Genomic DNA, 56,705 nt, shown 5'->3' with positions numbered 1-56,705 from the left:
CCCGTCCACAGGTTGATGTTGACGCCCTGGGCCTTCTGCAGCTCGGCGGCGTCGGGGGCGATCCCGGCGGCGCTGATGAGCACCCCGTAGATGAGGAACAACCCGCCGATCACGGTGCGGACGTCGAACAACCGCGACGCCGTGCCGGACTGCCGCTCCAGGTCGGCGATCTCCGCTGCGTGGTGGGCGATCTCGGTTTCTTCGGGCTGGTTTTCGGCCATCGCCTTGCCTTTCCGGTGAGCAGCCTCAGAGGGTGAACGGGATGTAGCAGACCGCGGAGAGGATCAGCGCGCTCCAGCCGAGGACCGCGGGCTTGCGGTACCAGGCGTCGTCGCCGGCCGCCACCACGCCCTTGTCCCGGGCCGAGGCGCGGGTGTAGACGAGGCCTTCGAGCTCGGCGTCCGGCTTCGGCTTGGTCGCCAGCGCGATCGGGACGCTGACCAGCAGGTCCACCGCGAAGGCGATCATCGAGGCGGTCATGTTCGCGCCCTGGTCGGAGCCCATCTCGACGATGCCGGCCTGGTAGGCGAAGTAGAACGCGATCGGGGCCGCGGTGCCCAGCAGCAGGCCCCAGAACCCGGCCTTGGCGGTCATCCGCTTCCAGAACAGCGCCAGGATGAACGTGGCGAACAGCGGGACGTTGAAGAACGCGAACAACGTCTGCATGTAGTTCATGATGTTGCTGAACGAGGCGGCCAGGAACGCCGTGCCCATGCCGATGACCACGCCGATCGCGGTGATCGCCCGGCCCACCCGCAGGTAGTGGCCGTCGGGCATGTGCGGCTTGATGTAGGCGCGCCAGATGTCGGTGGTGAACACCGTGTTGAAGCTGGAGACGTTGGCCGCCATGCCCGCCATGAACGAGGCCATCAGACCGGTGACCGCGAGCCCGAGCACGCCGTTGGGCAGCAGGTCGCGCATCAGGATCGGGATCGCGTCGTTGTAGTCGTAGCCGCCGGTCTTGCCGATCGTCGGCTCGACGACCAGCGCGATGATGCCCGGGAGCACCACGATCAGCGGGATGAAGATCTTCGGGAACGCCGCGATCAGCGGGGTCCGGCGCGCGGCCGAGAGGTTCTTGGCCGACAGCGACCGCTGCACCTCGGCGAAGTTCGTCGTCCAGTAGCCGAAGGAGATCGCGAAGCCGAGGCCGAGGGTGATGGTCAGCCAGTTGGTGCCCAGCGGGTTGGTCTCGCCGAATCCCGTTCCGGCCCAGGTGGACAGGAACATCTCGCCCTGCTGCGAGGTCACCTTGTCGATGAGCCCGTCGACGCCGCCGACCCGGATCAGGCCGAGCACGGTCAGCGGGATGAGCGCGGCGACGATGACGAAGAACTGCAGGACCTCGTTGTAGATCGCCGAGGACAGACCGCCGATGACGATGTAGGCGAGCACGAAGATGCCCGCGGTGAAGATCGAGACCGGCAGCGGCCAGCCCAGCAGCGCCCGCAGCACGATCGCCAGCGCGTAGAGGTTCACCCCGGCGATGAGCACCGAGGCGACCGCGAAGATCACCGCGCTGAGCAGGTGCGAGGAGCGGCTGAACCGCAGCAGCAGGAACTCGGGAACGCTGCGCACCTTGGAGTTGTAGTAGAAGGGCATCATCACCAGGCCGAGGAACACCATGGCCGGGATCGCGCCGATCCAGTACCAGTGCACGGTGTAGGCCCCGTACTGGGCGCCGTTGGCGGCCATGCCCAGGATCTCGGTGGCGCCGAGGTTCGCCGAGACGAACGCCAGGCCGGTGACCCAGGCGGGCAGCGCTCGACCCGCCAGGAAGAAGTCAAGACTGTTGCTGACGCTCCGCCGCGCGGCCACCGCGATGCCGAGGACCACGGCGAAGTAGATGACCAGGATGAGCGTGTCCATCCAGTTCATCGACAACCTGAGGTCGCCCGCTGCTGCCAGTGCCATGGTTCCCATCCCCGTCGTCGTCGCTGACGATGTTCGACCAGCCGGACATCGTTCGGCACGCTACGTCAGGGGCGATGGCCCGGTCAATCATCCGTTCGCAGGGCTCGGTGATGCGCCGATCGGCTGTGAACCCTTGTGGCGCCGAAACTTTCAAACTCTCCACAGTGGAGGATCAGCGCTCGGTGGCGGCGACCAGGAAGTCCTCGCGGGCGGGGGAGCGGGTGTGCGCGGGCCACAGCGCGTGCAGCGGCGCGAACGTCGCCGGCTCCAGGTCGACGACCCGGACCGCGCCGCCGAGCGACGGGCCCGCCGGGGCGGTCACGAACGCGACGTCCCCGCCGCCCTGCACCGCGGTGACCGGCGGCGTTCCCTGGATCGGGTTGCGGCGGACGCGGGGTTCGAAGCCCGCCCGGCGGCAGTGCGAGACGAGCAGGTCGGTGTAGCCGGAACGCCCCGGCCTGCCCCACACCACGATCGTCTCGTCGGCGAGCTCGCCGAGCTCCACCGACTCCCGCCGCGCGAACCGGTGGCCGTCGGCGACCGCCACCCGCAGCCGGTGGTGCGCCAGCGTGGCGCGGGTCAGGCCCGGCTCGGGCTCCATGCCCCGGCACAGCCCGAGGTCGAGCTCCCCGGCGATCAGCTGCTCGGTGAGCTCGTCCGGGTACCGCTGGTTGACCTGCGTGGACAGCTCCGCTCGCGCGTCGTGCACCCGGTGCACCAGCGAGATCACCTCGTCACCGGCCACGGCCGGGGTGTGGCCGATGCGCAGCACCTCGGGTTCGCCGCGGCCGATCCGCCGGGCGCGCAGCAGCGCCGACCGGGCGGCGCCGTGCAGCAGCCGGGCGTCGGCGATGAGGGCTTCACCGGCGGGCAGCACGGTCAGCTTCGCGCCGCTGCGGTCCAGCAGGTCCACGCCCACCTCGCGCTCCAGCGCGCGGATCGACGTCGACAGCGCCTGCTGCGACAGGTGCAGCCGCCGGGCGGCGCGGGTGAAACCGCCCTCCTCGGCGACCGCGATCAGGTGGGCGAGCTTGTTCAGGTCGAGCACCATCTACGACCGGCCCGCGCGAACATCGGCATCGTGCACCACGGCCCGACCGTATCCCCACGTCAGGGGCATGTGCACGGTCCCTCCGGAGCGGCCGGATCAGCGGGTGGTGTAGCCGCCGTTGGGGAACAGGGTCTGACCGGTGAACCACCAGCCCTCGGTGGCCAGGTGGCGGATGATCGGCACGATGTCCTCGATCTGCGTCAGCTGCCCGCCCAGGGCCTGGGACTTGTGGAACTCGACCCGCTCCGGCGTCTCCTGCGGGTAGAAGAACGGCGTGTCCATCGGCCCGGGCGCGACCACGTTCACCGAGATCCCCCGGTCGGCGAACTCCTTGGCGGCGGCCCGGGTGAAGTGCTCCAGCGGGGCCTTGCCGCCGGCGTAGGTGGAGTAGCCGTCGGTGAAGGCCGCCAGCAGGGAGGTGCCCAGGCTGATGATCTTGCCGCCGTCGTTGAGGCGGTGCCCCGCCTCCTGGATGAAGAAGTAGCCGGCCTTCGCGTTGATCGCGAACATCCGGTCGAACTCCTCCTCGGTGGTCTCCAGGATCGGCTTGCGCAGCACCATCCCGGTGGTGTTCACCGCGACGTCCACGCCGCCGTAGGTGTCCACCGCCGCGTCGAACAGCCGCCGCACGTCGGCCACCTTCGTCAGATCGCCCTGCACGGCGACGGCCTGGCCCCCCGCTTCCTGCGCGGCCCGCACCGTCTTGTCGGCGTCGTCGGCGGAGGCGTCGCCGTGGTAGTGCACGACGATCTTCGCGCCCTCGGCGGCGAGCGTCCGCGACAGCAGTCCCCCGAGGTTCTTCGCCCCGCCGCCGATGACCACCACCTGGTCGCGCAGTCCGCCGCCGCTCATCGTTCCCCCTCCTGATCGGCTCCCGGTCCCGACGCTAGGCGCGGCCGCGGGCGACGGGGAAACAGGAACTGCTGGTGACGCCACAAAGGACTCCTGTAGCAGCAGGTCAGCGGTGGTTCGTTCGGTGGAACAACCGCCTGGTGCACCACTTTCAGGTGACCGCGTCGAAACGGCCCGCAGCCGAGCCCTGATCACCTACACTTCGCCGCGACATGCGCGCCGTTGCCGGGAGGGACACGTGGCGACCTGGGAAGACCTGAGCACGTTCATCCGCTCCGAGTACCTGCCGGTCGAGGAGGACGACGACGATCTGGAGGAGGAGCCGGAGTACCGGGTCATCGAGTCCAGCGAGGAGGAGATCCGGATCCTCGTCGAGTACGAGGACGACCGCAGCCAGATCGTCATCGTGGCCCGCGAGCGGCTCGACGACCGCGAGGACTGGGTTCAGGTCGTCTCGGTGATCGGCCGCGCCGACCAGGTAGACCTGCACAAGGTCCTCGACGAGCTCGGCCAGACCTCGGTCGTCTGCGGCGCCGTCATCATCGGCGAGCACCTCGTGCTCCGCCACGCGGTCCCGCTGCTCAACCTCGACATCAACGAGTTCGTCGACCCCCTCAACTTCGTCGCCGAAACAGCGGACCACCTCGAAGAGATGTTCTTCCGCGAAGACGACCACTGACCCCGGGACAAATCCTGCGGTATTCGACCGGTCGAAAACCGCAGGATTCGACCGGTCAAATCCTGCGGTTTTTGACCCGGGGAGCGCTCAGTCGGATCGGCCGGTGAGGGCGATGGTGACACCGAGGCCGATCATGGTGGCGCCGCCGGTGCGGGTGAGCCGGGTGAGGCGGCGGGGTGAGCGGCCGAACCAGGCGCGGGCGGCGGAGGCCGTGAGACCCCAGGTGCTGTCGGAGAGCAGCTGCAGCAGGGCGCCGGCGAGACCGAGGACGAGCATCTGGCCGATGACGCCACCCGCGTCGCGGTCGACGAACTGCGGCAGCACCGCCATCAGGAACACGATGCTCTTGGGGTTGCTGACGCCGACCAGCACGCCCTCCCAGATCCGGCGACGTCCCGGAACCGGCGGCGCGGCATCGACCTCCGGTGCGGGTGAGCGCAGCGCCTGAACGCCCAGGTGGATCAGGTAGGCGGCACCGCACAGCTTGACCGCGGTGAACACCAGCGCCGACTGCGCCACCACCGTTCCCAGCCCGAACGCCACCGCGACGACCAGCACGTACCCGCCGAGCGCGTTGCCCAGCGCCGAGGACAGCGCGGCCCGCCGGCCGTGCGCGAGGGCGCGGCCGACGACGAACAGCACGCTGGGACCCGGAATCGCGGACAGCAGCAACGACATCGCGCAGAACGCGATCAGTCTCTGCAGGTCGACCACCCGTCGAGGATGCCACGCGGAACGGCCGTGCGGGGCCGGAACGTCTATGGTTCCGGCGGAACCGGTGACGCGGAGGAGGTGCGCGGGTGCCCGTGACGGCGGCGACGGTCCCGACCCCGGGACGTCGCAACGAGGACCACTTCGCGATCGGCCCGGACTGGGCGTTCGTGCTCGACGGCGCCACGGCGCCGGACGGCGTGGACAGCGGGTGCGTGCACGACGTCGTCTGGCTGGTGCGGCGTCTCGGCGGGACGCTCGCGGAGCTGCTCACGACCAGCGACGATCCGCTGCCCGACGTGCTGGCCGAGGCGATCGACCGGCTCCGCGCCGCCCACGCCGACACCTGCGACCTGAACAACCCGAACAGCCCGTCCTCGACGGCGACGCTGCTGCGGCTGCGCGATCGCGCCGAGCACCTGGTGCTCGCCGACAGCCCGCTGGTCCTCGACGTCGACGGCGAGGTCCGCGCGATCACCGACGACCGCATCGACCACCTCCCCAGCTACACCCGCGAGGCCGTCGCCGAACTCCGCAACACCGAGCAGGGCTTCTGGGTCGCCTCGACGGATCCGGAAGCCGCCCACCACGCCGTCACCGGCACCACGGCCCCCTTCCGCCGCGCGGCCCTCCTCACCGACGGCGCCTCCCGCCACGTCGACCACTTCGCCCTCACGGACTGGCCGGGCCTCCTCGACCTCCTCACCGACCACGGCCCCACCACCCTCCTCACCCAAGTCCGCCAAGCCGAAACCACCGGCCCACCCCCACCCAGAGCCAAACCCCACGACGACGCCACAGCCCTGCTCTGGGTTCGGTGAACGCGGGCCGTCAGCGGAGCAGACCGGCGCCGAGAGCGCAGATCAACGCGAATCCCAGCAGCCAGATCGCCGGAGTGACGTTCCGGAACTTGCGCCGCGCGATGTGACTGGTCGTCCACACCTGCTCGGCCAGCGCCTTCTCGAGCTTCGTCTCGTCGCCGAGCAATTTCCGGTATTCGGGGAGGAACGCCGACGGCTCGGCGAAGCGGCGCGCGATGGTGCCGAAGTAGAGAAGGGACTGCGGGCGATCGTTGCTCAGCCTGGGGATGAAGACGCGCAGTGCGAACAGGATGCTCGCCCCCACCGCGGCGACACCGATGAGCAGCAGCGTGACGTGCGGCCACGCGGCCGGCCACTCCCGGTGCGGCGGCAGGACCTTGAGCAGCACGCCACCGAGCACTCCGTTGCCGGTGACGATCGCGGCCGCTTTCGCGTCAGCGACTTTGATCAGATCATGGGTTTGCTGAAGGATCTTCCACGCGTCCTCGCTGTGCGCCATGTCTTCGAGCGTGCGGTGATTGTTCGGGAATGCCAACGCCATTCGAGTGAGACGACCGTGACTTTCGGTGTGCGGCCTGCTCTCTTCGAGCGGTATCCCGCCGAATTGCTCGCGCGCAGTGCTTCTGAACCGGTACGGAATTCGACGTGCAACACCACGACGGCGCGGCGGCCAGGGGCTTCAGGGTTTTGCTGGGGGAGAGCCGGTGGAGAACGCTCGAACAGCGGGGAGTGCCGCGGCGTTATGAACCGGGCGATCACCTGCTCCGCCAAGGCGCGGAAGGGGGCTTCCTCGTCGTCTTGATCAGCGGACGGGTCACGGTCCTTGCAGGCGATAGGCAGGGCTCCGAGATCCTCCTGTCGTTGCGCGGCCCCGGCGATCTCGTGGGAGAGATGGCTTTCGGGCGGGACGCTCTCAGGACAGCCACGGTGCGGGCACTCGACGTGTGCGTGGGGCGGGTTCTGATTCGCGAGGAGTTCGAACGGTTCCTGGATGAGCAGGACGCGCGTGGAACCTATGCCGACTACCTCGTGGCGAAGCTGTCCGAAACCGTCCCCTACCAGGTGCAACAGGTTCACTTCAGCCCACGGCGGCGACTGGCGCGCCTGTTCCTGGAAGTCGTCCGGCGCGCCGATGCCCAGCCGCCGGACTGCTACCGGATCCCGTTCTCCCAGGACGCGTTGGCGCGTGCTCTGGGGATGGTCAGGAGCACGGTCGCGGAGCAGATCAAGACCATGCGCGCCGATGGGGTGCTGGGGCCGGGGCCGCGCATCGTGGTCGCCGACATGCGAGCCCTGATCGAGGACGCGGGCGCTATCCAGGAGGAGTGACTCAGGTCTAGGTCACCGTCGAACTGTCCGATCGCGGACAATCCGCTTCCCGGAAAACCGGCATCTTCCATTTCGTCGCGAGAAACCTCTGGAAGGAGAACCATGCCAGTGGAAACGCAACAGCCGACCGAACTTCCGCCGTATCGAGCGATTCTGGTCGTGGACGTGAAGGACTTCAGCGGCCGCAAGAGCCGCTACCACGAGAAGATCACGCGCGAGATCCCGCTCATCATGGAGAACGCGTTCGTCCGGTGCGGCCATGCGGAGCTGTGGAGGGAGGGCATCGGCGGCACCACCGGTGACGGGTACTTCCGCATCCTCGACCCGATCTACCTTCCGTACCTGCTCAATCCGTTCCTCGGGGCTCTGCAGGACGAACTCGTCGAGCAGAACAGCATGGCTCCGGGCGAGTACGGCAACCTGCGCATGCGCGTGAGCCTGTCGGTCGGCCCGGTGACCGACTCCGGCGAAGATCTGCTCGGCGACGGCAACGGCGCCACCCGCATCGAGGCTCACCGAATCCTGGATTCGCACCCTGTGCGAGACATCCTCGACCGATCTGCGGACGTGACCCGAGTCGCGGCCATCGTCTCCCCGCGCGTGTACGAGGACGCGGTCCTGTCCGGGTACGCGGCCGAGGAAGCCGGGGAGTACGTCGAGGTCGAGACCCAGGTGAAGACCTTCCAGGGACGTGCTTACCTGCGCGTCCCCAAGCCGTCTGGACGCCTCCTCCGGGAGGGCTTCGTCGTGCGGAAGCCCGAAGGCACCGAGGTCGAGGAGAACGAGAGCCGAGCCCCCGCGACGGTGGATGCGCCCAGCATTCAATTCCACGGTTCGTCGAAGTATCAGTCGGGTGCTGGGGTCGTCCACGGTGGCATGCACATCGGCGACAGCTACGCGGGTGGTCCGGATGACGACCGCTGAGGAGTCGCTCCCCGTCGGAATGCAGGACGTTGACGCGAAATATGCCACGAACGTGGGCAAAGTCGACAACCTCGTCATCGGGGAACTGGGCGAGTCCCTGCGGCGACGATTGCTTCGAGGCCTCCCCAAAGCAGAACTGGCCGAGTCCCGGCTGCAGTGGCTCGAGAGCAGATTCATCGAACCCGACAACTTCAAAGAAGTGTGGTCCAAGCTGCAGCGAGCGCGGTCGGTGCTGGTTAGCGGACCTGCCGGAGCCGGGCGGCGCAGCGCGGCGAAGATGCTGCTCCGCAGGTCCCCGAGTTCGAGTTCACCGATCAGAGAGGTTCCCGTCGACACCGAGGAGGAAGAAGCGGACTTCCTCAAGCCCGAGACGGTTCTCCGAGGTGAGCGCCTACTCGTGGATCTCTCCGCGGACAGCGAGCTGCGACGGCTCGACTCCGCCGGACGCACCCTGGAAGCCTTTCTCGGGGCGGTTGAGAAGGCCGAGGGCTACGCGGCGGTCGTGCTGCCGCCTGGGGCGGGGGACTTCCTCCCGGTGGAGTTGTCCTCGCAGCTCGTGGAGATCGAGCGGCCCAACACTTCGGATGTCCTCGCTCAGCACTTGAAGGACCTCTGCACGGCATTACCGCAAGACGTCCTCGACGATGAGAAGGTGGGGGAGTTTCTCTCCACCGCCTCGATGGAGGAGATCGGGCGACTGAGCGAGCACTGCTTGAGGCTCTGCAGGCAGTCCCCGGAACAGCCCGTCGAGGTCTGCTTACGCACGGCCCTGCAGGCGGTGTCCAAGCGCGACAAGACGTTCGAGAGGTTCGTTTCGACGCTGTCGGCGCCCAAACGCGCGCTCTTGTTGTCCGCCGGCTTCCTGGAAGGCGCGCACGCCGATGTCGTCGGCGACTCGGCCGAGAAGCTGCGTGCACAAGCAGAAAGCCCCGAAGGCCAGCTTCCCGTGCTCAGCAGTGCGGGTTTGGACTCGCAGCTACGAGAGTTGCGGCTCGACCTCACCGAGTCGCGCGAGGTGCGCTTCAGCACCTGGTCGGCCGAAGCCGTCGTGAACTACTTCTGGCATGCGTTCCCGCGGCTTCGTCCCGTCCTGCTGGAATGGGTGGGCCGTTGTTGCACGTCATCACTGTTGACCAATGCCGATCGAGTGCAGCTCGTGCAGCAGTTCGCGATGGTGTGCAGGCAGGGGCGGCACGGCGCGGACCTGTGCACGCTGGCGTCCTGGTTGCTGCAGCTGGATGCGCGTCACCAGCCTCCGCGCGTGCGCGACTGGGCGGCGCGAATCCTGGCCGAAGGTTTGAAGGAAGAGCCAGGCGCGCTGGTGATCAGGCGGCAGATCTACGAGTGGGTCACCAGCCAATCCCTTTCGACGGACCTGGCTGATGTTCTCGTTTTCGTTTGCTCGAACGTGCTCGCCGAAACTCATCCGGAGCAGGCGATGGTGCGGCTGCGCCATCTTGCGAGACATTCCCACCATCGAATCGCGCGACAGGCCTCAGACGCGCTCGTGGACCTCGTCGAGGACGACCGGATCTTCTTCGACCTGCTTTGGCGCCTGCCGCGGGTTTCCAGACGCGCCGATGCCGATGCCGCGCTGTTCCTGCGAATCGCTGATCCAGGGCGGCTTCTCTGTGAACCGAGCGTGCTCGGCGACGGCGCCGTGCGGGATCAGCTGATCGAGAACTGGGTTTCTGTCGTGGGTCGGCCTCGGGAGTTCTGGGAGGAGCGGGCGTGCGACTGGTTCGGCGCTCACACGCGAGATCCCTCGGCCGAAGCGCTGCTGGACGTTCTGGTCGGTGCCGCCGGGGCTGCGGGGCGGGTGGGTCGGTTGTTCGTCGTGCTGCGCAATTGGGCGGCCGATGGCGACGAGGACTCCGCGGAGGAACGTCGTCGAACGCAGCAGCTGGTGCGGAAGAAGATTGATGAAGTGCAGGTCAAGCGTGCTGAGGAGGCGGGATGACCAAGGAACAGCGTAGTGCGGTGCGGGCTGTTTCGTTGCTCGTCGCGATTCTGTGGGTGGTTCTCGGTGTGATGCTGGGGTGGTCGCCGGGGGTGTGGATCGCGCTCGCCTCAGTGACCGCGATCGCTCCGTCGTTACTGGCCGGGCCCATCAACCAGTGGATGCACGAGCGACGACGTCCAGAACCTCAGCCGGTCGCGACCGCGGTGGCGCCCGTTGAACCTCCGCCGCCGAGTCGGTACGAGATGACGCACGTGCCCCTGCCGAGCGCGAGAGCCGACTACCGCCTCGTCTTCTCGTGCGTGGTGTGGTGGCGGCGCAGGTCGCCCGAGCCGGGGATTCCGCACGCGGACCCGGGCAGTTTGGCCGCAGAAGTGGTGCTGGACCAGACGCGTCAGCTGGTCGGGACGGTGTCGCCGGAGGAGGTCGAGATCGCGCGGGCGAGGCTCACCTCGTACCTGGGCGCTGTACGCACCGATTCGACCGGGCACATCGAGGTGTGGGCCACGGACGTCGCGTTGAGGCTGCCGGAATCGGATGCGGACAGGCTGCGACGGCTCGCCGACGTCCGCAAGGAAGAGGAGGTCTGGGATCACGAGCGCAACCACGAGCGGAAGAAGCGGGAATACCTCGGCGGTGACGTGTTCAAGAACGCCGGGAGTGCACTGGTGTGGTGGCTGGCCCGAGATGAGAGCCAGATCGACGACGCGGTGGAGAAGATCCCCAATCTGCGCAAGCTCACCGCTGCCGCTCACGACGAGTGCGTTCCCGAGCTCGACGCGGAACACGTGGAACTCGGCCCGCATGATCACCTCGTCGAGCTGATCCGCAGCGTCCAGTCCGATGACGAGGAACGCGCACTGCTGAGCGACAGCATCGCCGCGGCGCTCGAAAAACGCGGCCACGCCGACCTCGCAGCGAAGGTTCGTGCGGAGTTCGACCAACCGAAGACCGCGCCAGATCCGCACACCAATGGCCACGCACCAGCAGGAACCCTCTGAACGGCGAAGGGCGCCTCCAGCCGTTGTTGGAGGCGCCCTTCGGGGGTGGGTCAGGAATTGCGGGTGGCTGCTGCTTCGAGGGCTCTGCGGACCAGGACCTTGGCGAGGTGGTGGCGGTACTCCGCCGTGGCCGAGGGCTGGTCCGGGGGAGAGGTGTTCTCCGCGGCGCGTTCGGCCGCTTCGGCCGGGGTGGCGCCGGAGGCCAGGGCCTCCTCGACGCCGGCCGCGCGCATCGGGGTCGGGCCCATGTTGACCAGGGCGACCCGGTTGCCCGCGACGGCGACGCCGACGATCGCCCAGTCGATGGCGCGCTTGGTGAACTTCTGGAAGTCCCAGCCCTGGTTCGGGGTCTTCTCGACGCGGATCTCCACCAGCAGCTCGTCCTCGCCGAGCGAGGTCTCGAAGAAGTCGGTGAAGAAGTCCGTGATCGCGATCTCCCGGGTGCCCGACGGGCCCTGCGCGATCAGCGTGGCGTCCAGCGCCAGCGCCACCGCGGGCAGGTCCGAGGCCGGGTCGCCGTGGACCAGCGAGCCGCCGATGGTGCCGCGGTGGCGGACCTGCGGGTCGCCGATGGTGCCCGCCGCGTGCGCCAGCAGCGGGATCTCGCGCTGCAGCAGCTCCGAGTGCTCGATGTCGTGGTGCCGGGTCAGGGCACCGATGCGGATCTGCGAACCCTCCTCGCGGATGTAGGACAGGTCGCGCAGGCCGCCGACGTCGATGACGACCTCCGGGACCGCGAACCGCAGCTTCATCAGCGGCAGCAGCGAATGCCCGCCCGCCAGCAGCTTCGCGTCGTCGCCGTGCTCGGCGAGCAGGTTCAGCGCCTCGTCGACCGTGGTGGCGCGCTTGTAGGTGAAGGCGGCAGGAATCATTCCGCGGCCCCCTGCTTCTCCTTGGCCGCGTCGAGCACGGCTTGAACGATGTTGTGGTAGCCGGTGCAGCGGCAGAGGTTGCCCTCCAGCCCGGACCGGACGTCGGCCTCGGTCAGGTTCGGGTTCTCCTCCACCAGCGACACCGAGGCCATCACCATGCCCGGCGTGCAGTAACCGCACTGCAGACCGTGGTTCTTCTGGAACGAGCGCTGCATCGGGTGCAGCTCCTCGCCGTCCGACAGGCCCTCGATGGTGGTGACCTCGCGGCCCTCGGCCTGGGCGGCCAGGACCGTGCAGGACTTCACCGACTCGCCGTCGAGCAGCACCGTGCACGCACCGCACGACGTGGTGTCGCAGCCGATGTTGGTGCCGGTCAGCTCGCAGTCGTCGCGCAGGTACTGGACGAGCAGGGTGCGGTCCTCCACGTCGTGGGTCCGCTGCTCGCCGTTGACGTTGATCGAAACTTGCACGAAGGAACTCCTAGGCTTCTCAGGTGCACTACCTGAACAAGATCAGCGGTGTTTCTATGCCTGGTTGATCGCTTCCCACACCCGCTGGGGCGTGGTGGGCATGTCGATGTGCCGGACACCGAGGTGGGACAGCGCGTCCACCACCGCGTTCTGCACCGCGGGCGTGGCCCCGATGGTCCCGGCCTCACCGATCCCCTTGACACCCAACGGGTTCAGGGTGGTGGCCGTTTCCATCGTCAGCAGCTCGAAGCTGGGCAGCTCGGCCGCGGTCACGATCGCGTAGTCGGCGAAGCTGGCGTTCTGCGGGTTTCCGTCGGAGTCGTAGGAGACCTCCTCCAGCAGCGCCTGCGCCGCGCCCTGCGCGATGCCGCCGTGCCGCTGGCCCTCGGTGAGCACCGGGTTGATGATCGTGCCCGCGTCGTCGACGGTGACGTGCCGCAGGTGCTCGACCTTGCCGGTCTCCACGTCGACCTCCACCACCGCGAGGTGGCTGCCGAACGGGAACGTCGGCCGGTCCTCCACGAAGTGCACGTCGGCGGCCAGGCCGTCGGCGGACTTCTGCGCCAGGTCGGCCCACGACACCGTGACGTTCGGGGCGCCGCGCACCTGCCACTTGCCGTCGGTGAGCTCGATGTCGGCCTCGTCGCTCTCGATCATCTCGGCGGCCAGCTTGCGGGCCTTGTCCTTGACGTCGATCGCCGCCCGGTGCACGGCCGTGCCGCCCAGCTGCAGCGACCGCGACCCCATCGTCCCCACGCCCTTGGGGATCAGGTCGGTGTCGCCGTGCACGACCTCGATCTTGTCCAGGTCGATGCCCAGCTGCTCGGACACCAGCATCGCGTAGCTCGTCCAGTGGCCCTGGCCGTGCGGGGAGCTGCCGGTGAGCACCAGAACGCTGCCGTCGGGCCGGATCTCGACGTGCCCGGTCTCGCCCTCGGTGTTGTTCGGCGCGGTGATCTCCACGTAGCTGGACAGGCCGATGCCCAGCTGCTTGGTGGCCCCGTCCGCGCGCCGCTTGGCCTGCTGCTCGCGCAGCGAGGCGTAGTCGGCGGCCTCCAGGACCGAGTCGAGCCCCTTGATGTACTCGCCGGTGTCGTAGAGCATCCCGCCCGGCGTCTGGTACGGGAACTGCTCCGGCTTGACCAGGTTCGCGCGCCGCACGTCGGCCGGGTCGGCGCCGATCTCGGCGGCGAACAGGTCGATCGCGCGCTCGATCGCGGCGGTGGCCTCCGGGCGCCCGGCGCCGCGGTAGGCGCCGATCGGCGTGGTGTTGGTGACCACGGTCTGCGCCCGCGACTCGACCTTCGGGATGTCGTAGACGCCGCTGGCCATCATCCGCGTGAACGCCGGCAGGAACGCGCCCATCCGCGGGTAGGCGCCCACGTCCTGCACGATCTCCAGCCGGTAGGCCTGCACGCGGCCGTCGCGGCTGCCGCCGATGGTGATCTGGTGCCGCTGCGCGCGGCCGTGCGTCATCGCGACCAGGTTCTCGCTGCGGGTCTCGACCCACTTGACCGGCTTGCCGATCTTGCGGGACACCATCGACAGCAGCGCGGCCTCCTGCTCGGAGCCGATCTTGGCGCCGAAACCGCCGCCCACGTCGGGCGTGATGACGCGCAGCTTGTCCTGCGGCAGGCCGAGGTTGCCCATCAGCTCGTCGCGGCAGGACTGCGCGTTCTGGTTGGACAGCCACAGGGTGACCTTGTCGCCCTCCCAGGCGCAGGCGGCCGAGCGGCCCTCCAGCGAGGCCGCGGCCACGCGCTGGTTGACGATCTGCTCGGTGACCACGACCTCGCAGCCGTCGAACAGCGAGTCGTCGAGCTCGCCTGCCTCGCCGATGACGTTGGTGCCCGCTTCCGGGAACACCAGCTTCTCGCCCGCCAGCGCCTCGTCGAGGTCGATCACCGGGTCGAGCGGGTCGTAGTCGATGGAGACCATCTCCGCCGCGTCCTGGGCCTGCGCCAGGGTTTCGGCGACGACGGCCACGACCGGTTCGCCGACGTAGTGCACGACGCCCTTGGCCAGGTGCGGCCGGTCGAGCCCGGGCGGGGTGGGGCCGGAGAGGCTGCCGCCCGAGGCGTACGGCGGGAGGTCGACGTCGTCGGCGGTGAACACGCCGTGCACGCCGGGAGCGGACTTGGCCTCGTCGGCGTCCACTTCGGTGATGGTGGCGTGGGCCAGCGGACTGCGGACGAACAGGACGTGCAGTGCGCCTTGCAGGGCGGGTTCACGCAGGTCGTCCACGTAGGTGCCGCCGACTGTGAGAAGGCGTGGGTCTTCGACACGTTGGACCCGGGTGCCGAGAATGCTCAAAGCTGCCTCGCAGTCAACAGGATCAGTAGTTCGGGAACCGACCGAGAGTCTTGTGCTCCGGACTGTGAGCCACAAGACTTAGCGGCCAAAGAACTCCGCGTGTCGCGGATTCCGCGTGGGGGAAGAACGGTCGCACGATTGCGCCGAACGAGTGAACCCTCTTGGTGACAACGTTGAATGTCACAGTAAGGCCTGACAGCGTAAGAGGTTTTGGTGTTCGATCAAGCGCATGACCCCGCTCATCCAGCAGTCGCCGAGCCCCGGCTCGGCGGGAGGCGCGGACCTGGACCAGATCCTCATCGCCGCCGGTAGTGCCGGACTGGTGGCCGTCCTGCTGATCGCGTTCGGCTACGGCCACCGCACGGGCAGGATCACGCTGCTGGCCCGCCGGGCCGAGCGCGCCGAGCACTCCTGGTTGCTGCGAGGACTCCCCGGCTGGTCGGCGCTGCCGCTGCGGATCGCGCTGATGTCGCTGCTGGTGACGCTGCTGGGGCTGTACTGGGACATCGCCCTGCGGATCACGCAGGGACGCGGCCAGGGGCCGCTGGGCAACATCGCGCACTACCCGATCCTGTTCGGCCTCTTCGGGCTCTGCGTCGCCGGCACCCTGGCGATGGTGCTGCCGATGGGTGAGAGCCCCGGCCGCGCCTCGCTGCGCCTCACCCGCTGCTGGGAGGCCCCGACCAGCGGACTGCTGCTGGGACTGGCCGGGTTCTTCTCGCTGCTGGGGTTCCCGCTCGACGCCGTCTGGCAGCGGCTCTTCGGCCAGGACGTGACCCTGTGGGGACCCGCGCGGCTGATCATCATCGGCGGCGTCTCGCTGTCGCTGGTGGCGATGGCGCTGCTGGAGCGCGAAGGCCGGTTCGTGCGCACCGGCCGCGCCGAGACGATGCGCGCGCTCTACGTGCGACGCGGCCTGCTGTGCGGGGCGCTGCTGGTCGGGCTGTCGCTGTTCCAGGCCGAGTGGGACTTCGGCGTCCCGCAGTTCCGGATGGTCTTCCAGCCGCTGCTCATCGCCGTGTCCGCCGGCTGCGCGCTGGTGGCCGCGCGGCTGTGGATCGGGCGCGGCGGAGCGGTGCTGGCCGTCGCGCTGTTCCTGCTCACCCGAGGCGGCCTCGCGCTGCTCGTCGGCACGGCTCTGGGCGGGCCGACCTCGGCGATGCCGCTCTACGTCGTCGAGGCGCTGTGCGTGGAGATCGCCGCGGTCGCCCTGGCGCGCAGGCCGCTGCTGCTGGGCGTGTTCTCCGGGCTGCTGATCGGCACCATCGGCTACACCACCGAGTACGTGTGGACCTCCGTCGCCTACCGGCTCCCGTGGTCGCCGGACATGCTGCCGGAGGGCGTGCTGATGTCGCTGCTCGGCGGCGTCTGCGGCGGTCTGCTGGGGGCGCTGCTGGTGCGCGCGCTGCGCGGGGAGCTGCCACCCGCCCGGACCCGCGTCGGCGTGTTCGCGGTGGCGCTGAGCGGCATCGCGGTCGCGACCGTCAACGGGCTGGTGGGCGTCTCGCCGGGCGACGTGCGGGCGGAGGTGGCCGTCTACGAGCAGACCCGGCAGGCCGAGGTGCGCATCGTGCCCGCGCCGGTCGCCGAGCACCCGGCGTGGCTGACGATCACCGGCTGGCACGGGGGTTCGCTGCACGTCGACCGGCTGACCGAGATCGGTCCCGGCGTGTACCGGACCAACCAGCCGATGCCGATCAGCGGCCCGTGGAAGACGATCATCCGGCTGCACTCGGGCCGCGCGATCCTCGCCACCCCGGTCTACTTCCCGGCCGACGCCGCCCGAGGCAAGCCGGGCGTGCCCGCGCCCGCGGAGTTCACCCGCGCCGCCATGCCGGAGTACCAGCTGCTGCGCCGCGAGGCCGCCCCCGGCGTCCCGGACTGGCTGTGGCCGGTGGCGTCGATGGTGGTGGTGGCCTGCTCGCTGGCCTACGTGCTGGCGCTGGGCTGGGGCGCGCAGCGCATCGGCCGCGCGATCTCCGGCCCGCCGTGCGCCGAGCGCGACTCCTCGGCCGAGCGGACCACGGCGCAGCGCCCGTTCGAGGGACGCCTCGGATGATCGTTCGATGTGGTACTTGTCACATTTGACGACGGCGGGCAGAGTCTGGGGAGAGGTTCCTCCACCTAGGCGCGAGAGGTGTTCGCCGATGGCCTCGACGACGACCGAACTGGCCGAGTTCCAGCGGGTCCTGACGCAGCTCAAGAGCAGCGCCGGGGCGCTGCGGCAGCGCTACGGCGACGCCGCCGCGCTCCGCCGGATCCACAACGACATCGAACGGCTCGACATCGACGCCACCGAGCTCGCCGCCGCGCTGCCCGCCCCGCGGCGCAGCGACGACGCCCGCGATGACGTGGTGATCGTGCCGGACACCCCCTACGACCCGTCGCTCTGGCAGGACGCCGACGACGAGGGGCTCGGGGGCCAGCCGCGGCGCTGAGCGGAAGCGGGGGTTGAACCGTCCGGGGGACTAGCAGCGGGCTGTGACCTGATCCACAATGAGCGTCCTCAAGGTGAGCACGTCGGACGACTCATGACAACGAGGTCAACGAATGTCCGCACCCGCTAGCGCCACCGGCCGGGCCCGCATCGGCGCGCGCACCCTGCGCACCGACCGCTGGTGGCTCCCGCCGCTGGTGACCTTCCTCGGCCTGACGGCCTTCGTGATCTACGGCCTGATCCGCACGTTCATGAACCAGTGGTACTGGGTCCCGGAGCACAACTACCTGGCGCCGTTCTTCTCGCCGTGCCTGTCGGCGGCCTGCGTCCCGGGATCCAGCCACTTCGGACAGCCCTTCCCGGACCTGGGGTGGCTCGTGCCGCCGCCGATCTTCGTGCTGCCGTTCGTGCTCGGGTTCCGGCTGACCTGCTACTACTACCGCAAGGCCTACTACCGGGCGTTCTGGGCGTCGCCGCCGGCCTGCGCGGTGGGCGAACCGCACGGCCGCTACACCGGCGAGACCCGGTTCCCGCTGATCCTGCAGAACGCGCACCGCTACTTCTTCTACGCGGCGATGCTCGTCGCCGCGGTGCTGACCTACGACACGGTCATCGCGTTCAAGGGCACCGAAGGCGGTGTCGGCGTCGGCCTCGGCACGGTGCTGATGGTGATCAACGTGGCGCTGCTGTGGTCCTACACGCTGTCCTGCCACTCCTGCCGCCACCTCATCGGCGGCAGGCTCAACCACTTCTCGCGCCACCCGGTGCGCTACTGGCTGTGGACCAAGGTCACCTGGCTCAACGGCAAGCACATGCTGCTCGCCTGGTGCTCGCTGGCCTCGGTCGCCGTGGTCGACCTGTACGTGATGCTGGTGGCCAGCGGCGCCATCAACGACCCCAGACTGTTCAACTGAAATGAAAGGTCCGGGGCGACTTGCGTAGCGGTGCGGGTAGGGGAACCTGAGCGCGTCCCTGGCTGCGGGATCTCCTCCTCATGAATGCCAATTCACAGCGTCGGAGCTGTCCTCGCCAGGAACGCGCTCAGAACCCCCGGCGGTGCAGGTGGCGAGGGTGGTCGGCGAAAGAGAAAGCGGCTCCGCCGCTTACCAACGAAGCTAGAAGGACTGGATGTGGAGATCGAACGGCACGAGTACGACGTGGTCGTGATCGGCGCCGGTGGCGCGGGTCTGCGCGCGGCGATCGAGACCCGGTCGGCGGGACTGCGCACCGCCGTGGTGTGCAAGTCCCTGTTCGGCAAGGCGCACACGGTCATGGCCGAGGGCGGCATCGCCGCCTCGATGGGCAACGTCAACTCCCACGACGACTGGCAGGTGCACTTCCGCGACACCATGCGCGGCGGGAAGTTCCTCAACAACTGGCGGATGGCCGAGCTGCACGCCCGCGAGGCGCCGCAACGGGTCTGGGAGCTGGAGACCTACGGGGCGCTGTTCGACCGCACCCCGGACGGCCGGATCAGCCAGCGCAACTTCGGCGGCCACGAGTACCCGCGGCTCGCGCACGTCGGCGACCGGACCGGGCTGGAGCTCATCCGCACGCTGCAGCAGAAGATCGTCTCGCTGCAGCAGGAGGACAAGGCCGAGTTCGGCGACCACGAGGCGCGCATCAAGGTCTTCCAGGAGTGCACGGTCACCGAGCTGACCAAGGACGGCGACCGGATCTCCGGGGCCTTCGGGTACTGGCGGGAGTCGGGCCGGTTCGTGCTGTTCGACGCGCCCGCCGTCGTCCTGGCCACCGGCGGCATCGGCAAGTCCTTCAAGGTCACCTCGAACTCCTGGGAGTACACCGGTGACGGGCACGCGCTGGCGCTGCGCGCCGGGGCCTCGCTGATCAACATGGAGTTCGTGCAGTTCCACCCGACCGGCATGGTGTGGCCGCCGAGCGTGAAGGGGATCCTGGTCACCGAATCGGTGCGCGGCGACGGGGGAGTGCTGCGCAACTCCGAGGGCAGCCGGTTCATGTTCGACTACATCCCCGAGGTGTTCAAGGACAACTACGCCGACAGCGAGGCCGAGGCCGACCGCTGGTACGACGACCCGGACAACAACCGCAGGCCGCCCGAGCTGCTGCCGCGCGACGAGGTCGCCCGCGCCATCAACAACGAGGTCAAGGAGGGGCGGGGTTCCCAGCACGGCGGTGTGTTCCTCGACGTGGCCACGCGGCTCCCCGCCGAGACGATCACCAAGCGGCTGCCGTCGATGCACCACCAGTTCAAGGAACTGGCCGACGTGGACATCACCGCCGAGGCGATGGAAGTGGGCCCGACCTGCCACTACGTGATGGGCGGCGTCGAGGTCGACCCGGACACCGCGGCGTCCCGGGTGCCGGGGCTGTTCGCGGCCGGCGAGGTCGCGGGCGGCATGCACGGGTCGAACCGGCTCGGCGGCAACTCGCTGTCGGACCTGCTGGTCTTCGGCCGCCGCGCCGGAACGGGCGCCGCCGACTACGTGCGGGGACTGCCGGGCAGACCGTCGATCGCCGAGTCCGATGTGGACGCGGCGGCCAGGCGCGCGGCCGACCCGTTCAACCCCGCCGAGGGCCGCAGCGAGAACCCCTACGCGCTGCACTCCGAGCTCCAGCAGTCGATGAACGACCTGGTCGGCATCATCCGGCGGGGCCCCGAGATGCGCGAGGCCCTGGACCGGCTGCGCGAGCTCGTCGCCCGCGCCGAACACCTGGAGGTGGAGGGGAACCGGCAGTTCAACCCCGGTTGGCACCTGGCGCTGGACCTGCGGAACATGCTGCTGGTCAGCGAGTGCGTCGCCCGGGCCGCGCTGCTGCGCACCGAGAGCCGCGGCGGCCACACCCGCGACGACCACCCGGCGATGGAACCGCAGTGGCGCCGGAAGCTGCTGGTGTGCACCAAGTCCGGCGACGGCGTGGACGTCGCCGAGCAGCCGCAGGTGCCGATGCGCCGGGACCTGCTGGAGCTGTTCAAGCTCGACGAGCTGCGCAAGTACTACGCCGAGGAAGAGCTCGCGGACGTCCAGGGTGAGGAGCGGTGATGGGATACCAAGCGCACTTCCGCGTGTGGCGCGGCACCGACGACGGCGAGCTGCGGGACTACACCGTCGAGGTCAACGAGGGCGAGGTCGTCCTCGACATCATCCACCGGCTGCAGGCCACCCAGGCCCCGGACATGGCGGTCCGCTGGAACTGCAAGGCGGGCAAGTGCGGTTCGTGCTCGGCGGAGATCAACGGCAGGCCGCGGCTGATGTGCATGACGCGGATGTCGACCTTCACCGAGGACGAGACGATCACGGTCACCCCGATGCGGACGTTCCCGCTGATCAAGGACCTGGTGACCGACGTGTCGTTCAACTACGTCAAGGCCCGCGAGATCCCGGCGTTCACCCCGCCGGCCGGTCTCGAACCCGGCGAGTACCGGATGCAGCAGGTCGACGTGCAGCGCTCGCAGGAGTTCCGCAAGTGCATCGAGTGCTTCCTGTGCCAGGACACCTGCCACGTCATCCGCGACCACGAGGACAACAAGGAGGCCTTCTCCGGGCCCCGCTTCCTGATGCGCGTCGCCGAACTCGAGATGCACCCGCTCGACGAGGCGCGCAACCGCCCCGAGGAGGCCAGGGGAGAGCACGGCCTGGGCATGTGCAACATCACCAAGTGCTGCACCGAGGTCTGCCCCGAGCACATCCACATCACCGACAACGCCCTCATCCCCCTCAAGGAGCGCGTCGCCGACCGCCGCTACGACCCCCTCCGCCGCCTCTTCAAGAAGAAGGACTGAATCCGGCCGCGCGGCCCACCGGTTCCGAGGAGCCGGTGGGCCGTTTCGCTCCCCGGGGGTGGTGGGGGTGTAGGTTGGGTCCGGTTGGGGACACGGGTTTTCGGGGTGGTCGGGTTCATCGTGTGATTCCCCGTTATTCACGGTCTTGCCGTCGTGTTCACGTGCGGTTACGCGGAATTCACGAGTGAGTGCGCGCTGGGAATTGTGTGAATTTCCGGGGGTGCGAGTCGACTCCGGTCCTTGATCGTTGCAGATTCGCAGTTCACGGCGCTTTTGTGCGGCGTTCTCGTCCATTGTGGAGAGCTTTTCGGGCTATGGCGCCTTCTTGCCATGCCTGTCGTTCGACCTGCGATTCCGGGTACCTTTCACTGCGAACGGAGTCGATTCAGATGGACACCACCAGACCAGTCGCGGGGTCCGCGTCGTGGTCGGCCGGACGGAAGCCGGGACCCGTACCCCGACGAGGGCCCGGAATTCCGCCGAATGGCCTGCTGCGTCGTGAAACCCCGCCCTGTCGCCCGAGCGGTGGCAGGGGTCGGGCGGCCGGACGTCGCGAAACCCCGAGGCGGCGTCCGGCCGCCACCGGCCGATGCAGACCCCAGAAGATCTCGGTCAACGCCGACCGCTGGAAATGACAATTCCCAACGGTTTCCAGGTATTCGGTAGATCCGCTAAGGAGTTGCCGCGTGCCTTGAGTCCTGGCGCTGGCTGCCAGAGGAAGTGCGGCGGACGTGCAGCAGATTCTCGTGGCATTCGACGGATTCGTTCCGGTAGTGACGACGCTGCTCCTGGTCGCGCTCGCGGTCGGATGCGGATCCGGAGTGCTCCGCGGTTATTCGACGGAACCGTTCGTGATGCGCGAGCCGCTGATCGACGGAGCCCTGGCCTACTCGATCCTCGTCGTGGGCTACCTGGTCTTCACGCCCCAGGTGCCGACGCTGGAGCCCTTCCGGCCTGAGATCGGCAACGACGTCGCCGAGGCGCTCACCGCCGCTCCCGGTAACACGGAGCCGTGGCTGCAGCTCGCGGGCAACCTCGTGCTGCTGCTGCCGCTGAGCGTGCTCGTGCCGCAACGAGTGCCGTGGTTCGACAGCGTCGCCAAGATCGCCGTCGGGGGGATGCTGTGCTCCGCCTCGATCGAGGCCGTCCAGTTCGTGGCGATCAGCGGCCGCGTCTGCTCCGCCGACGACGTCGTGTGCAACACCATCGGCGCCGTGCTCGGCGGGATGCTCGTGCGACTGCCGTACTGGATCAGCCCCGCCAACCGCCCGCAGCACCGGCCCACCGGCGAAGGCGACCCGACGGTGTGGCTGCTCATCGCCCGCATCGAGCACGAGCGGCAGTGCCACCAGGCCGCCGCGCAGAGCCGCCGCAGCCTCCCGCGCCGCCGTCCCGTCGTCCCGGCGCAGCCGGTGCTGACCAAGCGCGCGGCGCCGGTCGGTCACCCGGTGCTGCACGCCGCGCCCCAGCGGGTTCCACAGCCGCTGCCCCAGCGCGCGCCGCTCGGGCACCAACGGACCGTCCCGCAGCAGCGCCCTCTGGTCGGCCAGCACAACACCCGCTGACCCCGGTGGCCGGGACCACTCCCGTCGCGCTCCCGGCCACCGGCCCCCGCCATCCGATCCGTTGTGTGGGTGGCGCGCAGTTTTCATGAAAACTTCCCCCCACCACGTCCCAAAGTTGAGGTTCCGACTGAAACCTCGACCACCTCGGAACGGGAGAACTCGCTGGTGGTGGGGCTGGTGACACTTGCTCTGGGTGGGTGGTGGGGACAGTTTTCATGAAAACTGTCCCCACCCCACGAAGGCGGGATCAGGAGTTGAGCTTCTGGTTGCGTTCGCTCATGTAGCGGCCGAGCTCGCGGACCTCCTGCTCCAGCTGCGGGATGAGCTTGATCAGCTGCGGGCGCATGAACAGCTCCACCAGCGCCGACCCCGGCACGTTGCGCAGCCAGTGCATGAGCATGACGCCGCGCGGGACGTAGACGCGGCGCTTGCGGCGCTCGACGGCGTGGGCGAAGGCCCGCGCGCACGCCTCCGGGGTGGTGATGGCGCGCATCGGCCACGGCAGGCGCTTGCGCATCTCGGTGAAGGTCTTGAGGTCGTCGGCGACCTCGCGGACCAGGTCGGTGTCGATCCACGACGGGTGCGCCGACCCCACCGACACGCCCAGGTGCAGCACCTCCATGCGCAGCGCGGAGGCGAACGCCTCGGAGGCGGCCTTGCTCGCGGTGTAGGCGGCCATGCCGCCGATCGGCGCGAACGCCGACAGCGAGGACACCACCAGCAGGTAGCCCTTCGACTCGGCCAGGGAGGGCATCACCGCGCGGGCGGTGTGGAACACGCCGTTGACGTTGACGTCCATGGTCTTGAGGAAGCCGCGCGGGTCGCTCTCGCGGATGCTGCCCAGCGGGGCGATGCCTGCGTTGGCGATGGCGGCGTCGATCCGGCCGAACTTCTCGCGCGCGCCGTCGACGGCCCGCTGCAGCGACTCGGGATCGGTGACGTCGGCCTCGGCCCAGAAGTGCCCCTCGCCGAGCTCGGCGGCGACCTCCGCCAGCTGCGCGGGCTCCAGGCCGACCAGGGCGAGCTTGGCGCCGCGCTTGGCCAGCTCGCGCGCGGTCTCGGCGCCGATCCCCCTGGCGGCTCCGGTGATCAGGACGACCTTGCCGGCAACGTTCGGCATCTGCTCTCCCTCGAGTCAGCCCACTATCTACTCCGCAGTAGCCTACTCGCAGTAGGTTAGCTCGTGAAGAGCGAAAAAAAGAGGCACCCGCGAGCGCATCGCGGGTGCCTCTTCGAAGAGCCGGTGGATCAGGCGACGGCGTTGAGCTTCGTCGTGATCTCCTGCTGCTCCGCGGTCAGCTCGGTGGCGAGCTCGGAGAGCTCGGCGTCGCCCTGGGCCAGCGTCGGGGCCTGGCCGACCAGCGAGAGCACCTTCTGCTTCCACTGGGCGTCGAACGCCGGGCCGCTCAGCGCGGACAGCGCCGCGTCGGGCTGCGCGGACTGGGCGCCGGAGCCACCGGCGAGCTGCTTGAGCTCGGAGACCTGCTCGGTCGCCGACTGCTGGAGCTCCGCCGCGACCTCCTTGGCCTGCGGGCTGGTGGCCTTCGTGGCGGCGAGCTCGGCCAGCGCCAGCACCTGCTGGCGGTTGCTCAGCAGCTGCGCGGCCGCCCCGCTCGCACCCGAGGTTCCGCCGTGCTCGCCGGATGCCGCCTGGCCGGCCATCTGCGGCGCGTCGGCGGGCGGGGTGCCCGGGGCCGGCGGCTGGTCGCTGTCGTACTCGGCCGGTGTGCAGCCCGCGAGTGCGATACCGCCGACCAGCACAGCGCCGATGATCGTGCTCTTCCGCACGTGCTTCCCCTCCAGGATCTGGTGGACGTCGTCCCAGGGCTGCCCGGTGCAGAACGCAGGTGGGCTGCCGGACCTGTTGCCCCGTAGGTTATCTGTCCGCCTCGTGGCCGGTGCGGCCGACGTCGTCCCGGTCGCGCTGTGTCTGATGGATCTCACCGCGGGTGACGATCGAGGCCCCGATGAATAGGGTGGCTACGGCCCGGCCGAACTCCGGCCGGACCCCGGGACTAGTATCCGCAGTCGGCGGCATCGCGATCGGCTCGTCGTGCAGGGTTCCTGCCGGGCGTCGCATGCTGTCACCGGCCCACCCGGGCCGGGGCGGACCTCGTTCGGGTCCGAGAAGGCTTCAAGGGAGTGCAGGAGGCACCGTGACGGCCGTCGCGCCACAGCCGATCGCCACGCGCCCCTATCCGGTGCGCAAAACGGTTAAGGGGTCGTTCCTGGCGCGGATGTTCCGCACCACGGACCACAAGCAAATCGGCATCCTCTACCTGGTCACCTCGATCGCGTTCTTCCTGGTCGGCGGCCTGATGGCGATGCTGATCCGCGGCGAGCTGGCCGTTCCGGGGCTTCAGTTCCTGTCGCAGGAGCAGTACAACCAGCTGTTCACCATGCACGGCACGGTGATGCTGCTGCTGTACGCGACCCCGATCCTGTTCGGCTTCGCCAACTACATCCTTCCGCTGCAGATCGGCTCGCCCGACGTCGCGTTCCCGCGGTTGAACGCCTTCGGGTACTGGCTCTACCTGTTCGGCGGCCTGATGGTCGTCAGCGGCTTCCTGCTGCCGGGTGGCGCCGCCGACTTCGGCTGGTTCGCCTACACCCCGCTGTCGGACGCCCTGCACTCGCCGGGCCACGGCGCGGACATGTGGATCGCCGGTCTGGCCGTCTCCGGTCTGGGCACGATCCTCGGTGCGGTCAACATGCTGACCACCGTGATCTGCCTGCGCGCGCCGGGCATGACGATGTTCCGGATGCCGATCTTCACCTGGAACATCATGGTCACCAGCGTGCTGATCCTGATGGCGTTCCCGATCCTGACCGCCGCCCTGATGGGCCTGATGGCCGACCGGCACCTCGGTGCCCACGTCTTCGACCCGGCCAACGGCGGCGTGATCCTCTGGCAGCACCTGTTCTGGTTCTTCGGGCACCCCGAGGTCTACATCGTCGCGCTGCCGTTCTTCGGCATCGTCTCGGAGATCTTCCCGGTCTTCAGCCGCAAGCCGCTGTTCGGCTACTCCGGCCTGGTCTACGCGACCCTGGGCATCGCCGCGCTGTCGGTCGTCGTCTGGGCGCACCACATGTACGCCACCGGCGCCGTGCTGCTGCCGTTCTTCGCGTTCACCACGTTCCTGATCGCGGTCCCGACCGGTGTGAAGTTCTTCAACTGGATCGGCACCATGTGGAAGGGTCAGCTGACCTTCGAGACGCCGATGATCTTCTCGGTCGGCTTCCTGGTCACCTTCCTCTTCGGTGGTCTCACCGGTGTCCTGCTGGCCATGCCGCCGGTCGACTTCCACGTCTCGGACACCTACTTCGTGGTCGCGCACTTCCACTACGTGCTCTACGGCACGATCGTGTTCGCCACCTTCGCCGGCATCTACTTCTGGTTCCCGAAGATGACGGGCCGGATGATGGACGAGCGGCTGGGCAAGCTGCACTTCTGGCTGACCTTCATCGGCTTCCACGGCACGTTCCTGGTCCAGCACTGGCTGGGCAACGAGGGCATGCCGCGCCGGTACGCCGACTACCTGGAGTCCGACGGCTTCACCACGCTGAACACGATCTCCACGATCGGCGCGTTCATCCTGGGCGCCTCGATGCTCCCGTTCCTGTACAACATCTTCAAGAGCTACCGGTACGGCGAGGTCGCCGAGGTCGACGACCCGTGGGGCTACGGCAACTCCCTGGAGTGGGCGACCTCCTGCCCGCCGCCGCGGCACAACTTCAAGGAGCTGCCGCGGATCCGCTCCGAGCGCCCGGCGTTCGAGCTGCACTACCCGCACATCTCCGAGCGGATGCGGCTCGAGGCGCACCTGTCGCTCACCGGCAAGACCTTGGCCCACAAGCACGAGGAAGGCGCCGGCGGTACCGCCACCCTGACTCAACCGCCCAAGACCAAGGACGACTCGGATCGGGACGACACCACCGAGAAGTGATTTCGTCGATAGCCCCGAGCGGCACGGCTGTGCCAGGGTAGGGCTAGCTCGACGGCGAGCCCCGGCGGGTTTTTCCCGCCGGGGCTCGTTGCGTTCGTGACCACTTTCTCGGGTAGAGAGGAAACATCGCAGTCGTGAGCTCGCATGCGACCACCGTGCTGATCACCGTCACCGGCAAGGACAAACCCGGCGTCACCTCCGTGCTCTTCGCGGCGCTGACGCGCCACGGCGTGGACATCGTCGACGTGGAGCAGGTGGTGATCCGCGGGCGCCTGGTGCTGGGCGTGCTGGTGTCCACCGAGGTCGACCCGGAGAGGCTGCAGGAAGCCGTCGAACAGGCGATGGCGACGGTCGGCATGACCGTCGACGTCGAGATCGGCGCCGAGGACATCGACGCCGCCAAGCTCGGCTCCACCCACGTCGTGGTCGTGCTGGGGCAGCCGGTGACGGCCCGCAACTTCAGCGACGTCTCGCGCGCGCTGGCCGACATCGACGTCAACATCGACTCGATCCACCGCGTCGCCGACTACCCCGTCACCGGTCTGGAGCTGAAGGTCACCGCGCCCGACGCCGAGGACGACCAGGAGCTCACCGAGGCGATGGCCGCGCTGGCCGCGCGCACCGGCGTCGACCTGGCGGTCGAGCGCACCGGGCTCGCGCGCCGCGCCAAGCGCCTCGTCGTGTTCGACGTCGACTCCACCCTCATCCAGGGCGAGGTCATCGAGATGCTGGCCCGCCGCGCGGGCTGCGAGGACCAGGTCCGCGAGGTCACCGAGCGCGCGATGCGCGGCGAGCTGGACTTCGCCGAGTCGCTGCGCCAGCGGGTCGCGGTCCTCGAAGGCCTGCCGGCCGCGGTGCTCGACGAGGTCGCCGCCGAGCTGGAGCTCACCCCTGGAGCGCGCACCACCATCCGCACGCTGCGCAGGCTGGGCTTCCACACCGGGGTCGTCTCCGGCGGGTTCACGCAGATCATCGACCAGCTGGTGGACGAGCTGGGGCTGGACTTCAGCGCGGCCAACGAGCTGGAGGTCGTCGACGGCAAGCTCACCGGCCGGGTCATCGGCGAGATCGTGGACCGGCCCGGCAAGGCCAAGGCGCTGCGCCGCTTCGCCGAGGACTACGGGGTTCCCGCCGCCCAGTGCGTGGCCGTCGGCGACGGGGCCAACGACATCGACATGCTCAGCGCCGCCGGTCTGGGCGTGGCGTTCAACGCCAAGCCCGCGCTGCGGGAGGTCGCCGACACCGCGCTGTCCTACCCGTTCCTGGACACCGTGCTGTTCGTGCTCGGCGTGACGCGCGCCGAGATCGAGGCGGCCGACGCCGAGGACGGCGTGCTGCGACGGGTGCCACTCGACCAGTGATGCCGGAACACCGACGGCGTGGCGGGAGTTGAGCGAGACGTGCTACCGCTTTCCGTGCTCGACCCGCTCGTCTCCCGCTACGCCCAGTGGCTCGCCCTGCCCGGCGAGGCCACCGCGGACACCTCCGACGAGGACCCCGACAACGTCGTGCTGATGCCGATGGTGCTGCGCATCGAGCGCCGCGAGCCACCGGCCCGCACGGCGTTGCTGGAGGCCGCCGCCGCGGCCGCGCTCGCGGTCTGCCTCGACGAGCGCTGCGCCCCCGCGACGGAAGAGGATCCGGCGGGGGAGTGGCACGAGGCGATGCACGGCTGGATCTCCGGCCGCATCCGCAAGGTCACCCGCCGCGCCCGGGGCGCGCACTGGGAGGCGGTGCAGGCGCTGCCCGGCATCACCGTCGAGGTCGGCGGGGCCGAGGTCCGCGCCCTGCTGCCGATGCGGGTCGCCGACATGCCCAAGGAGCTCAGCCGCCTGCAGATCTCCGGCAGCGAGCTCGAACCCGACGAGCCCGGCCCGGTCCCGGACGGCGTCCCGGTCCTGTGGCTCAACCCCGACGTCCCGATGAGCGCGGGCAAGTCCGCCGCCCAGGTCGGACACGCGACGATGATCCTCGCCGCTCAGCTGCACGGCGAAGGCCTCGACGAGGACCTGCGGCGCTGGGCCTCCGACGGCTACCCCAGCGCGGTTCGCCAGGCGTCCCCGGACACGTGGGCCGACCTCCACCCCGGCGACGACCCGGAGACGGCCTGGCGCAAGTCCCGGGTCGCGATGGTCCGCGACGCGGGCTTCACCGAGGTCGACCCTGGCACGGTCACGGTCCTCGCCCAGTGGCCCTCGTGAGCGCAGTTTTCATGAAAACTGTCCCACCCCACGACACAACCCCCTTGAAGGGTCTTCAAATCCAAAACCCTTGAGAGATCACGAGTTTCGTGTTCCGGGTTTCGGTTCCCGGTTCGTGGGTGCGGGAAGTTTTCATGAAAACTTCCCCCACCCACGAACACGGGACCGCACGGGGTGGTCAGTCGTCGTCGAGGCCTCTGGCTGCGAGGGCTTCTCCTAGGTCGTCTGCGTGGCGGAGGGTTCTGACGAGGAAGGGGATGGCGAAGGCGGGTAGGGAGCGTTCCGCCGCTCTGGCTCGTTGGGCCTCTCTGACCTGGGTGGCGATGGTGGAGAGGGTGGCGATGGCTTGGACCGTGAGGCCGACGAGCAGGCCGACGCGGTCGGGGCGGATGCCGAAGCGGGCGAACGGGGTCAGCGCCCGCTCCACCGACGAGACGAGGTCGTCGACCCTGGTGACCAGGGTGAACAGGTTCGCGGCGGCGAGGGTGGCGAGCAGGCGGAGGCTGATCGTCTCTGCGCGGGTGAGGTCGAGCATCCACCACTGGAGCAGGAAGACCACCGCGACCAGCGGGAGCAGCACCCGGGCGAGCTGCCGGACGCGGCGGAGCGGGATCCGCGCGACCGCGTAGCCCAGCGCCGCCACCACGACGCACGCCCCCAACGCGACCGGTCCGCTGAGCAGGAACGTGACGACCGCGAACACCAGCAGCGCCGCCAGCTTCCAGCCCGCGCCGAGCCGGTGCAGCGGGCTGGTGTCCGGTTCGTAGAGGCCCAGCGGGTTCACCCGACCAGCTCCCGGTAGAAGCCGACCGCTGCCTCCGGCACGTCGTCGGCGACGACCCGGCCCCGGTCGAGCACGATCACCCGGTCGAAGTCGCCGAGCAGGTCCAGGTCGTGGGTGACCAGCACGACCTGCTGCTCCAGCCCGGACAGGACCTCGGCGAAGTGCCGCTTGTTGCGCAGGTCCAGCAGCGTCGTCGGCTCGTCGCAGACCAGCACATCCGGTTCCAGCACCAGCATCGAGCACAGCGCCAGCAGCTGCTTCTGGCCGCCGGAGAGCTGGTGCGCCGGGTGCTCGGCGTAGCCGTCGAGGCCGTGGCGGGCCAGCACCTCGACCGCGCGCCGCTGCCGATCCGACTTCGACAGGCCCTGCTTGCGCAGCGAGAACGCGACGTCCTCGCCCGCGGTGGGCATGACGATCTGGCTGTCGGGGTGGGTGAACACGAACCCGACGCGACGCCGGACCTCGCGGCCGGAGCGGGCCACGTCGAGCCCGTCGACCACGACCCGGCCGCGGCTCGGGCGCACCAGACCGTTGATCATCCGGGCCAGCGTGGACTTGCCGGAGCCGTTGGCGCCGACGAACGCGACCCGCCGCTCCGGGATCCGCAGGTCCACGCCGTCCAGCACGGTGCGCTCGTCGTAGCTGTGCCCGACGCCCTCGAACTCGATCAACCCACTCGCTCCCACATCGTCGCCACACCCAGCCCGCCGCCGGAGGACAGCGCCGCCAGGCCGAAGCGCGGCCCGTCCTGCCGCACCATCCGGCTGAACAACCGCACCACCAGCACCGCGCCGGACGCGCCCCACGGGTGCCCGAGCGCGATCGCGCCGCCGTCCGGCCCGGCCAGCTCCTCGTCGAGCCCGGCCGCGTCCAGGCACGCCAGGGCCTGCCCGGCGAAGGCCTCGTTGAACTCCACGACCCCGGGCGCCTGCTGCTCGCACAGCGCGCGCATCGCCGGGACCGCGCCCAGCCCCAGCCGGTTCGGATCCACCGCCGAGGTCCGCGCGCCGACCAGCCGCAGGCCCGGCACCCCCAGTTTCGCGCGCCGCCGCTCGCTGGTGACCAGCACCGCCGCCGCGCCGTCGCTGATGCCGCACGAGTTCGCCGCCGTCGCCGTCCCGCCGTCGGTGAACGCGGGCCGGAAGCGGGCGAGTCGGTCCGGGGTGAAGCCGCGGCGGGGCCGCTGGTCCCGGGTGGCCGAGCCGATCGGGACCAGCTCCTCGTCGAAGCGGCCCGCGTCCTGGGCGGCGACCGCGCGGGCGTGGCTGCGGGCGGCGAAGGCGTCCTGGCGCTGCCGGCCGATCCCGGCCTCGGCGGCGACCAGGTCGGCCGCCGGACCCATGTCCGGGTCGCCGATCTCGGCGGGGGCGAACGGGGCGCGCTGGTAGAAGCGCGGCGGCTCGGTCGCGGTGCGCGGCCGCCACGCCCGCCACGGCGCCGTGGACGGGCTCTCCACGCCTCCGGCCAGGAAGACCTCGTCGCCGGTGAGCATCGCGGCGGCGGTGGTGATCGCCGACAGGCCGCTGGCGCACTGCCGGTCGAGCGTCATGCCCGGGACCGACTCGCCGAGCCCGGCGCGCAGCGCGGCGACCCGGGCGGGGTTGCCGCCCGGACCGAGGACGTTGCCCAGCAGCACGTCGTCGACCCGCTCGACCCCGGCGTCGTCGAGCACCGCGCGCAGCACCGGGGCCGCCAGCCGGTCGGCCTCCACGTCGCGCAGGATCCCGCCCGCCTCGCCGATCGGGGAGCGCCGGGCCGCGATGATCACCGGGGTCACAGCGGATCTCCGCTGCTCAGCCGCTCGGCGATCAGAGCGCGGGCGGGTTTGCCGGAGGACGTGCGGGGCAGCGCGTCCGCGCTGAGCCAGCGGCGCGGGCGATCGGCCGGGTGCAGCCTCGCGCGGGCGTGGGCGCGCAGCGCCCGGACCGGGACGTCGCCTTCGACGACGGCCGTGACCAGCTCCCCGAACCGCGGGTGCGGGGTGGCGGCCACGACCACGTCCCGCACGCCGTCGACCTCGCGCAGCACCGACTCCACGGCCTCCGCCGCCACCAGCCGGGCACCGGTGTCGATCACCGCTCCCGCGCGGCCGAGGACCTCCAGCGAGCCGTCGGGGTGCTGGACCGCGCGGTCGCCGGTCCCGTCGGCGGTGGCGGGGACGAGTGCACCGCGCTCCAGGTAGCCGTCGAAGGCCAGGTCGGAGCGCACCCGCAGCAGCCCGCCGGTGACTTCCACGTCGACCACCGGCATCAGCCGCTCGTCGTGCCGGACCGCGATCAGCGACTGCTCCGCCGAGCCGTAGTACTCGACCAGGCGGCATCCCGGGATCGCCTTGGCCAGGCGCTCCTCCAGCACCGGGTCGACCTTCGCGCCACCGCAGATCACCAGCCGCAGCGCCGACTCGCCGCCCTCGTGCTCCAGCACCGCGAGCAGCGCCGACAGCTGGGCGGGAACCAGGTGCACCACGGTCGCCTCGCGCGCCGCCTCCGCCGCCGCCCGAGCCGACCAGCGGCCCAGAAGACGCAGGTCGGCGCCCGAGTGCAGGGCGTGCAGCGCGCCGAACAGGAACAGCGACGAGCTCAGCGGACCCGGGATCAGCACCCGGTCGCGGACGTCGAGCGGCACGCCCAGCGCGGCGAAGCTGCGCAGCCACGAGCCGCGCGAGCGCACCAGCACCTTCGGACGTCCCGTGCTGCCCGAGGTCGTGGGCAGGTAGAAGCGGGTCGACTCGTCGCCCACCGGCACCTCGGTGCCCAGGTCCTCGCCCAGCGGGGCGTCGGCGTCGAGGTGCACGTCCGGGCGGGCGTCGTCGAGCACCGCCGCCGGGTCCGGCCAGTCCGGATCGACCAGCAGCGAAGCGCATCCGGCCAGGTCAGCGCCCAGGAAGGCGATCAGCCGGGCGGTCTCGTCCGACCCCGAGATCGCCACCCGCGACCCCGGCGGCAACCGGCGGGCGACCCGGTGCGCGGCCTCGGCCAGCTCCGGGCCGGACAGGCCGTCGACGCCGGAGGAGGGGGTGCGTCCCAGGATCGGCAGCACGTCAGCCCTCGGCGGGCCGCCGCGCCGCACCGGTCAACGCCTGCGGCACCGCCCGGTGCACGGCCACCGCGATCAGCGACACCGCCACCAGCTTCACCGCGTCACCCGGCAGGAACACCAGCGACTGCACCGCCGCCGAGGGCAGGTCGCCGATCATCGCGCCCCAGAACGGGATGCCGATCAGGTAGTCGGCGGCCACGCCCGCGAGGTTGGCCAGCAGCAGGACACCGATGCCGGGCTTGGCCGAGCGCTGCACGATCAGGCCCACGACCAGCGCGGACAGGATCCAGCCCAGCAGGAAACCACCGCTGGGTCCCACGAACGGGGCGATGCCGCCGCGACCACCGGACAGCAGCGGCAGTCCGATCGCGGTCAGCGCCACGAACAGCAGCACCGACGCGGTCCCGCGCCGGGCGCCCAGCAGGCTGCCCGCCAGCAGCGGCCCCGCGTTCTGCAGCACCACCGGCACGGCCGCGCCCGCGAGGTAGAAGCCCGGGAAGATCCCGAGGACGGCGATGAAAGCGGCGAACACCACGGTGCGCGCCAGGTTCGCGGCCGGCGAGGACGGGCGTTCGGACACAGCGGACTCCCAGAAGTCGAGGTCGGCGACCGGATGAACCTACCCGCAGGCGAGCGGGACGCGGGAGCGGATGTGGGCAGTTTTACCTCGGGCCGCCTCAACCGGAGGTGAGGCGTTTCAGCGCCCCGCGCACCACCTCGGGGTCGTGCGTGGTCCAGAACGGCGGCAGCGACGCCCGCAGGAAACCGCCGTAGCGCGCGGTCGACAGCCTCGGGTCCAGCACCGCGATCACGCCCCGGTCGTTCGGCGAGCGCAGCAGCCGTCCCGCGCCCTGCGCGAGCAGCAGCGCGGCGTGCGTGCCCGCGACGGTGATGAAGCCGTTGCCGCCGTGCTCGGAGATCCGCTGCTGGCGGGCCGAGGCCAGCGGGTCGTCGGGGCGCGGGAACGGGATCCGGTCCATGATCACCAGCTGCAGCGACTCACCCGGCACGTCCACGCCCTGCCACAGCGACAGGGTGCCGAACAGCGAGGTCGCCGGGTCCTCGGCGAAGCGCTTGACCAGCAGCGCCGTCGTGTCGTCGCCCTGGCACAGCACCGGCGTCGACAGCCGCTTGCGCAGCTCCTCACCGGCCTGCTCGGCGGCGCGGCGGGACGAGAACAGCCCCAGCGTCCGGCCACCGGCGGCCTGCACCAGCTCGGTGATCTCGTCGAGCACCTGCGGCGGCAGCCCGTCGCGGCCCGGCGGCGGCAGGTGGCGGGCGATGTAGAGGATGCCGCTGCGCTGGTGCTCGAACGGCGACCCGACGTCCAGACCGGTCCACTTCAGCGTCCCGCCGTCCGACGGCGCCTCCTTCGCGGTGGCCATCCCGGCGGCCTGCTCGACCTGCTGCTCCGGCGGCAGGCCCCACTGGCGGGCCAGCGTGTCGAAGGTCCCGCCCAGCGACAGCGTCGCCGAGGTCAGCACCGTCGTGCGCTGGCCGAACAGCCGCTCGCGCAGCAGCCCGCCGACGCCGATCGGCGCCACCCGCACCGCCTTCGGGCGGTTCGTCTCGGAGGAGACCCACACGACGTCGTGCTGCTGGTCGCCGCCGAAGGCCTCCAGCAGCCGGACCGCCGTGTCGTGCACGTCCTCGGTGAGCGCGTGCGCGAGCTTGCGGGCGGTGCTGCCCTCGACGTCCTCCTTGCGCTCCGGGCCCAGCGCGGAGATGCACGCCCAGGCCGCGTCGCGGACCACCGTCAGCGCCCCGCCCAGGGCTTCCGGCAGCTCTTCGAGCCTGCCGGGGGAGGCGTCCTCCAGCACCAGCTCCAGGCCCTCGGCGGCCTCGTCGAGGCGGTCGGCGGTCTCCTCGTCGACGGCCCGGCCGCAGCGGCGCGCGGCCAGCTTCACCGACCCGGCGGTGAGCTCGCCGGTGGCGGCCGAGGTGACCCGGTCGACCAGGTCGTGGGCCTCGTCGACCAGCACCACGTCGTGCTCGGGCAGCACCGGCCGGTCGTCGAGGGCGTCGATCGCCAGCAGCGCGTGGTTGGTGACCACGATGTCGGCCCGGCCGGCCTCGGCGCGGGCGCGCTCGGCGAAGCAGTCGGTGCCCACCGGGCAGCGGTGCACGCCCAGGCACTCCTTGGCGGTCACCGACAGCTGCCGCCACGCCTGGTCGGTCACGCCCGGCACCAGCTCGTCGCGGTCGCCCGTCTCGGTCTCGGTGGCCCACTCCTGCACCCGCTGCACCTGGCGTTCCAGGGCTGAGGCGGCGAAGGCGTCGAACAGCGCGTCCTCCTCCGGCTCCGACGGGGCGTTGCCGTGGATCCGGTTCAGGCACAGGTAGTTGCGGCGGCCCTTGAGGATCGCGAAAGTCGGCCTGCGGCCGAGGGTTTCGGCCAGCGCGTCGGACAGCCGAGGCAGGTCGCGGTCGACGAGCTGGCGCTGCAGCGCGATCGTCGCGGTGGACACGACCACGGTCGTGCCGTCGGCGACGGCGTGCCGGATCGCCGGGACCAGGTAGGCCAGCGACTTGCCGGTGCCGGTGCCCGCCTGCACCGCGAGGTGCTGGCCGGTGGTGATGGTGTGCTGCACGGCCTCGGCCATCCGCGCCTGGCCCTCGCGCGGCACCCCACCGACGGCCTCCACGGCCACCTTCATCAGGGTCGCGAGATCGGGGATGTCCTTGCGCGCCTTGGCCAGCGGGAGCTTCGGCTCGTCGCCGCCCGCCCGGCTCGCCCGCTCCAGGTCGGCGGCGATCTCCGGCGGGAGCTCGTCGGCGTCATCGGACTCGAACGCGACCGGGTCGGACCAGCGCGGGACAGAGGTGGGCACCCGGCGAATCTACCGCCCGCCCCCGACGGGATCGGTCAGGAGACCACGACCGGTTCTCCCAGCAGGGTGGTACCGGCCTCGTCGAGCTCCTTGAGCGCCTGACCGACGGTCGCGCGCGACACGCCCGCGGTGAGTTGCAGGTGCACGGTCGTGTCCAGCCCGGCCGCGACCGCGTCCAGCGCGGTGGCGCGCACGCAGTGGTCGGTGGCGATGCCGACGACGTCGACCGCGCGCACGCCCCGGTCCCGCAGCCACGTCGGCAGGTCCAGGTGCGCGCGGTCCACGCCCTCGAAACCCGAGTAGCCGTCGCTGTACTGGCCCTTGGAGAACACCGCCGTGACCGGGGCGACGTCGAGCTCCGGGTGGAACGCCGCGCCCGCCGTCCCGGCCACGCAGTGCCGCGGCCAGGAGCGGACGAAGTCCGGATCATCGCTGAAGTGCGCACCCGGGTCGATGTGGTAGTCGCGGGTGGCCACCACGTGCTGGTGATCGGAGTCCGCGAGGAACTCCGAGATCGCCGCGGCGACCCCGGCCCCTCCCGCGACGGCGAGCGCACCGCCCTCGCAGAAGTCGTTCTGCACGTCGACGATGATCAGCGCCTTGCTCATCGGGGTCACCTCCAGCGGGATCGCCCGATTCTTTCGCAATGTCAGGCTTCGTGGAAGACCGTCGGGATGGCCGGTTCGCCGTTGGACAGCTTCAAGCCCTCCCACGGCAGCGACACCAGCGCCCGGCGCAGCCGCTCGCGGCCCTCCTCCAGCGTCGGCAGGTCGTCGACCCGCTTGCCGTCGCGGATCAGCGGGATCTGCAGGCGGCGGTCGTTCGGCCCCAGCTCGGGTTCCGCGCCCGCGCCGACCACGTGCACGACCTCCTCGACGGCCGTGCCGGTGTCCTTGTAGCGGCGGATCGCGGCCTTGCGGCCCCCGCGCGACTCCTTGTGCGAGCTGCGCTTGAACACCGGCCGGCCCTCGACCTCCACCAGCTTGTAGACCATCTCCGCCGTCGGCGCGCCCGAGCCCGTGACCAGCGACGTCCCCACGCCGTAGCCGTCGACCGGTTCCGCGCGCAGCGAGGCGATCGCGTACTCGTCCAGGTCGCCGGAGACCACCACGCGGGTGTTGGTGGCGCCCAGCGAGTCGAGCTGCTCGCGGGCCTGGCGGGCCAGCACGCCCACGTCACCGGAGTCGATGCGCACCGCGCCCAGGCCCGTCCCGGCGACCTCCACCGCCACGTCGATGCCGCGGCTGATGTCGTAGGTGTCGACCAGCAGCGTGGTGTCGGTGCCCAGCGCGGCGATCTGCGACTCGAACGCCGAGCGCTCGTCGTCGTGCAGCAGCGTGAACGCGTGCGCGGCGGTGCCGGTGGTGGGGATGCCGTAGCGGCGCCCGGCCTCCAGGTTGGACGTCCCGGAGAACCCGGCCAGGTAGGCGATGCGGGCGGCCGAGACCGCAGACTCCTCGTGGGTGCGGCGCGACCCCATCTCGATGATCCGGCGGCCGTTGGCGGCCGAGACCATGCGGGCGGCCGCGGCGGCGATCGCGCTGTCGTGGTTGAGGATCGACAGCACCACGGTCTCCAGCACGACGGCCTCGGCGAACGTGCCGCGCACCGTCAGCAGCGGGGAGCCCGGGAAGAACAGCTCGCCCTCGGGGTAGCCGTCGATCTGGCCGCTGAACCGGTAGTCGCGCAGCCACTCCAGGGTTCGCTCGTCGACCACGCCGTGCTCGGCGAGCTGGGCGATCTCGGCGTCGCCGAAGCGGAAGTTCTCCACCGCGTCGAGGACCCGGCCGATGCCGCCGGCCACGCCGTAGCGGCGGCCGTTGGGCAGGCGCCGGGTGAACACCTCGAACGTGCACTCGCGGTGCGCGGTGCCGTCGCGCAGGGCGCTGGCCAACATCGTCAGCTCGTAGTGGTCGGTCAGCAGCGCGGTGCTAGAGCTCATGCTCCAGAGATTACGTGGTGCGTGTGGGGGATCCACCTGGTGAGTCGGTCACCGATGGCCCGATTTGTTCGTGCGGTGGGCACGGCTGTGTGGGGGTCGTGCGACGATGGGGGGCATGACCTCGCCCGCTGAAATCGAGCGCGCGCAACTCGAGCAGGACGCAGAAGGCGCAGCGGACAAGCCGTGGGTGACCGTGGTCTGGAACGACCCGGTCAACCTCATGTCCTACGTGACCTACGTGCTCCAGAAGATCTTCGGCTACTCCCGGGATCACGCTACGAAGTTGATGCTGGACGTGCACCACAAGGGCAGGGCGGTGGTGTCCTCGGGTTCCAAGGAGAAGGTCGAGGGCGACGTGGCCAAGCTCCACGCCGCCGGCTTGTGGGCGACGATGCAGAAGGATTCGTGAGTGGACGGCTGGACCCGCAAGAACGGTCACGTGCAGGCCGAGCTCTCCCAGCAGGAGGCGGCCGTCATCCGCGGCCTGGTCGGGCAGATCAAGGACATGCTCACCGCCCGCGCCGACGAAGCCCCCAAGGATGAGCTCGCGGAGCTGACCGGCATCCGCACCGGCCCGTCCACGCCGCCGGAGGACCGGGTGGTCGCGCGGCTGCTGCCGGACTTCTACCGGCGCGACCCGATCACCGGGGACACCGACGAGGAGGAGACCGACGCCGCGGGGGCGATGCGGTCGCTGCACGAGCCGGAGCTGCTGGAGGCCAAGACCGGTGCGGCGCAGCTGATCCTGGAGACCTGCCCGCCGATGGGCGGCAAGGTCAAGCTCACCAGCGAGCAGGCCGACAGCTGGCTCACGGCGCTCAACGACGTCCGCCTCGCCCTGGGCACGGCGCTCGACGTCGAGGACGACATGCCCGACGAGCTCCCGGAGGACGACCTCCGCCGCGAGCACCTCGGCGTCTACCAGTGGCTCACCTGGGTCCAGGACTCCCTCGTCACAGCCCTCCTCGGCTGACCGCCCTCGATTGAGCTCTGGTCAGGTGATCACCCTCGGCCGAGCGTCGTGCGGCAGTGGGCAGTTTTAGCCATAACCACCCATGATCAATGTCCTTTTTGTCCGGATAATTATGGCTAAAACTGTCCCCTGGTGACGCACGAGCTCGTCGCGCCCGGCCTCACCCGTGGAGGTCGCGGTAGGCGGTGGTGGCTCCCGGGTGGAGGGGGACTTCTCCGGTGCCGATGAGGTTGCGGACGTCCAGGAACTGCGTCCCGACCGTCTCCCGGGGGACCAGGAACGGCGCTCGGCGGACCAGGACTCGGACCACGGCGGCGGCGAGGTCGTCGGGCAGGTGCGGGGTGCAGGCGAGGACGTTGGGGACGCCGATCGTCGAGACTCCCGCCGCGTGCCGGTAGGCGCCGGCCGGGACCGGGACCTGGTCGCAGACCGGGGTGCAGCGCGCCGCGACCGCGTCCAGCGGCAGCAGCCGGATGCCGATGCGGTCGTCGAGAGTCTTCAGCAGCGGGGTCGGCAGGCCGCCCGACCACAGGAACGCCTCGATCCGCCGCTGCTCCAGCGCCTCCACCGCCGCCACCAGCTCGAGCGCCTTGGTGCGCACCTGCGGCCGGTCGGCGAACAGCCGCGCTCCCATCAGCGCCGTGCCGGACCTCGGCGCGCCGATGGAGACCGACCGCAGCTCGCCGAGCTCGCGCACCGGGGAGTCGGCGCGCACCACCAGCTGCGTGTAGTTCTCGTACACCCGGCCCACGGCGCGCAGGTCCACCGGCGGGCCCAGCTCCCCGGCCAGCGCGGCGTGCGCGGCGTCGGCCAGCACCATGCCCAGGTCGGCCCGGCCGTCGCGCAGCATCTCCAGGTTCTCCACGCTGCCCTGGCTGGGCAGCACCACCGGGTGCACGTCCGGTTCGGCGGCGGCGATCTCGGCGGCGAGCAGCCTGCCGAACGCGGTGTAGAAGCCGCCGGGCTCGCCGGAGGCGATGCGCAGCTCGCGCACCGGTTCACCGCGCCCGCACGCGGCCAGCAGCCCCAGCCCGAGGAACGCGCGCCGCCGCATCAGCGCACCTCCGGCAGGTCGAGGTGCGCGGTGAGGCCGTGCGGCGCGGTGCGGGCGAGGCGCAGCGCCCCGCCGTGCGCGGCGAGCAGCTGCCCGGCGATGGCCAGCCCGAGCCCGCTGCCGCGGCTGCCCCGGTGCTGATCGGCCCGCCAGAACCGCTGCGCCGCCAGCGAGATCTCCTCCTCCGACAACCCCGGACCGGTGTCGGCGACACTGAGAGTCCGCCCGTCCCAACCGATCTCGACCGACGCGCCGGGCGCGTACTTCACCGCGTTGTCCAGCAGCACGTCGAGCACCTGCGCCAGTTCCTCAGTGGACAGCGCGACCCGGGCGGCCGGGATCTCCTCCGCCGACAACGCGATCCCCGCGTCCTCGGCCGCCGGGCGCCACGCCCGCACCCGGTCGGCGACGGCCTCGGCCACGTCACCCGGTTCGCCGGAAGCCGCCGCCTGGTCGGCGTTGGCCAGCGCCAGCAGCCGGTCCAGCAGCGCCTCCAGCCGGTCGACCTCGCCGACCGCCGACCGGTAGGTGTGCTCGCCGTCGGGGGTGATGCGCCGCTCCAGCGCGTCCACCCGCAGCCGCAGCGCGGCCATCGGGTTGCGCAGCTGGTGCGAGGCGTCGGCGACCAGCTGCCGCTGCCGCTCGTCGGCCTCGGCCACCGCCTCCGACATGCGGTTGAACGACGCCGCCAGCTCCCGCAGCTCGGGCGGCCCGGCGTCGACCGGGACGCGGGAGCGGCGCGAGCCCGCGCTGATCGCCCGCACCCCGGCGCCCAGGTCGGCCAGCGGCCGCAGCACCCAGCGGGCCAGCACCAGCGCCAGCAACCCGCACACCACCAGCGCGGTCAGCGCGCCCGCGCCGATCAGCGCCCAGTGCGCGGCGATGTCGGCGGTGGCCTGCCGCACCGAGGCCTCCAGCACGACCGCGCCGGTCACCCGCGCCCCGTCGCCGACGGCCCGGTAGCGCACCAGGTCGTCCCGCGACCAGGGCCGCAGCCACGACACCGACCCGGCGGGCTCGTTGCGCAGCGCCTTGTCGATCGGCCCGGCCACGTCGGCCGCGCGCACCCCACCGGTCTCCACCACGGGTGCGCGCGAGGCGTCGACGACGACCAGCGGTTCGCCGTAGAGGTCGGTGTAGCGGCGGGCCTCGGCGCGCAGCACGGTCGCGTCGCCGGTGCCGAAGGCGTGATCGGCGAGCCCGGCGAAGCGGTCGAGGTCGGCGTTGCGGGCCAGCACCAGCTGCTGGGTGCGCTCGGCGGCGGTGGCGCGCAGCAGCGGAGCGGCGAAGCCGGCCACGGCCAGCACCGAGAAGGTGAGCAGCACCAGCAGCAGCCGCTTACGCATCGTCGCCCAGCCGGTAGCCGAAGCCGCGGATCGTCACCAGCAGGTCGGGGCGGCCGAGCTTGGCGCGCAGCTGCGCGATGTGCACGTCCAGCGACCTCGACACCGCCAGGTAGGCGTCACCCCACACCTCGTCCATCAGCCGCTGCCTGCTCACCGCCGTGCCCGCCTCGGAGGCGAGGATCGCCAGCACGTCGAACTCCTTGCGCGTGAGCTCGACCTCCTGCCCGGCCACCTGCACCCGCCGGGTGCGCAGGTCGATCCGCACGTCGGCGACCTCGACCGACTCGGAGCCGGGGGAGAGGTGCCTGCCGCGCCGGGCGACGGCCTCGATGCGGGCCAGCAGCTCGGCCATGCGCACGGGTTTGACCAGGTAGTCGTCGGCTCCGGAGCGCAGCCCGCGCACGACCGAGCGCTCCTCGCCGCGGGCGGTGAGCACCACGACCGGGATCGGGCCGATGCGCCGCAGCTTGCGCAGCACCTCCAGCCCGTCGGTGTCGGGCAGGCCCAGGTCGAGCAGCACCAGGTCGTGCTCGCGGTGCTGGAGCAGGGCGTCGGCGCCGCGCGCGACGCGGGTGGTGCGGTGCCCGTGCGAGTCGAGGACGTCGACGAGCGCGTTCGCCACGCCGTCGTCGTCCTCGACGAGAAGAACCCGCACCGGCCACACCTCCGAAGCGAGAGTATGGCCGGTGCCGGGGTTCACTTCCGCATCCGGGAATCCTTCGAGGTCTCCCGCATCGTCAGGTAGACCAGCAGCGAGATCAGCACGCAGCCGGAGACGTAGTAGAAGAACACGCTCTCCAGACCGGCCTGCTTCAGCCAGAGAGCCACGTACTCCGAGGTGCCGCCGAAGATCGCCACGGTCAGCGCGTAGGGCAGGCCGACGCCCAGCGCGCGGATGTTGGACGGGAACAGCTCGGCCTTCACGATCGCGTTGATCGAGGTGTAGCCGCTGACGATGATCAGACCGCCCATCATCAGCAGGAACGCCGCGATCGGGTTCTGCGTGCCGCCCAGCACCGTCATCAGCGGGACGGTCAGCAGCGTGCCGGTGACGCCGAAGAACAGCAGCAGCTTGCGGCGCCCGATCCGGTCGGACAGCGCGCCCGCCAGCGGCTGCAGGAACATGAACACCAGCAGCGCGACGAAGTTGATCCAGGCGGCCGTGGGCTTGTCGATGCCCCCGGTGTTGACCATGTACTTCTGCAGGTAGGTGGTGTAGGTGTAGAACGCCACCGTGCCGCCGAGGGTCAGGCCGACCACCAGCAGGCACTCCTTCGGGTACTGCAGCAGCGCCTTGATGGTGCCCTGCTCGGCACCGGATTCCGAGGCGGCCTTGTAGCTCTCGGTCTCGTCCATGCCGCGCCGCAGCCACAGCACGACCAGCGCGCCGACGGCGCCGATGACGAACGGGATGCGCCAGCCCCAGGCGTCCATCTGCTCCTCGGCGAGGAACTGCTGCAGGACGATCTGCACGCCGAGCGCGACCAGCTGCCCGGACACCAGCGTCACGTACTGGAAGCTGGAGTAGTAGCCGCGCTTGCCCTCGGTGGCGACCTCGGAGAGGTAGGTGGCCGAGGTCGCGTACTCGCCGCCGACGGAGATGCCCTGCAGCAATCGTGCGGCCACCAGCAGCAGGGGCGCGGCCAGGCCGATCGAGTCGTAGCCCGGGGTCAGCGCGATGACCAGCGAGCCGAACGCCATCAGCGCCACCGACAGGGTCAGCGCGGCCCGCCTGCCGAAGCGGTCGGCGTAGCGGCCCAGCATCCAGCCGCCCAGCGGGCGCATCAGGAATCCCACGGCGAACACCGCTGCGGTGTTGAGCAGCTGCGCGGTCGAGTCGCCCTTGGGGAAGAACGTCGCGGCGAAGTACACGCTGAACGCCGTGTAGGCGTACCAGTCGTACCACTCGATGAGGTTCCCGATGGATCCTCGCACGACGTTGCCGATCACTCGGCGTTCGGAGCGAACCGCCACGTCGCGGTTTGCAGTCGTCATCTCAGCCTCCAGGTCTTGCCGGCTGAGAAGTGACGATGAACAGCCGAGGGCGCCCGGACAACGCCCGGCGGGCTTCCTTTACATCGGGATAACGTGATCGCCGGGAGGTGCGCGATGTCGTGGCAGCCGGGTGAACTGGACGCGCTGGTCGACGTGGGGGGTCTGCTCGTGGGCCATGACCAGCGGCTCGACGAGCACTGGGCGACCGGGGCGACCGCCGTGCTCGCCCCCGAGGGCGCCACCGGGGCGGTCGACGTGCGCGGGGGAGGGCCGGGCACCCGCGAGACCGACGTGCTCGAACCCAGCCACCTCGTGCAGCGGGTCAACGGGCTGGTGCTGGCGGGCGGCAGCGCCTACGGGCTGGCCGCGGCCGACGGCGCGATGCGCTGGCTCGGCGAGCGCGGCCACGGCGTTCCGGTGGCCGGACCCGGCCAGGTCGTGCCGGTGGTGCCCGCCGCGGTGATCTTCGACGTGCCGATGAACGACTGGGGCAACCGTCCCGACGCCGAGTTCGGCTACCGGGCGTGCGAGAACGCCACCGCCACCGAGACCCGGCAGGGCAACGTGGGGGCCGGGGCGGGCGCCGTGGTCGGGCCGGTCAAGGGCGGTGTCGGCACCGCCAGCGCCGTGCTGCCCGACGGCACCACGATCGGCGCGCTGGTGGTGGTCAACGCCGCCGGCTCCGCCATCGACCCCGACACCGGCCTGCCGTGGACGCCCGTGCCGGGACTCCGGGCGCCCGGTTCTCAGGAAGTGGAAGCGGCCCGCCCCCGTTACGAGGGGAGACCTGGTCGTAACGGGCCGGTCGACCGGCCGCTCAACACCACCCTCGGCGTCGTGGCCACGGATCTGGAGCTGAGCAAGTCGGAGTGCCGGAGGCTGGCGGTGGCCGGTCACGACGCGCTGGCCCGCGCCGTGCGGCCCGCCCACCTGCTCGTCGACGGCGACACGATGTTCGCCCTGGCCACGGGCACCGGGGACGCCCTGCCGGAACCCGGCGAGCCGGGCTGGGCGCTGCGGTTGGACCAGGTCAGCGCGGTGGCGGCCGAGGTGGTCGAGCGGGCGATCGTGCGCGGGATGCTCGCGGCGGAGCCGGTCGGAGAGGTGACGTGCTACACGCGCCTCTACCCCTCCGCGCGGGAATGAATCATCGTTGAGCGTCGTTTGCCGAAACGACGAAGCCGCACCGGCGACCCCGCGATTTCACATGCTGGGAGCTCGGTGCCCCACCTACTAGGATGGTTGCTGTGCTGGTGATCCGACGCGACCTCGTCGACGCGATGGTCGCGCATGCCCGACGGGACCACCCGGACGAGGCGTGCGGCGTGATTGCCGGGCCGGAAGGGTCCGACCGTCCGGAACGCTTGATCGAGATGATCAACGCCGAGCGTTCGCCCACCTTCTACCGGTTCGACTCCGCCGAGCAGTTGCAGGTGTGGCGGGGCATGGACGCCGCCGACGAAGAGCCGGTGGTCATCTACCACTCGCACACCGCTACCGAGGCCTACCCGTCGCGCACCGACGTGTCCTACGCCTCTGAGCCCAACGCGCACTACGTGCTCGTGTCCACGCGGGACCCCGAGACCCACGAACTGCGCTCCTACCGCATCCTCGATGGCGAGGTCACCGAGGAGCCGGTGGAGGTCGTCGAGTCGTACATGTTCGCCCACACCGGTGGCGACGAGGTTCCCGACCGCGACTGATCCGCGGCTCGATCCCCAACCGCATGTTCGCGTTCCCTATGTAGTCCTTTGTGGACAGGAGGATTCCTCATGGCAGTCAACGTTTCCATCCCGACCATCCTGCGGACCCACACCGACGGGCAGAAGTCCGTCGAGGCCAAGGGCGACAACCTCGCCGCGGTGATCGACGACCTCGACGCCAACTACAACGGCCTCAAGGACCGCCTGGTCAAGGAGGGCAACCTGCACCGGTTCGTCAACGTCTACGTCAACGACGAGGACGTCCGCTTCGCCGGTGGCCTGGAGGCCAAGGTCTCCGACGGCGACAACGTCACCATCCTGCCGGCCGTCGCCGGCGGCATGCGCTGACGGAGGCTCCCGTGGCTCGTTTCGACTCGCTGCTCGACGCGCTGGGCGAGACCCCGCTCGTCGGGCTGCCGCACCTCTCGCCCGCGCCCGACGTGCGGCTGTGGGCGAAGCTGGAGGACCGCAACCCGACCGGCTCCATCAAGGACCGGGCGGCGTTGAACATGATCGAGGCCGCCGAGAAGGAAGGCCGGCTCACCACCGGCTGCACCATCCTCGAACCCACCTCGGGCAACACCGGCATCTCGCTGGCCATGGCCGCCAAGCTCAAGGGCTACGGGCTGGTCTGCGTCATGCCGGAGAACACCTCCGAGGAGCGGCGCCAGCTGCTGCAGGCCTACGGTGCGCGGATCATCTCCTCGCCCGCGGCGGGCGGGTCGAACCAGGCCGTCGCGATGGCCAAGGAGCTGGCCGAGCAGAACCCGGACTGGGTGATGCTCTACCAGTACGGCAACCCCGCCAACGCCGACGCGCACTACCAGGGCACCGGCCCGGAGATCCTGCGCGACCTGCCCACCATCACCCACTTCGTGGCCGGTCTCGGCACGACCGGGACGCTGGTGGGCGTGGGCCGGTACCTGCACGAGAACAAGCCGGGGGTGCAGGTCGTCGCGGCCGAGCCCCGCTACGGCGAGCTCGTGTACGGCCTGCGCAACCTGGACGAGGGCTTCGTCCCGGAGCTCTACGACCCGGACGTGCTGTCGCGGCGGTTCTCCGTCGGGTCCTACGACGCGCTGCGCCGGACCCGGCAGCTGCTGGAGAGCGAGGGCATCTTCGCCGGCATCTCCACGGGTGGCGTCCTGCACGCCGCCCTGACGATCGCCGAGAAGGCGGCCGCGGCCGGGGAGTCCGCGGACATCGCCTTCGTCGTCGCCGACGCCGGGTGGAAGTACCTCTCCACCGGCGCCTACAGCGGCACCATCGACGAAGCGGCCCAACGCCTCGAAGGCCAACTCTGGGCCTGACGCCCGGAGCCCGCACCAGAAACCCGAAGAACCCCGCCTCCCAGGAGGCGGGGTTCTTCGCATCCGTCACCCGGCGCTCGGGGGTGACCGAATACGGCGGTATTCGGTGTGCGGATTCCGGCGGTAATCCGTGTTGGACCCCGAATACCGCCGTAATCCGTTGACGGATTCCGGCGGTAATCCGCGTTGAACCCGGAATACCGCCGTAATCCGGGTACCGATTACCGCCGTAATCCGTTGATGGAATACCGCCGTAATCCGGTCACCCCGAGGGGTCGGGAGTCAGCCGGTGAAGGCGAAGGCTCTGAGGCCTTCGGTGGGGGTGCGGAGGGTGAGGATGGTGCCGTCGGTGTCCGTGGGGGAGGGGAGGCCGTCTCGGGACGTGGTGATGTAGAGGTCTCGGAGGTCCTGGCCGCCGAAGCAGAGGTTGGTGGGGCGTTGGGCCGGGAGCGGGAGGGTCGCCACCAGCTCTCCCGCGGGGGAGTAGCGGTGGAGCTCGGCCTTGTCGCGGACCGCGGTCCAGAGGGTGCCGTCGGTGTCCACCGCCAGGCCTGACGGCTGGCCGCCGACCTCGCAGAACGTGCGGCGGTTGCCCATCAGGCCCGCGTTGACGTCGAAGTCGAGGACCTCGATCCGGCCGGTGCCCGCGTCGGCGATGTAGAACCGCGCGTCGTCCGGGCTCGTGGCCAGGCCGAACGCGGCCTTGAGGTCCTTGATGATCACGCCCGCCGAACCGTCCGGGTTCACCCGGGCCAGCCAGCCGTCACCGGACTCGTCGGTGCGCATCGTCGTGGCCCACATCCGGCCCTTGCGGTCGATCATCGTGGCGCCCGCCGTCATCCCCTCGCGGGCCCAGTAGACCAGCCAGGTGCGCTGCTCACCGTGGGCGTCGAACAGCGCGACGCCCTCGTGCAGGTGCAGCACCAGGCCGCCCCGGCTGCGGGGCTTCGCGCCGCCGGTCCGCTGCTGCAGCGTCATGGTGGCGTTGGTGTGGCCCGGCCGGTAGCGGTGCACATCGCCCGCCGGCGGGTCCGTCCACAGCAGCGTCTCGGTGCCGATGTCCCAGGTGGGCGCCTGTCCGGAACGCGCCGCCGCCTGCACTGCGATGTCGACCTGGGCGTGCACACTTCACCTTTCACCACACGACGCAACGGGGCCGAACCCTACCGCGCGGATCACCGGACAGGGCCGGATGGCGGACACCCGACCAAGATCCGCAACGCTCCCGTCACCGCCCCGATGCGCACCCGGAATCGGGGTCATTCCCGATCCCGCACCTCGTTCCCCGCGGCTAGGCTCGGTGGGGTGACACGCCCGATGGAACGTCCGCGCCCGCGCGTGCTGCCGGCGAACCCGCTCAAGGCCGCGTTCGGCATGCTCGTCTGCGTCGCCGTGCTGTTCGGCATCGAGCTCTACGACGTGGCGACCCCGGCGCCCAACATCGCGATGGACCTCGACGGCAACGGCATCCGGCCGCGCACCCTCGACGGGCTCGACGGCATCCTCTGGGCACCGCTGCTGCACTTCGGCTGGCAGCACCTGATCAGCAACTCGGTGCCGCTGTTCGTGCTCGGCTGGCTGCTGCTGGCCGGCGGTCTCCGGCAGTTCATCGGCGTCACGGCCGTGGTGTGGATCGTGGCCGGGGCCGGGACCTGGCTGATCGGCGCGCCCGGCTACCACGTCGGCGCCTCCGGCGTGATCTTCGGCTGGATGGTGTTCCTGCTGCTGCGCGGGTTCGCCCAGCGCAGCATCGCCCAGATCCTCGTGTCGGTGGTGCTGTTCTTCTACTGGGGCGGGATGCTCTGGGGCGTCCTGCCCGGACAGCCCGGCATCTCCTGGGAGGGACACCTCTTCGGCGCGATCGGTGGGGTGCTCGCCACGTGGCTGGTGGCGCGCAGCACTCGACGGCGGGTTTCGCGGACCGAGCCTGGCACACTGGCCGGGTGACCAACGCTCCGATCGGGATCTTCGATTCCGGTGTCGGCGGGCTGACCGTGAGCCGCGCGATCATGGACCAGCTGCCCGGCGAGACCGTCCACTACGTCGGTGACACCGCCAACGCCCCGTACGGGCCGATGCCGCTGGCCGAGATCCGCTCCCGCACCCTCGCGATCACCGACTCGATGGTCGACGACGGGGTGAAGATGCTGGTCATCGCCTGCAACACGGCCTCGTCGGCCTGCCTGCGCGACGCCCGCGAGCGCTACTCGATCCCGGTGGTGGAGGTCGTGCTGCCCGCCGTGCGCCGGGCCGTGGCCACCACCCGCAACCGCAAGGTCGGCGTCATCGGCACCGACGCCACCATCCGCTCCCGCGCCTACGACGACGCGTTCACCGCCGCCCCGGACATCGCGCTGACCACGGCCGCCTGCCCGCGGTTCGCCGACTTCGTCGAGCGCGGCATCACCAGCGGCCGCCAGGTCCTGGGCCTGGCGCAGAACTACCTCGACCCGCTGCAGCAGGCCGGCGTCGACACGCTGGTGCTGGGCTGCACCCACTACCCGCTGCTCACCGGGGTCCTGCAGCTGGCGATGGGCGAGGACGTGACCCTGGTGTCCAGCGCGGAGGAGACCGCCAAGGACGTCGTCCGGGTGCTCACCGAGCGGGACGAGCTCGCCGAGCCCGGTCACGTGCCCGAGCACCGGTTCCACGTCACCGGCGAGCCCGAGCGCTTCGCCCGGCTGGCCCGCCGCTTTCTCGGTCCGGCTCCCTCGGCCGATGCCGTTCTGCCGCTGCGCATGTCAGGCTCTCCCGCATGAAGCTGACGGTCCTCGGTTGCGCCGGGAGCATTCCCGGACCCGACTCGCCCGCCTCCGGGTACCTGCTGGAGTCCGGGGACACCCGGATCGCGCTGGACCTGGGCAACGGCACCCTCGGTGCGATGCAGCGGTTCCTCGACCCGTTCGACCTGGACGCGCTGCTGTTCAGCCACCTGCACCCGGACCACTGCGCCGACTTCGGCGCGCTGACGGTCTACCGGCGCTACCGGCCGAACCCGCCCCACGACCCGCGCGCCCGGCGGCTGCCGGTGTTCGGCCCGGCCAACGCGCCGGAGCGGCTGGCCGCGCTGTACGCGCCGAGCGCCGAGGAGCTCGCCGAGACCGACCTGTCCGACGTGTTCGACTTCCGGCCGGTCAGCACCGAGCCGGTGACGGTCGGGCCGTTCACGATCCGCGCGGTCGAGGTCGCCCACCTGTGCCAGACCTGGGGTTTCCGGGTCGAGGCCGAGGGCCGGGTGCTGGCCTACACCGGCGACACCGGTCCCTGCGCGCAGCTCACCGACCTGGCCGCCGGGGCGAACGCGCTGCTCGCGGAGGCCTCCTGGGAGCACCACGAGGACGCCCCGGCCGACGTGCACCTCTCCGGCCGCCAGGCGGGCGAGGTCGCCCGGACCTCCGGGGCCGAGCGCCTGCTGGTCACCCACCTCGTGCCCTGGACCGATCACGCCGCCATCGAGGCCGAGGCCAAGGCGGCCTTCGGCGGACCGGCCCAGCTCGTCCGGGCCGGCGCGAGCTACGAGGTCTGACGCGCGGGGGCTTTCGCGAAGGTCGGGACGCCTGGGCTTAGGGTTGGGTCGTGGCTAGAGCGGATGGACGCAGTGATGACCAGCTGCGCGATGTGAAGATCACGCGCGGGTACCAGGACTGGCCCGCGGGCTCGGTGCTGGTGGAGTTCGGGCGCACCCGGGTGCTGTGCGCGGCCAGCGTGCAGGACGGCGTTCCGCGCTGGCGCACCGGTTCCGGCCTGGGCTGGGTGACCGCCGAGTACGCGATGCTGCCGTCGGCGACCAACACCCGCGGCGCCCGCGAGTCGGTGAAGGGCCGCATCGGCGGCCGCACCCACGAGATCTCCCGGCTGATCGGCCGCTCGCTGCGCGCCTGCATCGACATGGCGGCGCTGGGTGAGAACACCATCACCCTGGACTGCGACGTCATCCAGGCCGACGGCGGGACCCGCACCGCCGCGATCACCGGCGCCTACGTGGCGCTGGCCGACGCGGTGACCTGGCTGGGCGCCGCCGGTCGGCTGTCCGACCCGAAGCCGCTGTCCTGCTCGATCCAGGCGGTCAGCGTCGGCGTCGTCGACGGCCGGGTGCGGCTGGACCTGCCCTACGAGGAGGACTCCCGCGCCGAGGTCGACATGAACGTGGTCGCCACCGACCACGGCACGCTGGTCGAGGTGCAGGGCACCGGCGAGGGCGCCACCTACACGCGGTCCACGATGGACCAGATGCTGGACTTCGCGCTGGCCGGTTGCGGTGAGCTCGCCCGCCTGCAGGAGGCCGCGCTCGCCGAGCCGTACCCGGGTGAGCTGCCCGGAGGCGCCGCATGACCCGGTTGCTGCTGGCCACCCGCAACCAGAAGAAGCTGGTGGAGCTGCGCCGGATCCTGGAGGCCGAGGGCGTCGCGGGCCTGGAGGTCGTGGGCCTGGCCGACGTGCCGGAGTTCCCGGAGGCGCCCGAGACCGGGGCGACGTTCGAGGACAACGCCGTGGCCAAGGCCGCCGACGCGGCGCGCGCCACCGGGCTGCCCGCGGTCGCCGACGACTCCGGCCTGGAGGTCGACGCGCTCAACGGCATGCCCGGCGTGCTCTCGGCCCGCTGGTCCGGCAAGCACGGCGACGACCAGGCGAACCTGGATCTCGTGCTCGGTCAGCTGGGCGACGTGCCGGACGAGCGGCGGGGCGGCGCGTTCGTCTCCGCCGCCGCGCTCGTGCTGCCCGACGGGACCGAGACCGTGGTGCGCGGCGAGTGGCGCGGCACGATCATCCGCGAGCCCCGGGGCGCCAACGGCTTCGGCTACGACCCGATCTTCGTCCCGGACGGCGAGACCCGCACCAGCGCGGAGCTCACCCCGGAGGAGAAGGACGCCGACTCGCACCGAGGCCGAGCCCTCCGCCTGCTCCTCCCGTCCCTCAAGCCGCTCGCCGGGTGATGTGATGCGGCGAAGCCGCATTCTCTTCCACCACCCGAGCAACTGGCACCGCCGCGGGTTCTGAGCGCTTTCGTGGCGAGTACGCCGTGACGCCGTGTATTGGCATACATCAGGAGCGGCGCACGGAGTCCACGGAAGCGCTCAGGTTCCGCTACCCGCACCGCCGAGCAGGGTGACCACGGAAACCTTCCCTGTGACTCCGCTCGCCCCGGTGGGGGCGGGACGTGGTTGGACGGCTAACTTCGGTGCGTGTTCACGGATTGGTTGGAGCTGGCCCTGCTCGTCGTCGTCGGATTCCTGTCCGGCGCGGTGAACGCGGTGGCCGGTGGCGGTTCGCTGCTGGTGTTCCCGGCGCTGCTGGCGACGGGGATGCCGCCGCTGGTGGCCAACGTGACCAACTCCGTCGCGCAGGGGCCGGGCTTCGTGGGGGCCGCGGTCAGCCAGCGCGAGGACCTGAAGGGCAATCCGCGCAGGCTGTGGACCACGTCGATCGCGGCCTGCGTGGGCTCGGCGATCGGCTGCGCGCTGCTGATGGTGCTGCCCGGCGAGGTCTTCGACGCCGTGGTCCCGGCGCTGGTCGGGCTGTCGGCGGTGCTGATGGCCTTCCAGAACACCATCCGCGGCTGGCTCGGCTCGCCCGCCGAGGGGGCGCCGGACCGGACGGTGCTGCTCACCACCGGGATCTTCCTGGCCTCCATCTACGGCGGCTACTTCGGCGGCGCGCGCAGCGTGATCCTGATCGCGATCCTGGTGCTGGCCGCGACCGACAGCATGCGCAGGCTCAACGCGCTCAAGAGCTGGCTGGGCATGATCGGCAGTGCCGCGACGCTGGTCGTCTACGCCCTGATCGCGCCGGTCGACTGGGTCGCGGTGGCGATGCTGGTGCCGACCACGGTCCTCGGCGGATTCGCGGGCGGCAAGCTCGCCCAGCGCCTGCCCTCGACCCTGCTGCGCTACGTGGTGGTCGTCATCGCAGCAGGCGTCGCCATCTACATGGCCTTCGACTGAGGCCGCCCGGGCGGTCGCGGTGACCTGCCCGGGCGGGCGGGCTCAGACCCCGATCTCCTTGCGGAGGCGGTCTACGTGGCCGGTGGCCTTGACGTTGTAGAGGGCCTTGGCGATCTTGCCGTCGGGGTCGACGACGAAGGTCGAGCGGATGACGCCCTGGACGATCTTGCCGTAGTTCTTCTTCTCCCCGAACGCGCCCCAGGTTGTCATCACCGAGCGGTCCTCGTCGGACAGCAGCGGGAAGGTCAGCCCCTCCGCGTCGCGGAACTTCGCGAGCTTGGCGGGCTTGTCCGGCGAGATGCCCAGCACGTCGAACCCGGCGTCGTTGAGCTCGGCGAGGCTGTCGCGGAAGTCGCAGGCCTCCTTGGTGCAGCCCGGGGTGCTCGCGGCCGGGTAGAAGTAGACGACGACCGATCGGCCGCGGTAGTCGCTCAGCGAGACGGTGTTGCCGTCGGCGTCCGGCAGCGCGAAGTCGGGCGCCGCGTCGCCGTCCGCAAGTCGGTTCTGTTCGGTCATGACCGCGACGCTAGCCGATGGGCCGGACGGCTCACTCGGGCAGCGTCGCACCGCCCGCGGCCGGGGTGAGCTGGGACACCTGCTCGATGGCCGGTTGCTCCGGCGGCTGATGGCTGACGAGGAATCCGCCGACGATGAGCCCGGCCAAGGCCGAAGCGGTCACGGCAACAGCGCACCTGATGTAGACGCGGACGGACACCGTCGAAATTCCTTTCACAGCGCGGGAAAACACCCTCCGGGGTGGACGTGGTGGAGATCGCCGGAATCGAGCGCTTCGTTACCGGTGTCCCTCGAACGGGCTACCGGGTTGCGGGTGCCGGGTCCCGCGCGTAGACGAGGGGGTGGCCCCATCGATCAACCGTTCACGGAGGAGCGCGCATGCCGACCGTCGCCGAGCAGTTCATCGAAGTCCTCGTGCAGGCCGGGGTGAAGCGGATCTACGGCATCGTCGGCGACAGCCTCAACCCGGTCGTCGACGCCGTCCGCCGCACCGAGGGGATCGAGTGGGTGCACACCCGCCACGAGGAGGCCGCCGCGTTCGCCGCGGGCGCCGAGGCACAGGTCACGGGCAGGCTCGCGGTGTGCGCGGGCAGCTGCGGTCCCGGCAACCTGCACCTGATCAACGGGCTCTACGACGCGCACCGCAGCGGGGCTCCGGTGCTGGCGCTGGCCTCGCACATCCCGTCGGAGCAGATCGGCACCGGCTTCTTCCAGGAGACCCACCCGGAGGAGCTGTTCAACGAGTGCAGCCACTTCTGCGAACTGCTCTCCCAGCCCGACCAGATGCCGCGGCTGCTGCGCAGCGCCATCCAGACCGCCGTGGGCCGGCGCGGGGTGTCGGTGCTGGTGATGCCCGGTGACGTCGCCGAGGAGTCCACGACGAAGCCGACCGGGCAGGGCGTGGTCGACTGGGAGCCGCCGACGCTGCTGCCCTCGGCCGACCAGGTCTCCGCGCTCGCCGAGCGGATCAACCGGGCGGAGCGCCCGATGCTGTTCTGCGGGGCGGGTTCTCGCGGCGCGCACGCCGATGTGATGGAGCTCGCGGAGAAGATCAAGGCCCCGGTCGGGCACGCGCTGCGCGGCAAGGAGTGGATCCAGTACGACAACCCCTACGACGTCGGCATGAGCGGCCTGCTCGGCTACGGCGCCTGCTACGAGGCGATGCACAAGGCCGACCTGGTGCTGCTGCTGGGCACCGACTTCCCGTACGACAACTTCCTGCCGCAGGCCAACACGGTGCAGGTCGACATCGAGCCGACGCACCTGGGCCGCCGCACGGTGCTGGACCTGGCGGTGCACGGCGACGTCGCCGAGACGATCCGCGCGGTGCTGCCGCAGCTGCGCACCAAGACCGACCGCTCGTACCTGGACCGGATGCTGCGCGAGCACGCCGGTCAGCTGGAGAAGGTGGTCGACGCCTACACCCGCAACGTCGAGTCGCAGGTGCCGATCCACCCCGAGTACGTGGCCGACGTGCTCGACGACCTGGCGTCGGAGGACGCGGTGTTCACCGTGGACACCGGCATGTGCAACGTCTGGGCCGCCCGCTACATCACGCCCAACGGGCGCCGCCGGGTGCTGGGCTCGTTCGTGCACGGCTCGATGGCCAACGCGCTGCCGCAGGCCATCGGCGCGCAGCTGGCCGAGCCGAACCGCCAGGTGGTGTCGATGTCCGGTGACGGCGGTCTGGCGATGCTGCTGGGCGACCTGCTGAGCCTGCGCACCCACCGGCTGCCGGTGAAGACCGTGGTGTTCAACAACTCCTCGCTGGGCATGGTGAAGCTGGAGATGCTGGTCGACGGTCTGCCGGACTTCGGCACCGACCACGACGGCGTCGACTTCGCCGCCATCGCCCGCGCCGCCGGCATCCACTCGGTGCGGGTGGAGAAGCCCGGCGAGGTCCGGGACGCGCTCTCCGAAGCGCTCTCGCATCCCGGTCCGGCGCTGGTGGACGTGGTGACCGACGCCAACGCGTTGTCGCTGCCGCCGAACATCACCGCCGAGCAGGTCAAGGGCTTCGCCCTGGCGGTCAGCCGCACGGTCCTGTCGGGCGGCGTCGGAAAGATGCTGCAGCTCGCCCGCAGCAATCTCCGCAACGTTCCGCGTCCTTGACGCCGGCGGGTGTCAGTCCCTCGGTCGTCGGGGTGAGAGGTGGCCCGCGCGCCACCAGAGCAGCAGGCCGACGCCGAAGAACACGGCCCACACCAGCACGGACACCATCATCAGCAGATACATGTCACCCCCACGCCGCGGCGGTCCGGCCCTCCTGCTCGGGCCGCCGCGCACCAGCATCCCGGCAAGAAGCTTCCGCGTGAAGATGTCGTACGGGTGATCAGGTTGTGACTCGTCGTGGTGGGCCGGGCAGGATGGGTGGCATGACAGTCAGTCCCACGGTGCGTCGCCGGAGGCTGGCCGCCGAATTGCGCAGATTGCGCGCCCATTCGGAGGTCACGCAGCAGCAGGCGGCCAGCCATCTCGGTTGCACGCAGGCGAAGATCGGCCGATTCGAGACCGCGAAGAGATCCCCCTCGGTCGGTGACGTGTCGGCGTTGCTGGACTTCTACGGGGTGGACAGCGCCGAGCGGGAGAAGCTGATCAACCTCGCCCGCGACGCCCGCAAGCGCGGCTGGTGGCACTCCTACAGCGACGTGCTGCCGGAGTGGTACGAGACCTACGTGGGTCTCGAAGCCGAGGCCTCCAGCATTCACACCTACGAGTCCGAGGCGATCCCCGGACTGCTGCAGACGCGTGAATACGCCTACGCCATCACCAAGTCCACGCTCATCCGCGCGCACGACGCGGAGATCGGGCGGCGGGTGGACCTGCGCATCCAGCGGCAGGAGCGGGTCACCGGCGACAACCCGCTGGAGCTGTGGGCGGTGGTCGGCGAGGCCGCGCTGCGCCGCCGCGTCGGCGGTGACGGCGTGCTGCGCAGGCAGCTGGAGCACATGCTCAAGCTGGGGCAGCTGCCGAACGTGACGCTGCAGGTGATGCCGCTGGACGCCGGAGCGCATCCGGCGCAGGCCGGGCCGTTCGTGATCCTGCGCTACTCCAACCACATCGACCCCGACGTGGTGTACCTGGAAACCCATGTGGGTGGCCTGTACCTCGAGCGCGAGATCGAGCTGACGAACTACGCCACGATGATGGATCATCTGAGGGCGCACGCGGTAGATCCCGAAGGTTCGGTCGATTTCATCCAACAACGCATAGGAGAGCTGTAGATGGCGCACATATCCGGCTGGCGCACGAGTTCCCGGTCGCAGGGGCAGGGGCAGTGCGTCGAGGTCGGCTTCGGATCCGATCACGTTGGTGTGCGGGACACCAAGAACCGGGGGGCGGGGCGCATCGAGATCGCCTCGCAGTTGTGGAAGGACTTCGTCGGCGGCCTCAAGAGCGGCCGCTTCGACCAGGGCTGAATCCGGCGGGGGAGCGCGTTATTTCGGGGGGCGCTCCCCGTCAGAACTCGAAACCTTTTCAGCCGCAGTGGTTTCCAGGAACGGCGCCAGGAGGCCGGGAACGGCTTCGTCGGCCAGCGCCAGGCCGTCGCCGGTGCCGACGTCGTAGACGCGGTAGAGGCTCGAACCGGCGGCGGTCGTGGCTCCCACGGTCATCAGGTCGGCCCGGCGCTGGAACACCGTGCGGGAGATCCGCCAGCCGATGATGTTCTCGCGCTGCAGCGCGACGGTGCGCCGGGCCGCACTCCCGTTGCGCGCCACCAGGTATCGCTCGTCCATCGCGTGCCCGAGGCCGCGGTGGGCGTCGACGGCGAAACCGATCCCGGCGGCCAGCGCGAGCACCACGAGCACGACGGCGAACGACACCGGGATCCAGCCGGGCACGGCTGGAACCGCCAGCACCACGGCCACGCCCAGCGCGCTCCACAGCGCCCAGCCGATCCGCCGCCGCAGGGCCGCGCGCGGGTGCGGGGTGAGGGCGAGGTCGAACGGCCGGTCGCGCAGCACGGCCGCCGCCACCCGTCGCGCCTCGGCGCGCGGCGCGGGAGGCAGCAGCATCTTGCTCTCCGGCTGCTTCTTGTCCTGCGAGGTGTCCCGCAGCCCGGTCGCGACCGCCGCGAGCCGGGCGCCGCCCGCCAGCCGCAGCGGCAGCGGCTCGCCGAGCTCGACGCCGCGCAACCGGCGCTCCTCCAGCGACAGCGAGCGCGTGGTGAGCAGGCCGCGCTTGACGCGCAGCGTGCCGGGCTCGCGGCTGAGCTGGTAGCCCCACCACATCTCCAGCGACAGCAGGAACGCCCCGACGACCCCGACGAGCAGCGCGATCCCGGCCACGACCAGCGCGAACGCCACGATGCCCAGGGTCACGACGACCCCGCCGAGCGCCTGGAACACACCCCACTTGCGCAGCAGGTCGTCGAAGGAACCGACGGCCGAGCCGATCGCGCCCCACACCACCAGCATCAGCGAGACGGTCAGCGCCGAGTAGCCCAGCCACCGCGGCTT

At 70.6% G+C, this 56,705-nt stretch carries 57 protein-coding genes (2 of these 57 cut by a window edge); 30 read left to right on the top strand and 27 right to left on the bottom strand.

What is annotated here, in order from left to right:
* The 4 genes from BM424_RS07345 to BM424_RS07330 all read right to left on the bottom strand — a co-directional run.
* Positions 1-221: the 5' portion of a hypothetical protein gene (locus tag BM424_RS07345; protein ID WP_093414867.1), read on the bottom strand. The gene continues 79 nt to the left of window position 1, outside the view; only the first 221 of its 300 coding nucleotides appear in the window; the start codon lies at positions 219-221; its stop codon lies beyond the left edge, outside the window.
* A gap of 25 nt (positions 222-246) precedes the next feature.
* Complete coding sequence (locus BM424_RS07340; protein WP_093415661.1) at positions 247-1,914, bottom strand: sodium:solute symporter family protein; 1,668 nt, start codon at positions 1,912-1,914, stop codon at positions 247-249.
* Positions 1,915-2,086: 172 nt separating this feature from the next.
* Positions 2,087-2,965 (bottom strand): LysR family transcriptional regulator, encoded by an 879-nt coding sequence (locus BM424_RS07335; RefSeq protein WP_093414866.1) that lies wholly within the window; start codon positions 2,963-2,965, stop codon positions 2,087-2,089.
* A 96-nt stretch (positions 2,966-3,061) separates the two neighbouring features.
* Positions 3,062-3,817, bottom strand: a complete 756-nt coding sequence (locus BM424_RS07330; protein WP_093414865.1) for an SDR family oxidoreductase — start codon at positions 3,815-3,817, stop codon at positions 3,062-3,064.
* Positions 3,818-4,055: 238 nt separating this feature from the next.
* On the opposite strand from BM424_RS07330, the gene BM424_RS07325 reads away from it, so the two are divergent.
* Complete coding sequence (locus BM424_RS07325) at positions 4,056-4,496, top strand: hypothetical protein (protein WP_245775680.1); 441 nt, start codon at positions 4,056-4,058, stop codon at positions 4,494-4,496.
* 87 nt (positions 4,497-4,583) lie between these two features.
* On the opposite strand, the gene BM424_RS07320 is transcribed toward BM424_RS07325, so the two are convergent.
* Positions 4,584-5,210 carry a LysE family translocator gene (locus BM424_RS07320; protein ID WP_093414864.1) on the bottom strand — a complete coding sequence of 209 codons (627 nt, stop codon included), beginning with the start codon at positions 5,208-5,210 and terminating at the stop codon, positions 4,584-4,586.
* Between the two features lie 86 nt (positions 5,211-5,296).
* Here BM424_RS07320 and BM424_RS07315 point away from each other — a divergent pair, with 86 nt between their 5' ends.
* Positions 5,297-6,028 carry a protein phosphatase 2C domain-containing protein gene (locus BM424_RS07315; RefSeq protein WP_093414862.1) on the top strand — a complete coding sequence of 244 codons (732 nt, stop codon included), beginning with the start codon at positions 5,297-5,299 and terminating at the stop codon, positions 6,026-6,028.
* Positions 6,029-6,038: 10 nt separating this feature from the next.
* On the opposite strand, the gene BM424_RS07310 is transcribed toward BM424_RS07315, so the two are convergent.
* Positions 6,039-6,569, bottom strand: a complete 531-nt coding sequence (locus tag BM424_RS07310; protein WP_245775679.1) for a Pycsar system effector family protein — start codon at positions 6,567-6,569, stop codon at positions 6,039-6,041.
* A 104-nt stretch (positions 6,570-6,673) separates the two neighbouring features.
* On the opposite strand from BM424_RS07310, the gene BM424_RS07305 reads away from it, so the two are divergent.
* The 4 genes from BM424_RS07305 (at position 6,674) to BM424_RS07290 (ending at position 11,242) form a co-directional block, all read left to right on the top strand.
* Positions 6,674-7,357 carry a Crp/Fnr family transcriptional regulator gene (locus tag BM424_RS07305; protein WP_245775678.1) on the top strand — a complete coding sequence of 228 codons (684 nt, stop codon included), beginning with the start codon at positions 6,674-6,676 and terminating at the stop codon, positions 7,355-7,357.
* Positions 7,358-7,465: 108 nt separating this feature from the next.
* Positions 7,466-8,281 carry a hypothetical protein gene (locus tag BM424_RS07300; protein ID WP_139274021.1) on the top strand — a complete coding sequence of 272 codons (816 nt, stop codon included), beginning with the start codon at positions 7,466-7,468 and terminating at the stop codon, positions 8,279-8,281.
* On the top strand, positions 8,268-10,241 hold the full coding sequence (locus BM424_RS07295; protein WP_139274020.1) for a hypothetical protein: 1,974 nt from the start codon (positions 8,268-8,270) through the stop codon (positions 10,239-10,241). The genes BM424_RS07300 and BM424_RS07295 overlap by 14 nt, the downstream gene beginning before the upstream one ends.
* Positions 10,238-11,242 (top strand): hypothetical protein, encoded by a 1,005-nt coding sequence (locus BM424_RS07290; RefSeq protein WP_093414858.1) that lies wholly within the window; start codon positions 10,238-10,240, stop codon positions 11,240-11,242. Before BM424_RS07295 ends, BM424_RS07290 begins: the two co-directional genes overlap by 4 nt.
* 50 nt (positions 11,243-11,292) lie before the next feature.
* Here BM424_RS07290 and BM424_RS07285 read toward each other — a convergent pair whose 3' ends face one another.
* The 3 genes from BM424_RS07285 to BM424_RS07275 are packed head-to-tail and all read right to left on the bottom strand — an operon-like array spanning position 11,293 to position 14,897.
* On the bottom strand, positions 11,293-12,114 hold the full coding sequence (locus BM424_RS07285; protein ID WP_093414856.1) for an FAD binding domain-containing protein: 822 nt from the start codon (positions 12,112-12,114) through the stop codon (positions 11,293-11,295).
* Entirely contained in the window at positions 12,111-12,584 is a 474-nt protein-coding gene (locus BM424_RS07280; protein WP_093414855.1) for a (2Fe-2S)-binding protein, read from the bottom strand. Before BM424_RS07280 ends, BM424_RS07285 begins: the two co-directional genes overlap by 4 nt.
* Before the next feature lie 54 nt (positions 12,585-12,638).
* Complete coding sequence (locus BM424_RS07275; protein WP_093414854.1) at positions 12,639-14,897, bottom strand: xanthine dehydrogenase family protein molybdopterin-binding subunit; 2,259 nt, start codon at positions 14,895-14,897, stop codon at positions 12,639-12,641.
* Between the two features lie 229 nt (positions 14,898-15,126).
* Between BM424_RS07275 and BM424_RS07270 the strand changes: the two genes are divergently transcribed.
* The 6 genes from BM424_RS07270 (at position 15,127) to BM424_RS07245 (ending at position 22,662) form a co-directional block, all read left to right on the top strand.
* Positions 15,127-16,956, top strand: coding sequence for a hypothetical protein (locus BM424_RS07270; RefSeq protein ID WP_175547972.1), 1,830 nt, complete (start codon positions 15,127-15,129; stop codon positions 16,954-16,956).
* A gap of 88 nt (positions 16,957-17,044) precedes the next feature.
* Positions 17,045-17,335 carry a hypothetical protein gene (locus tag BM424_RS07265; protein ID WP_093414852.1) on the top strand — a complete coding sequence of 97 codons (291 nt, stop codon included), beginning with the start codon at positions 17,045-17,047 and terminating at the stop codon, positions 17,333-17,335.
* A 112-nt stretch (positions 17,336-17,447) separates the two neighbouring features.
* On the top strand, positions 17,448-18,248 hold the full coding sequence (locus BM424_RS07260) for a hypothetical protein (protein WP_093414850.1): 801 nt from the start codon (positions 17,448-17,450) through the stop codon (positions 18,246-18,248).
* 216 nt (positions 18,249-18,464) lie between these two features.
* Entirely contained in the window at positions 18,465-20,357 is a 1,893-nt protein-coding gene (locus BM424_RS07255; RefSeq protein WP_245775677.1) for a fumarate reductase/succinate dehydrogenase flavoprotein subunit, read from the top strand.
* Positions 20,357-21,097 (top strand): succinate dehydrogenase/fumarate reductase iron-sulfur subunit, encoded by a 741-nt coding sequence (locus tag BM424_RS07250; protein WP_093414847.1) that lies wholly within the window; start codon positions 20,357-20,359, stop codon positions 21,095-21,097. Before BM424_RS07255 ends, BM424_RS07250 begins: the two co-directional genes overlap by 1 nt.
* Before the next feature lie 773 nt (positions 21,098-21,870).
* Complete coding sequence (locus BM424_RS07245; RefSeq protein WP_245775676.1) at positions 21,871-22,662, top strand: VanZ family protein; 792 nt, start codon at positions 21,871-21,873, stop codon at positions 22,660-22,662.
* Between the two features lie 247 nt (positions 22,663-22,909).
* Here BM424_RS07245 and BM424_RS07240 read toward each other — a convergent pair whose 3' ends face one another.
* The gene (locus tag BM424_RS07240) at positions 22,910-23,782 is read right to left on the bottom strand and encodes an SDR family oxidoreductase (RefSeq protein WP_093414844.1); all 873 of its coding nucleotides are present in this window, start codon (positions 23,780-23,782) and stop codon (positions 22,910-22,912) included.
* 128 nt (positions 23,783-23,910) lie between these two features.
* On the bottom strand, positions 23,911-24,450 hold the full coding sequence (locus BM424_RS07235; RefSeq protein WP_093414843.1) for a DUF305 domain-containing protein: 540 nt from the start codon (positions 24,448-24,450) through the stop codon (positions 23,911-23,913).
* Between the two features lie 368 nt (positions 24,451-24,818).
* On the opposite strand from BM424_RS07235, the gene ctaD reads away from it, so the two are divergent.
* The 3 genes from ctaD (at position 24,819) to BM424_RS07220 (ending at position 28,810) form a co-directional block, all read left to right on the top strand.
* Positions 24,819-26,609 (top strand): aa3-type cytochrome oxidase subunit I, encoded by a 1,791-nt coding sequence (gene ctaD, locus BM424_RS07230; protein ID WP_245775675.1) that lies wholly within the window; start codon positions 24,819-24,821, stop codon positions 26,607-26,609.
* 134 nt (positions 26,610-26,743) lie between these two features.
* Entirely contained in the window at positions 26,744-27,970 is a 1,227-nt protein-coding gene (serB, locus tag BM424_RS07225) for a phosphoserine phosphatase SerB (RefSeq protein ID WP_175547971.1), read from the top strand.
* Between the two features lie 39 nt (positions 27,971-28,009).
* Positions 28,010-28,810, top strand: a complete 801-nt coding sequence (locus BM424_RS07220) for an aminoacyl-tRNA hydrolase (RefSeq protein ID WP_093414840.1) — start codon at positions 28,010-28,012, stop codon at positions 28,808-28,810.
* Positions 28,811-28,988: 178 nt separating this feature from the next.
* Here BM424_RS07220 and BM424_RS07215 read toward each other — a convergent pair whose 3' ends face one another.
* The 8 genes from BM424_RS07215 to BM424_RS07180 form a co-directional block, all read right to left on the bottom strand.
* Positions 28,989-29,594 carry an energy-coupling factor transporter transmembrane component T family protein gene (locus BM424_RS07215; protein WP_093414838.1) on the bottom strand — a complete coding sequence of 202 codons (606 nt, stop codon included), beginning with the start codon at positions 29,592-29,594 and terminating at the stop codon, positions 28,989-28,991.
* Positions 29,591-30,265 (bottom strand): energy-coupling factor ABC transporter ATP-binding protein, encoded by a 675-nt coding sequence (locus BM424_RS07210; protein WP_093414837.1) that lies wholly within the window; start codon positions 30,263-30,265, stop codon positions 29,591-29,593. The genes BM424_RS07215 and BM424_RS07210 overlap by 4 nt, the downstream gene beginning before the upstream one ends.
* Positions 30,262-31,362 (bottom strand): thiolase family protein, encoded by a 1,101-nt coding sequence (locus BM424_RS07205; protein WP_175548013.1) that lies wholly within the window; start codon positions 31,360-31,362, stop codon positions 30,262-30,264. The genes BM424_RS07210 and BM424_RS07205 overlap by 4 nt, the downstream gene beginning before the upstream one ends.
* Positions 31,363-31,367: 5 nt before the next feature.
* Positions 31,368-32,633: an AMP-binding protein gene (locus BM424_RS07200; RefSeq protein WP_245775674.1), complete on the bottom strand. Its 1,266-nt coding sequence runs from the start codon at positions 32,631-32,633 to the stop codon at positions 31,368-31,370.
* Between the two features lies 1 nt (position 32,634).
* A complete protein-coding gene (locus BM424_RS07195) occupies positions 32,635-33,213 on the bottom strand; it encodes a biotin transporter BioY (RefSeq protein WP_093414834.1) in 579 nt (192 codons plus the stop codon).
* Between the two features lie 97 nt (positions 33,214-33,310).
* Entirely contained in the window at positions 33,311-35,377 is a 2,067-nt protein-coding gene (locus BM424_RS07190; protein ID WP_425441988.1) for an ATP-dependent DNA helicase, read from the bottom strand.
* Positions 35,378-35,499: 122 nt separating this feature from the next.
* On the bottom strand, positions 35,500-36,072 hold the full coding sequence (locus BM424_RS07185; protein WP_093415653.1) for an isochorismatase family protein: 573 nt from the start codon (positions 36,070-36,072) through the stop codon (positions 35,500-35,502).
* 41 nt (positions 36,073-36,113) lie between these two features.
* Positions 36,114-37,406 carry a nicotinate phosphoribosyltransferase gene (locus BM424_RS07180; protein WP_093414832.1) on the bottom strand — a complete coding sequence of 431 codons (1,293 nt, stop codon included), beginning with the start codon at positions 37,404-37,406 and terminating at the stop codon, positions 36,114-36,116.
* 115 nt (positions 37,407-37,521) lie between these two features.
* Here BM424_RS07180 and clpS point away from each other — a divergent pair, with 115 nt between their 5' ends.
* A complete protein-coding gene (gene clpS / locus BM424_RS07175; RefSeq protein WP_093414831.1) occupies positions 37,522-37,815 on the top strand; it encodes an ATP-dependent Clp protease adapter ClpS in 294 nt (97 codons plus the stop codon).
* A complete protein-coding gene (locus BM424_RS07170) occupies positions 37,816-38,379 on the top strand; it encodes a DUF2017 domain-containing protein (protein ID WP_093414829.1) in 564 nt (187 codons plus the stop codon).
* A 160-nt stretch (positions 38,380-38,539) separates the two neighbouring features.
* On the opposite strand, the gene BM424_RS07165 is transcribed toward BM424_RS07170, so the two are convergent.
* The 4 genes from BM424_RS07165 to BM424_RS07150 are packed head-to-tail and all read right to left on the bottom strand — an operon-like array spanning position 38,540 to position 42,774.
* Positions 38,540-39,433 (bottom strand): TAXI family TRAP transporter solute-binding subunit, encoded by an 894-nt coding sequence (locus BM424_RS07165; protein WP_093414827.1) that lies wholly within the window; start codon positions 39,431-39,433, stop codon positions 38,540-38,542.
* Positions 39,433-40,779 (bottom strand): sensor histidine kinase, encoded by a 1,347-nt coding sequence (locus BM424_RS07160; protein WP_093414826.1) that lies wholly within the window; start codon positions 40,777-40,779, stop codon positions 39,433-39,435. Before BM424_RS07160 ends, BM424_RS07165 begins: the two co-directional genes overlap by 1 nt.
* Positions 40,772-41,434, bottom strand: coding sequence for a response regulator transcription factor (locus BM424_RS07155; RefSeq protein ID WP_093414824.1), 663 nt, complete (start codon positions 41,432-41,434; stop codon positions 40,772-40,774). The genes BM424_RS07160 and BM424_RS07155 overlap by 8 nt, the downstream gene beginning before the upstream one ends.
* 41 nt (positions 41,435-41,475) lie before the next feature.
* Entirely contained in the window at positions 41,476-42,774 is a 1,299-nt protein-coding gene (locus BM424_RS07150) for an MFS transporter (protein WP_093414823.1), read from the bottom strand.
* 114 nt (positions 42,775-42,888) lie between these two features.
* On the opposite strand from BM424_RS07150, the gene BM424_RS07145 reads away from it, so the two are divergent.
* From BM424_RS07145 to BM424_RS07130, 4 genes are all read left to right on the top strand, one after another.
* Complete coding sequence (locus BM424_RS07145; RefSeq protein ID WP_093414821.1) at positions 42,889-43,920, top strand: P1 family peptidase; 1,032 nt, start codon at positions 42,889-42,891, stop codon at positions 43,918-43,920.
* Positions 43,921-44,021: 101 nt separating this feature from the next.
* Complete coding sequence (locus BM424_RS07140) at positions 44,022-44,477, top strand: M67 family metallopeptidase (protein ID WP_093414820.1); 456 nt, start codon at positions 44,022-44,024, stop codon at positions 44,475-44,477.
* 69 nt (positions 44,478-44,546) lie between these two features.
* Positions 44,547-44,825 carry a MoaD family protein gene (locus BM424_RS07135; RefSeq protein WP_093414818.1) on the top strand — a complete coding sequence of 93 codons (279 nt, stop codon included), beginning with the start codon at positions 44,547-44,549 and terminating at the stop codon, positions 44,823-44,825.
* 11 nt (positions 44,826-44,836) lie between these two features.
* Entirely contained in the window at positions 44,837-45,787 is a 951-nt protein-coding gene (locus tag BM424_RS07130) for a PLP-dependent cysteine synthase family protein (protein WP_093414817.1), read from the top strand.
* Positions 45,788-46,069: 282 nt separating this feature from the next.
* On the opposite strand, the gene BM424_RS07125 is transcribed toward BM424_RS07130, so the two are convergent.
* Positions 46,070-46,912 carry an SMP-30/gluconolactonase/LRE family protein gene (locus tag BM424_RS07125; RefSeq protein ID WP_093414816.1) on the bottom strand — a complete coding sequence of 281 codons (843 nt, stop codon included), beginning with the start codon at positions 46,910-46,912 and terminating at the stop codon, positions 46,070-46,072.
* 180 nt (positions 46,913-47,092) lie between these two features.
* Between BM424_RS07125 and BM424_RS07120 the strand changes: the two genes are divergently transcribed.
* The 6 genes from BM424_RS07120 (at position 47,093) to BM424_RS07095 (ending at position 51,729) form a co-directional block, all read left to right on the top strand.
* Positions 47,093-47,734, top strand: coding sequence for a rhomboid family intramembrane serine protease (locus tag BM424_RS07120; RefSeq protein WP_245775673.1), 642 nt, complete (start codon positions 47,093-47,095; stop codon positions 47,732-47,734).
* Positions 47,731-48,546 carry a glutamate racemase gene (gene murI, locus BM424_RS07115; protein ID WP_093414814.1) on the top strand — a complete coding sequence of 272 codons (816 nt, stop codon included), beginning with the start codon at positions 47,731-47,733 and terminating at the stop codon, positions 48,544-48,546. Before BM424_RS07120 ends, murI begins: the two co-directional genes overlap by 4 nt.
* The gene (locus BM424_RS07110; RefSeq protein WP_093414813.1) at positions 48,543-49,313 is read left to right on the top strand and encodes an MBL fold metallo-hydrolase; all 771 of its coding nucleotides are present in this window, start codon (positions 48,543-48,545) and stop codon (positions 49,311-49,313) included. Before murI ends, BM424_RS07110 begins: the two co-directional genes overlap by 4 nt.
* 50 nt (positions 49,314-49,363) lie before the next feature.
* Positions 49,364-50,119 (top strand): ribonuclease PH, encoded by a 756-nt coding sequence (rph, locus tag BM424_RS07105; RefSeq protein WP_093414811.1) that lies wholly within the window; start codon positions 49,364-49,366, stop codon positions 50,117-50,119.
* On the top strand, positions 50,116-50,721 hold the full coding sequence (rdgB, locus tag BM424_RS07100; RefSeq protein WP_093414810.1) for an RdgB/HAM1 family non-canonical purine NTP pyrophosphatase: 606 nt from the start codon (positions 50,116-50,118) through the stop codon (positions 50,719-50,721). Before rph ends, rdgB begins: the two co-directional genes overlap by 4 nt.
* A 249-nt stretch (positions 50,722-50,970) precedes the next feature.
* Positions 50,971-51,729: a sulfite exporter TauE/SafE family protein gene (locus tag BM424_RS07095; RefSeq protein ID WP_093414808.1), complete on the top strand. Its 759-nt coding sequence runs from the start codon at positions 50,971-50,973 to the stop codon at positions 51,727-51,729.
* A gap of 42 nt (positions 51,730-51,771) precedes the next feature.
* Here the strand turns inward: BM424_RS07095 and bcp are convergent, their stop codons facing one another.
* Complete coding sequence (gene bcp / locus BM424_RS07090; protein WP_093414807.1) at positions 51,772-52,245, bottom strand: thioredoxin-dependent thiol peroxidase; 474 nt, start codon at positions 52,243-52,245, stop codon at positions 51,772-51,774.
* 31 nt (positions 52,246-52,276) lie between these two features.
* Positions 52,277-52,408, bottom strand: a complete 132-nt coding sequence (locus tag BM424_RS29720) for a hypothetical protein (RefSeq protein ID WP_281248682.1) — start codon at positions 52,406-52,408, stop codon at positions 52,277-52,279.
* Between the two features lie 215 nt (positions 52,409-52,623).
* Here BM424_RS29720 and BM424_RS07085 point away from each other — a divergent pair, with 215 nt between their 5' ends.
* The 3 genes from BM424_RS07085 (at position 52,624) to BM424_RS07075 (ending at position 55,664) form a co-directional block, all read left to right on the top strand.
* Positions 52,624-54,357 (top strand): pyruvate dehydrogenase, encoded by a 1,734-nt coding sequence (locus BM424_RS07085; protein ID WP_093414805.1) that lies wholly within the window; start codon positions 52,624-52,626, stop codon positions 54,355-54,357.
* Positions 54,358-54,620: 263 nt separating this feature from the next.
* Positions 54,621-55,469, top strand: a complete 849-nt coding sequence (locus BM424_RS07080; protein WP_245775672.1) for a helix-turn-helix domain-containing protein — start codon at positions 54,621-54,623, stop codon at positions 55,467-55,469.
* Positions 55,470-55,664, top strand: coding sequence for a DUF397 domain-containing protein (locus BM424_RS07075; RefSeq protein WP_093414802.1), 195 nt, complete (start codon positions 55,470-55,472; stop codon positions 55,662-55,664).
* An 18-nt stretch (positions 55,665-55,682) separates the two neighbouring features.
* On the opposite strand, the gene BM424_RS07070 is transcribed toward BM424_RS07075, so the two are convergent.
* Positions 55,683-56,705, bottom strand: partial view of a PH domain-containing protein gene (locus BM424_RS07070; RefSeq protein ID WP_093414801.1) — the 3' portion only. The gene runs 498 nt beyond the window's last position; only the last 1,023 of its 1,521 coding nucleotides appear in the window; its start codon lies beyond the right edge, outside the window — the gene reads right to left on this strand; the stop codon is at positions 55,683-55,685.

Origin of the sequence: Saccharopolyspora flava (assembly GCF_900116135.1) — a bacterium.
Classification (GTDB): domain Bacteria; phylum Actinomycetota; class Actinomycetes; order Mycobacteriales; family Pseudonocardiaceae; genus Saccharopolyspora; species Saccharopolyspora flava.
The sequence above is the reverse complement of the archived record's forward strand: the minus strand, read 5'-3'. Positions and strand labels throughout refer to the sequence as shown.

Excerpts from the sequence above, each read along its gene's own strand:
- BM424_RS07340 (WP_093415661.1), bottom strand. The coding sequence starts at position 1,914 with ATGGCACTGGCAGCAGCGGGCGACCTCAGGTTGTCGATGAACTGGATG.
- BM424_RS07335 (WP_093414866.1), bottom strand. The coding sequence starts at position 2,965 with ATGGTGCTCGACCTGAACAAGCTCGCCCACCTGATCGCGGTCGCCGAG.
- BM424_RS07330 (WP_093414865.1), bottom strand. The coding sequence starts at position 3,817 with ATGAGCGGCGGCGGACTGCGCGACCAGGTGGTGGTCATCGGCGGCGGG.
- BM424_RS07310 (WP_245775679.1), bottom strand. The coding sequence starts at position 6,569 with ATGGCGTTGGCATTCCCGAACAATCACCGCACGCTCGAAGACATGGCG.
- BM424_RS07295 (WP_139274020.1), top strand. The coding sequence starts at position 8,268 with ATGACGACCGCTGAGGAGTCGCTCCCCGTCGGAATGCAGGACGTTGAC.
- BM424_RS07290 (WP_093414858.1), top strand. The coding sequence starts at position 10,238 with ATGACCAAGGAACAGCGTAGTGCGGTGCGGGCTGTTTCGTTGCTCGTC.
- BM424_RS07285 (WP_093414856.1), bottom strand. The coding sequence starts at position 12,114 with ATGATTCCTGCCGCCTTCACCTACAAGCGCGCCACCACGGTCGACGAG.
- BM424_RS07270 (WP_175547972.1), top strand. The coding sequence starts at position 15,127 with ATGACCCCGCTCATCCAGCAGTCGCCGAGCCCCGGCTCGGCGGGAGGC.
- BM424_RS07265 (WP_093414852.1), top strand. The coding sequence starts at position 17,045 with ATGGCCTCGACGACGACCGAACTGGCCGAGTTCCAGCGGGTCCTGACG.
- BM424_RS07260 (WP_093414850.1), top strand. The coding sequence starts at position 17,448 with ATGTCCGCACCCGCTAGCGCCACCGGCCGGGCCCGCATCGGCGCGCGC.
- BM424_RS07250 (WP_093414847.1), top strand. The coding sequence starts at position 20,357 with ATGGGATACCAAGCGCACTTCCGCGTGTGGCGCGGCACCGACGACGGC.
- BM424_RS07240 (WP_093414844.1), bottom strand. The coding sequence starts at position 23,782 with ATGCCGAACGTTGCCGGCAAGGTCGTCCTGATCACCGGAGCCGCCAGG.
- BM424_RS07185 (WP_093415653.1), bottom strand. The coding sequence starts at position 36,072 with ATGAGCAAGGCGCTGATCATCGTCGACGTGCAGAACGACTTCTGCGAG.
- BM424_RS07180 (WP_093414832.1), bottom strand. The coding sequence starts at position 37,406 with ATGAGCTCTAGCACCGCGCTGCTGACCGACCACTACGAGCTGACGATG.
- clpS (WP_093414831.1), top strand. The coding sequence starts at position 37,522 with ATGACCTCGCCCGCTGAAATCGAGCGCGCGCAACTCGAGCAGGACGCA.
- BM424_RS07165 (WP_093414827.1), bottom strand. The coding sequence starts at position 39,433 with ATGCGGCGGCGCGCGTTCCTCGGGCTGGGGCTGCTGGCCGCGTGCGGG.
- BM424_RS07160 (WP_093414826.1), bottom strand. The coding sequence starts at position 40,779 with ATGCGTAAGCGGCTGCTGCTGGTGCTGCTCACCTTCTCGGTGCTGGCC.
- BM424_RS07150 (WP_093414823.1), bottom strand. The coding sequence starts at position 42,774 with ATGACGACTGCAAACCGCGACGTGGCGGTTCGCTCCGAACGCCGAGTG.
- BM424_RS07145 (WP_093414821.1), top strand. The coding sequence starts at position 42,889 with ATGTCGTGGCAGCCGGGTGAACTGGACGCGCTGGTCGACGTGGGGGGT.
- BM424_RS07135 (WP_093414818.1), top strand. The coding sequence starts at position 44,547 with ATGGCAGTCAACGTTTCCATCCCGACCATCCTGCGGACCCACACCGAC.
- BM424_RS07110 (WP_093414813.1), top strand. The coding sequence starts at position 48,543 with ATGAAGCTGACGGTCCTCGGTTGCGCCGGGAGCATTCCCGGACCCGAC.
- rdgB (WP_093414810.1), top strand. The coding sequence starts at position 50,116 with ATGACCCGGTTGCTGCTGGCCACCCGCAACCAGAAGAAGCTGGTGGAG.
- bcp (WP_093414807.1), bottom strand. The coding sequence starts at position 52,245 with ATGACCGAACAGAACCGACTTGCGGACGGCGACGCGGCGCCCGACTTC.
- BM424_RS07085 (WP_093414805.1), top strand. The coding sequence starts at position 52,624 with ATGCCGACCGTCGCCGAGCAGTTCATCGAAGTCCTCGTGCAGGCCGGG.
- BM424_RS07080 (WP_245775672.1), top strand. The coding sequence starts at position 54,621 with ATGACAGTCAGTCCCACGGTGCGTCGCCGGAGGCTGGCCGCCGAATTG.
- BM424_RS07075 (WP_093414802.1), top strand. The coding sequence starts at position 55,470 with ATGGCGCACATATCCGGCTGGCGCACGAGTTCCCGGTCGCAGGGGCAG.